47 protein-coding genes (1 of these 47 running past the window's edge) are annotated in these 57,671 nt (G+C 61.4%); 19 read left to right on the top strand and 28 right to left on the bottom strand.

Annotation, left to right across the window (positions count from 1 at the left end; genetic code table 11):
- The 4 genes in view from atuD to HNQ83_RS14640 are tightly spaced (at most 26 nt apart) and all read right to left on the bottom strand, a layout consistent with a single transcriptional unit that may run on beyond the window.
- Positions 1-1,029: the 5' portion of a citronellyl-CoA dehydrogenase gene (gene atuD / locus HNQ83_RS14655; protein ID WP_175389623.1), read on the bottom strand. Its footprint begins 129 nt before the window's first position; 1,029 of the gene's 1,158 nt are visible here — the first part of the coding sequence; the start codon lies at positions 1,027-1,029; its stop codon lies beyond the left edge, outside the window.
- A gap of 26 nt (positions 1,030-1,055) precedes the next feature.
- Positions 1,056-2,672: a geranyl-CoA carboxylase subunit beta gene (gene atuC / locus HNQ83_RS14650; RefSeq protein WP_175389622.1), complete on the bottom strand. Its 1,617-nt coding sequence runs from the start codon at positions 2,670-2,672 to the stop codon at positions 1,056-1,058.
- Between the two features lie 3 nt (positions 2,673-2,675).
- A complete protein-coding gene (locus HNQ83_RS14645) occupies positions 2,676-3,545 on the bottom strand; it encodes an SDR family oxidoreductase (RefSeq protein ID WP_175389621.1) in 870 nt (289 codons plus the stop codon).
- A gap of 12 nt (positions 3,546-3,557) precedes the next feature.
- Positions 3,558-5,360: an acyclic terpene utilization AtuA family protein gene (locus tag HNQ83_RS14640; RefSeq protein ID WP_175389620.1), complete on the bottom strand. Its 1,803-nt coding sequence runs from the start codon at positions 5,358-5,360 to the stop codon at positions 3,558-3,560.
- Between the two features lie 163 nt (positions 5,361-5,523).
- Here HNQ83_RS14640 and HNQ83_RS14635 point away from each other — a divergent pair, with 163 nt between their 5' ends.
- From HNQ83_RS14635 to HNQ83_RS14625, 3 genes are all read left to right on the top strand, one after another.
- A complete protein-coding gene (locus HNQ83_RS14635; protein ID WP_372241903.1) occupies positions 5,524-6,147 on the top strand; it encodes a TetR/AcrR family transcriptional regulator in 624 nt (207 codons plus the stop codon).
- A 95-nt stretch (positions 6,148-6,242) separates the two neighbouring features.
- Positions 6,243-7,046, top strand: a complete 804-nt coding sequence (locus tag HNQ83_RS14630; RefSeq protein ID WP_175389619.1) for an ABC transporter substrate-binding protein — start codon at positions 6,243-6,245, stop codon at positions 7,044-7,046.
- 410 nt (positions 7,047-7,456) lie between these two features.
- A complete protein-coding gene (locus HNQ83_RS14625; protein WP_175389618.1) occupies positions 7,457-8,461 on the top strand; it encodes a GNAT family N-acetyltransferase in 1,005 nt (334 codons plus the stop codon).
- A 156-nt stretch (positions 8,462-8,617) separates the two neighbouring features.
- Here the strand turns inward: HNQ83_RS14625 and HNQ83_RS14620 are convergent, their stop codons facing one another.
- Entirely contained in the window at positions 8,618-9,166 is a 549-nt protein-coding gene (locus HNQ83_RS14620) for an RNA polymerase factor sigma-70 (protein WP_175389617.1), read from the bottom strand.
- A gap of 462 nt (positions 9,167-9,628) precedes the next feature.
- Here HNQ83_RS14620 and HNQ83_RS14615 point away from each other — a divergent pair, with 462 nt between their 5' ends.
- Both HNQ83_RS14615 and HNQ83_RS14610 read left to right on the top strand, forming a co-directional pair.
- Positions 9,629-22,612 carry a non-ribosomal peptide synthetase gene (locus HNQ83_RS14615; protein WP_175389616.1) on the top strand — a complete coding sequence of 4,328 codons (12,984 nt, stop codon included), beginning with the start codon at positions 9,629-9,631 and terminating at the stop codon, positions 22,610-22,612.
- Between the two features lie 204 nt (positions 22,613-22,816).
- Entirely contained in the window at positions 22,817-23,629 is an 813-nt protein-coding gene (locus HNQ83_RS14610) for an alpha/beta fold hydrolase (protein WP_175389615.1), read from the top strand.
- Positions 23,630-23,730: 101 nt separating this feature from the next.
- Here HNQ83_RS14610 and dsbG read toward each other — a convergent pair whose 3' ends face one another.
- The 5 genes from dsbG to HNQ83_RS31460 form a co-directional block, all read right to left on the bottom strand.
- Positions 23,731-24,498 carry a thiol:disulfide interchange protein DsbG gene (dsbG, locus tag HNQ83_RS14605; RefSeq protein WP_175389614.1) on the bottom strand — a complete coding sequence of 256 codons (768 nt, stop codon included), beginning with the start codon at positions 24,496-24,498 and terminating at the stop codon, positions 23,731-23,733.
- A complete protein-coding gene (locus HNQ83_RS14600; RefSeq protein ID WP_175389613.1) occupies positions 24,474-25,328 on the bottom strand; it encodes a TlpA disulfide reductase family protein in 855 nt (284 codons plus the stop codon). The genes dsbG and HNQ83_RS14600 overlap by 25 nt, the downstream gene beginning before the upstream one ends.
- Positions 25,328-27,064, bottom strand: a complete 1,737-nt coding sequence (dsbD, locus tag HNQ83_RS14595) for a protein-disulfide reductase DsbD (RefSeq protein WP_175389612.1) — start codon at positions 27,062-27,064, stop codon at positions 25,328-25,330. Before dsbD ends, HNQ83_RS14600 begins: the two co-directional genes overlap by 1 nt.
- Positions 27,065-27,166: 102 nt before the next feature.
- Positions 27,167-27,454: a hypothetical protein gene (locus HNQ83_RS31465; RefSeq protein ID WP_306156682.1), complete on the bottom strand. Its 288-nt coding sequence runs from the start codon at positions 27,452-27,454 to the stop codon at positions 27,167-27,169.
- Positions 27,455-27,490: 36 nt separating this feature from the next.
- Positions 27,491-27,904 (bottom strand): hypothetical protein, encoded by a 414-nt coding sequence (locus tag HNQ83_RS31460; protein ID WP_306156678.1) that lies wholly within the window; start codon positions 27,902-27,904, stop codon positions 27,491-27,493.
- Positions 27,905-28,230: 326 nt separating this feature from the next.
- Here HNQ83_RS31460 and HNQ83_RS14585 point away from each other — a divergent pair, with 326 nt between their 5' ends.
- The 5 genes from HNQ83_RS14585 (at position 28,231) to HNQ83_RS14565 (ending at position 32,714) form a co-directional block, all read left to right on the top strand.
- On the top strand, positions 28,231-28,911 hold the full coding sequence (locus HNQ83_RS14585) for a response regulator (protein ID WP_175389611.1): 681 nt from the start codon (positions 28,231-28,233) through the stop codon (positions 28,909-28,911).
- Positions 28,908-30,233, top strand: a complete 1,326-nt coding sequence (locus HNQ83_RS14580; protein ID WP_175389610.1) for an ATP-binding protein — start codon at positions 28,908-28,910, stop codon at positions 30,231-30,233. Before HNQ83_RS14585 ends, HNQ83_RS14580 begins: the two co-directional genes overlap by 4 nt.
- A gap of 204 nt (positions 30,234-30,437) precedes the next feature.
- A complete protein-coding gene (locus tag HNQ83_RS14575) occupies positions 30,438-30,959 on the top strand; it encodes a GNAT family N-acetyltransferase (RefSeq protein ID WP_175389609.1) in 522 nt (173 codons plus the stop codon).
- A 39-nt stretch (positions 30,960-30,998) separates the two neighbouring features.
- Entirely contained in the window at positions 30,999-32,405 is a 1,407-nt protein-coding gene (locus tag HNQ83_RS14570; RefSeq protein ID WP_175389608.1) for an aspartate aminotransferase family protein, read from the top strand.
- Positions 32,406-32,486: 81 nt separating this feature from the next.
- On the top strand, positions 32,487-32,714 hold the full coding sequence (locus HNQ83_RS14565; protein WP_175389607.1) for an MbtH family protein: 228 nt from the start codon (positions 32,487-32,489) through the stop codon (positions 32,712-32,714).
- Positions 32,715-32,905: 191 nt separating this feature from the next.
- Here the strand turns inward: HNQ83_RS14565 and HNQ83_RS14560 are convergent, their stop codons facing one another.
- The 9 genes from HNQ83_RS14560 to HNQ83_RS14520 form a co-directional block, all read right to left on the bottom strand.
- The gene (locus tag HNQ83_RS14560) at positions 32,906-33,808 is read right to left on the bottom strand and encodes a metal ABC transporter solute-binding protein, Zn/Mn family (RefSeq protein ID WP_175389606.1); all 903 of its coding nucleotides are present in this window, start codon (positions 33,806-33,808) and stop codon (positions 32,906-32,908) included.
- Entirely contained in the window at positions 33,809-34,708 is a 900-nt protein-coding gene (locus tag HNQ83_RS14555) for a metal ABC transporter permease (RefSeq protein ID WP_003226663.1), read from the bottom strand.
- On the bottom strand, positions 34,708-35,568 hold the full coding sequence (locus tag HNQ83_RS14550) for a metal ABC transporter ATP-binding protein (protein ID WP_256668991.1): 861 nt from the start codon (positions 35,566-35,568) through the stop codon (positions 34,708-34,710). Before HNQ83_RS14550 ends, HNQ83_RS14555 begins: the two co-directional genes overlap by 1 nt.
- A complete protein-coding gene (locus tag HNQ83_RS14545; protein ID WP_175389605.1) occupies positions 35,565-36,491 on the bottom strand; it encodes a metal ABC transporter substrate-binding protein in 927 nt (308 codons plus the stop codon). Before HNQ83_RS14545 ends, HNQ83_RS14550 begins: the two co-directional genes overlap by 4 nt.
- Before the next feature lie 35 nt (positions 36,492-36,526).
- Positions 36,527-37,099: a DUF6162 family protein gene (locus HNQ83_RS14540; RefSeq protein ID WP_175389604.1), complete on the bottom strand. Its 573-nt coding sequence runs from the start codon at positions 37,097-37,099 to the stop codon at positions 36,527-36,529.
- The gene (locus HNQ83_RS14535) at positions 37,096-37,425 is read right to left on the bottom strand and encodes a hypothetical protein (RefSeq protein WP_175389603.1); all 330 of its coding nucleotides are present in this window, start codon (positions 37,423-37,425) and stop codon (positions 37,096-37,098) included. Before HNQ83_RS14535 ends, HNQ83_RS14540 begins: the two co-directional genes overlap by 4 nt.
- Positions 37,422-37,964: a thiamine pyrophosphate-binding protein gene (locus tag HNQ83_RS14530; protein ID WP_175389602.1), complete on the bottom strand. Its 543-nt coding sequence runs from the start codon at positions 37,962-37,964 to the stop codon at positions 37,422-37,424. Before HNQ83_RS14530 ends, HNQ83_RS14535 begins: the two co-directional genes overlap by 4 nt.
- The gene (locus HNQ83_RS14525; RefSeq protein ID WP_175389601.1) at positions 37,961-39,160 is read right to left on the bottom strand and encodes a PepSY domain-containing protein; all 1,200 of its coding nucleotides are present in this window, start codon (positions 39,158-39,160) and stop codon (positions 37,961-37,963) included. Before HNQ83_RS14525 ends, HNQ83_RS14530 begins: the two co-directional genes overlap by 4 nt.
- Before the next feature lie 380 nt (positions 39,161-39,540).
- Entirely contained in the window at positions 39,541-39,999 is a 459-nt protein-coding gene (locus HNQ83_RS14520) for a VOC family protein (protein WP_175389600.1), read from the bottom strand.
- Between the two features lie 321 nt (positions 40,000-40,320).
- Here HNQ83_RS14520 and HNQ83_RS14515 point away from each other — a divergent pair, with 321 nt between their 5' ends.
- From HNQ83_RS14515 to HNQ83_RS14505, 3 genes are all read left to right on the top strand, one after another.
- The gene (locus HNQ83_RS14515; protein ID WP_175389599.1) at positions 40,321-41,535 is read left to right on the top strand and encodes an SfnB family sulfur acquisition oxidoreductase; all 1,215 of its coding nucleotides are present in this window, start codon (positions 40,321-40,323) and stop codon (positions 41,533-41,535) included.
- 2 nt (positions 41,536-41,537) lie between these two features.
- Positions 41,538-42,203 (top strand): methionine ABC transporter permease, encoded by a 666-nt coding sequence (locus tag HNQ83_RS14510; protein ID WP_175389598.1) that lies wholly within the window; start codon positions 41,538-41,540, stop codon positions 42,201-42,203.
- Positions 42,204-42,279: 76 nt separating this feature from the next.
- On the top strand, positions 42,280-43,050 hold the full coding sequence (locus tag HNQ83_RS14505) for a MetQ/NlpA family ABC transporter substrate-binding protein (protein ID WP_096509832.1): 771 nt from the start codon (positions 42,280-42,282) through the stop codon (positions 43,048-43,050).
- A gap of 182 nt (positions 43,051-43,232) precedes the next feature.
- Here the strand turns inward: HNQ83_RS14505 and HNQ83_RS14500 are convergent, their stop codons facing one another.
- The 4 genes from HNQ83_RS14500 to msuE form a co-directional block, all read right to left on the bottom strand.
- A complete protein-coding gene (locus tag HNQ83_RS14500) occupies positions 43,233-44,336 on the bottom strand; it encodes a sigma-54-dependent Fis family transcriptional regulator (protein ID WP_175389597.1) in 1,104 nt (367 codons plus the stop codon).
- 24 nt (positions 44,337-44,360) lie between these two features.
- The gene (locus tag HNQ83_RS14495; RefSeq protein ID WP_175389596.1) at positions 44,361-45,548 is read right to left on the bottom strand and encodes an acyl-CoA dehydrogenase family protein; all 1,188 of its coding nucleotides are present in this window, start codon (positions 45,546-45,548) and stop codon (positions 44,361-44,363) included.
- 123 nt (positions 45,549-45,671) lie between these two features.
- Positions 45,672-46,817 (bottom strand): FMNH2-dependent alkanesulfonate monooxygenase, encoded by a 1,146-nt coding sequence (gene ssuD / locus HNQ83_RS14490; protein WP_175389595.1) that lies wholly within the window; start codon positions 46,815-46,817, stop codon positions 45,672-45,674.
- A gap of 10 nt (positions 46,818-46,827) precedes the next feature.
- Positions 46,828-47,391 carry an FMN reductase gene (msuE, locus tag HNQ83_RS14485; protein WP_175389594.1) on the bottom strand — a complete coding sequence of 188 codons (564 nt, stop codon included), beginning with the start codon at positions 47,389-47,391 and terminating at the stop codon, positions 46,828-46,830.
- A gap of 410 nt (positions 47,392-47,801) precedes the next feature.
- Here msuE and HNQ83_RS14480 point away from each other — a divergent pair, with 410 nt between their 5' ends.
- The 4 genes from HNQ83_RS14480 to HNQ83_RS14465 all read left to right on the top strand — a co-directional run bounded on the left by HNQ83_RS14480 (position 47,802) and on the right by HNQ83_RS14465 (position 52,023).
- Complete coding sequence (locus tag HNQ83_RS14480; protein WP_175389593.1) at positions 47,802-48,071, top strand: hypothetical protein; 270 nt, start codon at positions 47,802-47,804, stop codon at positions 48,069-48,071.
- A gap of 100 nt (positions 48,072-48,171) precedes the next feature.
- The gene (locus HNQ83_RS14475; RefSeq protein WP_175389592.1) at positions 48,172-48,786 is read left to right on the top strand and encodes a LysE family translocator; all 615 of its coding nucleotides are present in this window, start codon (positions 48,172-48,174) and stop codon (positions 48,784-48,786) included.
- Between the two features lie 206 nt (positions 48,787-48,992).
- The gene (locus tag HNQ83_RS14470) at positions 48,993-50,150 is read left to right on the top strand and encodes a cysteine desulfurase family protein (protein WP_175389591.1); all 1,158 of its coding nucleotides are present in this window, start codon (positions 48,993-48,995) and stop codon (positions 50,148-50,150) included.
- A 64-nt stretch (positions 50,151-50,214) separates the two neighbouring features.
- Complete coding sequence (locus HNQ83_RS14465; protein ID WP_175389590.1) at positions 50,215-52,023, top strand: aminopeptidase P family protein; 1,809 nt, start codon at positions 50,215-50,217, stop codon at positions 52,021-52,023.
- Here the strand turns inward: HNQ83_RS14465 and HNQ83_RS14460 are convergent.
- On the bottom strand, positions 52,016-52,924 hold the full coding sequence (locus tag HNQ83_RS14460; protein ID WP_372241902.1) for a LysR family transcriptional regulator: 909 nt from the start codon (positions 52,922-52,924) through the stop codon (positions 52,016-52,018). The genes HNQ83_RS14465 and HNQ83_RS14460 overlap by 8 nt on opposite strands.
- 116 nt (positions 52,925-53,040) lie before the next feature.
- Here HNQ83_RS14460 and HNQ83_RS14455 point away from each other — a divergent pair, with 116 nt between their 5' ends.
- Positions 53,041-54,039: a zinc-dependent alcohol dehydrogenase family protein gene (locus tag HNQ83_RS14455; RefSeq protein ID WP_175389589.1), complete on the top strand. Its 999-nt coding sequence runs from the start codon at positions 53,041-53,043 to the stop codon at positions 54,037-54,039.
- On the opposite strand, the gene HNQ83_RS14450 is transcribed toward HNQ83_RS14455, so the two are convergent.
- Together HNQ83_RS14450 and HNQ83_RS14445 are read right to left on the bottom strand one after the other, a co-directional pair.
- The gene (locus HNQ83_RS14450) at positions 54,036-54,626 is read right to left on the bottom strand and encodes a 2-hydroxychromene-2-carboxylate isomerase (protein WP_175389588.1); all 591 of its coding nucleotides are present in this window, start codon (positions 54,624-54,626) and stop codon (positions 54,036-54,038) included. The genes HNQ83_RS14455 and HNQ83_RS14450 overlap by 4 nt on opposite strands.
- A 39-nt stretch (positions 54,627-54,665) precedes the next feature.
- Positions 54,666-55,394, bottom strand: coding sequence for an SDR family oxidoreductase (locus HNQ83_RS14445; protein ID WP_175389587.1), 729 nt, complete (start codon positions 55,392-55,394; stop codon positions 54,666-54,668).
- Positions 55,395-55,486: 92 nt separating this feature from the next.
- On the opposite strand from HNQ83_RS14445, the gene HNQ83_RS14440 reads away from it, so the two are divergent.
- Positions 55,487-56,047, top strand: coding sequence for a TetR/AcrR family transcriptional regulator (locus HNQ83_RS14440; protein ID WP_175389586.1), 561 nt, complete (start codon positions 55,487-55,489; stop codon positions 56,045-56,047).
- A 15-nt stretch (positions 56,048-56,062) separates the two neighbouring features.
- Here HNQ83_RS14440 and HNQ83_RS14435 read toward each other — a convergent pair whose 3' ends face one another.
- Entirely contained in the window at positions 56,063-56,344 is a 282-nt protein-coding gene (locus tag HNQ83_RS14435; RefSeq protein ID WP_175389585.1) for a hypothetical protein, read from the bottom strand.
- A gap of 167 nt (positions 56,345-56,511) precedes the next feature.
- Positions 56,512-57,399 carry a threonine/homoserine exporter RhtA gene (gene rhtA / locus HNQ83_RS14430; RefSeq protein ID WP_175389584.1) on the bottom strand — a complete coding sequence of 296 codons (888 nt, stop codon included), beginning with the start codon at positions 57,397-57,399 and terminating at the stop codon, positions 56,512-56,514.
- Positions 57,400-57,671 lie beyond the last annotated feature (272 nt).

Genomic DNA, 57,671 nt, shown 5'->3' with positions numbered 1-57,671 from the left:
GAAACCCATGCCGCCCCAATATTGCAGGCAGCTGTCGCTGACTTCGCGACCCAGCCGACCGGCCTTGAGCTTGGCCATGGACGCCAGGCGAGTGACGTCCTGGCCTTTGACGTATTGCTCGGTGGCTTGATAGACCAACGCGCGCAGGCATTCGATTTCGGTCTGCAATTCGGCCAGGCGGAAGTGAATGACCTGGTTATCGATCAGCGCGCTGCCGAACGTCTTGCGCTCCTTGCAGTATTCGATGGTGCTGTCGACGCAGTACTCCAGGCCCTTGATCATATTGGCTGCGCCGAACAGGCGTTCCTCCTGGAACTGCAGCATTTGCATCATGAACCCCGCGCCTTCATGGCCGATGCGGTTGCGTTGCGGTACGCGCACATTGTCGAAAAACACCTGGGCGGTTTCCGAACTGCGCATGCCGAGCTTGTCCAGGTGCGAGCTGAGGCTGATACCCGGTGTGTTCATCGGCACCATGATCAGCGACTTGTTGATGTGCGGCTTGTCGTCTGAGGTGTTGGCCAGCAGGCAAATGAAATCGGCGCTTGGCGAGTTGGTGATCCACATCTTGCTGCCGTTGATCACGTAGTCGTCGCCATCCTTGCGCGCCGTGGTTTTCAACCCGGCCACGTCGGACCCGGCACCGACTTCCGAAACGCCGATGCAGCCGACCTGTTCACCACTGATCGCCGGGCGCAGGAACTCGTCGCGCAACTCATCGGAACCAAAACGTGCCAGGGCCGGGGTGCACATGTCGGTCTGTACGCCAATGGACATCGGAATGCCGCCGCAATGGATGGTGCCGAACTCTTCGGCGGCGACGATCGAGTAGCTGTAGTCCAGCCCCATGCCGCCGAATTTTTCCGGTTTGGAGATCCCCAGCAGGCCAAGGTCGCCAGCCTTGCGGAAGATGTCATGGATCGGAAAACGCCCGGCCTTTTCCCATTCCTCGACGTAGGGGTTGATCTCGTGATCGACGAATTGGCGGACGGTGCGGCGCAGTGCTTCGTGTTCCTGGGTGAAGATCATTTTTGTTGTTCTCCTTGTTAGTCGGCCTAGAGCCGGGCCACGCCAAAACTGTTGGTTTGCAGCGGCCGCACCTCGGCCTCATGACAGATATCCAGCAAGTAACCGAGCAAGGTCCGGGTGTCCCGGGGATCGATCAAACCGTCGTCCCACAGATTGGCGCTGCCATAGAGCGCCGTGGACTGGCTGTCGAGTTTCTGCGCGGTGACCTGTTCCAGCATGTCGAGCATTTTCGGGTCGGGCACCAGGCCGTCCTTGGCCTGTTTGGCCTCGGTGACGATGCGCAGCACCTTGCCGGCCTGGGCGCCGCCCATCACGGCGGTGCGGCTGTTGGGCCAGGCGAAGATAAAGCGTGGATCGAGGCCGCGACCGCACATCGCGTAATTGCCGGCGCCATAGGAACCGCCGACCACGATCGTGAGTTTCGGTACCCGGGCATTGGCGACGGCCTGGATCATCTTGGCGCCATGCTTGATCACGCCTTGCTGCTCCGATTCGGTGCCGACCATGAACCCGGTGGTGTTGTGGAAAAACAGCAAGGGCGTCTGGCTCTGATCGCACAGTTGAATGAACTGGGCAGCCTTGCTCGCGCCCTTGGGCGTAATCGGGCCGTTGTTGCCAATGAAGCCGCAGGTGCGACCCTGGATTTTCAGATGACCGCACACGGTCTGCTGATCGAACTCGTTCTTGAAGTCGAGGAAGTTCGAACCGTCGGCAATGCGAGCGATGATTTCGCGTACGTCGTAGGGCTTTTTCGGGTCGTCCGGAATCAGTCCCAGCAGTTCATCGATGGGGTAGAGCGGTGCTTCCCATTGCGGTTCGGGGCGCCACGGCAACTGCTCGTTCCATGACAGCAGGCTGACGATCTCGCGCACCTGACGCACACCGTCGGCATCGTTTTCGGCCAGGTATTCGGCGGTGCCGGCGGTTTGTGCGTGCATCTCGGCGCCGCCCAATTCTTCGTCGGTGGCGACTTCACCGGTTGCCGCTTTCAGCAGGGGCGGCCCGGCAAGAAACAGCTTGGCCTTGCCACGCACCACCACCACGTAATCCGACAATCCCGGCTGATAAGCGCCGCCCGCCGTGGCCGAGCCGTGTACCACGGTGATCTGCGGCAGGCCCATGGCCGACATTCGCGCCTGATTGGCAAAGCTGCGCGCGCCTTCGACGAAAATCTCCGCCGCGTAATTGAGGTTGGCGCCACCGCTTTCGGCGAGGGTAATCACCGGCAGTTTGTTTTCCATGGCGATCTGCTGCAGGCGCAGGGACTTTTTCAGGCCGCTGGGGGAAATGGTCCCGCCCTTGATCGCGCTGTTGTTCGCCACGATCAACGCCCGCACCCCGGACACGTAACCGATGCCGGCGATCAGGCTGCCACCGGCCGAGCTGCCATCCTTGTCGTCGTGCAGTTTGTAGCCGGCCAGGCTCGCCAGTTCGAGGAACGGCGCGCCAGGGTCCAGCAGCAGATTGAGGCGTTCGCGAGGCAGCAACTGCCCGCGTTTATCGAATTTGGTTTTGGCTTCGGCGGCCTTGTTCAGCAGATTCCGTTCAAGTGCCTGGACCTGTTCGATCGCGGTCAGCATCGCCGCGCGATTGTGGGCGAACTGTTCGCTGTTGGGATCGAGTTGCGACTGAATCACCGGCATGGCTTATTCCTTGTCCTTGAGCACGTCCGGAAGATAGGCACGGTGAAATCCGTTGTATGACTCACTGTTGGTCGCCTTGTGGATCGGCCACGCCCGCCCGCCGAGGCTGGCGGCGCCATCGATGCGCAAGGTGCTGCCGCTGACGAACGCGGCCGCCGGGCTGAGCAGGAAAACGATCGCCGCGCTGACTTCCGATTCGGTACCGATGCGCTTGAGCGGCACGTGTTCGCGCAAGGTCGGGATCACCGCCTTGAACGCACCTTCGTAGGTGTCCATGCCGCTGGACGCGATCCAGCCCGGCGCCACCGCGTTGACCCGCACCCCCGCATAACCCCATTCGAAGGCGGCGGTCTTGGTGAGGTTGTCCATGCCCGAACGCGCTGCGCCGGAGTGGCCCATGCCGGGCATGCCGCCCCACATGTCGGCGAGCATGTTGACGATGGCGCCGCCGTGCTTGCTCATGGACTGGTTGAACACTTCCCGGGCCATCAGGAAACCGCCGACCAGATTGGTGCGCATCACGGTTTCAAAACCCTTCTGGTTGATCGAAGCCAGGGGGGATGGGTACTGCCCGCCGGCATTGTTGACCAGGCCGTGAATCGGGCCGTGCTTTTTGATCAGGTCGCCGACACGATCCTTGACCGCGTCTTCGTCACGGATATCGCAGACGATCCAGTCCGCCTTGCCACCGTCTTCGGCAATTTCGGCAGCAACGGTTTTCAGCTTGTCGGCCTTGCGCCCGACCAGCAGCACGTGGGCGCCGAGGGCCGCCAGTTCGTGGGCGGTGCAGCGGCCGATGCCACTGCCGCCGCCGGTGACGATGATGGTCTGGCCCGCAAACAGGTCGGCTTTGAAAATCGAATCGTAGGCCATGGTGGCAGTCCTCTAGTTGACCTGGTCGGCGATGCGCTGCGGCACCGGAATCTGGATTTCCAGCAGTTGCTGGGCGAACGCCTTGCCTTGCGGGTCGATGCGCAGGCTGGCCACGCCTCCGCCGCCGAGGGCATTCTCCAGAAGAAAATTAAGACTGTGGGTGGCGGGCAAGTACCAGCGCTCGACACGTCCGTGCACCGGGTCGAGGACGTGGCTCATCCAGTCGACGATCACTGCCGGGGTCAACGCCTCGGCGATCCATGGCAGGTATTCGGGCCTGCGGGCCATGACGCCGATGTTGCTGTGGTTGCCTTTGTCACCCGATCGGGCAACCGCCAGCTTGATCAGCGCCACGCTGGCGTCGGCCGGGCCGTCTGGCTTGGGTGGTTCGAACGGCGCAGGCAAATCGTGGGTGTCGAGCACATCCAGGGCGGGCAGGGTGCACGGATGGCGCTCGCCCATGAGATCAATTTCCAGCGTGCACAGGGTTTTGTCGATGAGGAATGAGAACAAGCGGATCAGCGGATACACCGTCGGCCGCCCGCCGACGATGCCGGTCAGCCCGGGTGCCATGCCGGTGGCGGCCTGGGCGATTTCCCGGGAGAACACAATCAATGCCTGCTTGTTGGGATGGCGCACGGCGAGCTTGATCACCACTTCGCGACTGTCCCGACGCTGGCCGTGGGGGCCGTAAGTGGCCTCGCTGCCGAGCAGTTCGATGTTCACATCGCTGTAGGGCCCCCAGCCGCGCTGGGTGAAGATTTCCGACGTCTTGTTGATGATCGCGTCGCTGACGCGCCGGGCCTTGTCGACCGCATCGATGCCGGCGATCAGGCAACTGGCGGTGCAGCGGAAACCCTCCGGGTATGTGGCGCTGACCTTGTACTGGTCGGTGGGCGGCAAGCCTTTGGCGCCATGCACCTGCACCGCATGCCTGCCTTGCTGCACCAGTTTGACCTGAGTGAAATCACACACCACATCGGGCAGCAGATAGGCCCGCGGATCGCCAATTTCATAGAGCATCTGCTCACCCACGGTGAGGGGGGTGACCAGGCCTCCGGAACCTTCGGGTTTACTGACAATAAACTGGCTGTCGGCGCTGACTTCGACGATGGGAAAACCGATGTGTTCGTAGTCGGGCACGTCGCGCCAATCGGTGAAATTGCCCCCGGTGCACTGCGCGCCACATTCGATGATGTGCCCGGCCAGCGCGGCCTGGGCCAGTTTGTCGTAGTCGTGCCACGACCAGTTGAACTCATGCATCAGTGCGGCGCTGACCACGGCGCTGTCAACCACCCGCCCGGTGATCACGATGTCCGCGCCCAGACGCAGGGCTTCGACGATGCCCGGCGCCCCGAGGTAGGCGTTGGTCGAGACACACATCGGTGGCAGTGGAGCACCGCTGAACATTTCATGGATACCGTGAGTGCCCAGCTGTTTGAACTGCGGTTGCAGATCGTCACCCAGCAGCACGGCAATCTTCAAGGCGACCCCGGCCTTGTCGCAGGCGGCTTGCAGGGCGGCGGCACACGCCTGCGGATTGACTCCGCCGGCGTTGCTGATGACACGGATTTTTTGCTCGGCCAGTTGTGTGAGCAGCGGGCTCAGGACTTCGACGAAGTCGCTGGCGTAACCGGCCTGGGGATCTTTCATCCGGGCGCCGGCCATGATCGACATCGTTATTTCCGCCAGGTAATCGAACACCAGGTAGTCCAGGCGGCCACCTTCCACCAGTTGCGCGGCGGCGGTCGAGGTGTCTCCCCAGAAGGCGCTGGCGCAACCGATGCGAATTGTTTTGGGCGCAGTCAATTCCATAACCACCTCCGACAGTCGTGCATCGAGACTACCAAGCAAGCGCTTGGTTTGTAAACGGCTGAAATATCTTCGGCCCGAGCGCTTGCTTGGTTGCCAATGCCAGCTTAAATTGCCCGCGCAACCCCGCTGTTTTAGCGGTGATCATGACTGTAGGAGAGAACGGGTGGACGAGCAAAAAGCCCTGGGGGTCATGCGCGAGTTGGTCGACGACGGCCAACTGACTGATCCGGACAGCGCCCGTGGCAAGCTGCTGCAAGTGGCGGCCCACCTGTTTCGCAATAAAGGCTACGAGCGCACCACCGTGCGCGACCTGGCGGGCGCCGTGGGCATTCAGTCGGGAAGCATCTTCCACCACTTCAAAAGCAAGGACGAGATCCTGCGGGCCGTGATGGAGGAGACGATCCGCTACAACACGGCGTTGATGCGTGCGGCCATCGCCGAGGCCAGCAACGTGCGCGAACGGGTGCTGGCATTGATCCGCTGCGAATTGCAGTCGATCATGGGCGGCAGTGGCGAGGCCATGGCGGTGCTGGTCTACGAATGGCGCTCGCTGTCCGAGGAGGGCCAGGCAAAAGTCCTGGCGCTGCGCGACATCTATGAAGACATCTGGCTGCAGGTGCTGGGTGAGGCCAAGAATTCGGGATTCATACGCGGTGATGTGTTCATCACCCGGCGTTTCCTCACCGGGGCGCTGTCCTGGACCACCACCTGGTTTCGCGCCGATGGCAGCATGAGCCTCGACCAGTTGGCCGATGAGGCGCTGATCCTGGTGTTGGAGGAAAAATAATAAGTGTGTGTGGGGCGGCAGGAAACTGGCTAACTGTACGAAACCGCCTAGCTTGAATGCATTGATGCAGTATTTTTGGGGAGTGGCTTGTATTGATGTCTTCGCCAATTCGGACGGCTCTACGGATTTTGCTGGCAGCGTTTGCGGCGTTATGGCTGATTCCGTCCCAGGCTGCACAACTGGTGCGCATCGGTGCCGCACACTTTCCTCCCTATACCGTACGCCCGGAAACCGGTGCCGACACGGGGTTGCTGCCGCAACTGGTCGAGGCCCTCAACGCCCTGCAAAGCGACTATCAGTTCGTCCTGGTACCCACTTCCATTCCCCGGCGTTTCGGTGATTTCAAGCAAGGCCGGATCGACATGGCGATCTTCGAAAACCCTGCCTGGGGTTGGAAAGACATTCCCCGCACCGATGTCGACATGGGTCTGGAAGATGCCGAGATTTTCGTCGCGCAACGCCAGCCCGAAGGCCGGCCAGTGCGTGAGCAAGATTATTTTTCCGATCTTGCTGGCAAGCGTCTGGCGCTGTTCAGTGGCTACCACTACGAGTTCGCCAGTTTCAATGCCGAACCCAAATACCTCACCACCCACTACAACGCCACGTTGACCTACTCCCATGACAGTAACCTGCTGATGGTGCTGCGGGGCCGTGCCGACATCGCACTGGTCACGCGCTCCTATTTGAGCGACTACTTTCTGCGCAATTTGAAAGTCGCCGATCAGTTGCTGGTGTCCGATCGCGTCGACCAGGTTTATCACCATTACGCCATCCTGCGCCCGGCCGCGCCAATCACGGGTGAGGCGTTCGGCAAACTGCTGCAGGAGCTGCGGGACAATGGTCAGATGCTGAAAATTTTCGATCCGTACAAGATTGCGGTCGTGCCGGTTCCGCATTAGTCGGGATGACGCGTCAGGTGTCGTGCGCTCGGTCTCTCGAGGGGGGCGGGCGCCGCAAGAGCAACCTCGAGGCGGCCTGTCAGCCGACTTGGTTACTGGCCTGTCTGCGATCTAATTGTGGGAGCGAGCCTGCTCGCGAAGGCGGCCTGAAAGCCGACCTGAATTCGCTGGAGTATGACATCCAACTGTAGGAGCGAGCTTGCTCGCGAGAAACGACAAGGCAACTCAAATCTCCAGCCAGGGCGCGTTATCGTTGACGTTCTTCGCGAGCAGGCTCGCTCCCACAGGGGATCGGGGAGCCTCTGTCAAAGAAACGGATATGTACACCATCTTGATCCGATCCTCTTAAATTTCCCGCCCCGGCTCACGTCACATCGTAGAACTGTCGACGATTATCGTGAGCCCGACCCATGCCCAATCTGAATGCCCTGGCCTTACCCACAGGCAACAGCCTTGAAGCCGATGAAACCGGAAACCGGCTGAGCCTCAGCCTTGAAGGACAGCCGCTGATCCAGCTGCGGCTGACCCGCGCCCCCGAAATGCTGTTGCAGATGGAGGAGGGCTGCGACCGGCCTGCCAAGGAAGCCATCTGGGCCACCAATTACTGGCTGTTCGCCCGAGACCCGGACTGCCAGCGCCTGACCTGGCAACTCGATGAAACCCCGACGGAAGCCTTGCTCAGCGGCTTGCTGATCGCCACGGAAACGGCGAACCAATACTGCTGCGAGCGCACCTTGTTCTGGCAGCTGCCACAGCCTTGGCTGAGGCAGGCGCTGACCGGCAGTTATCCACAGCAGATGGTCATCAGTGGCGGCAAGCGCCATCCGCTGCGACCGGTCAAACCCCGGGGCGAGGTCTATCGGCGTTTCGATGCGCGGCTGGGGATGTGGATTTCCCTGCGTACGGTGGACATCGACCTGGACCTGGCCCGTTTCAACCGTTGGCAAAACAGTCCACGGGTCGCCAGTTTCTGGCAGGAGGAGGGCAGCCTCGAACAGCATCGCGAATACCTGGCCAAGCTCGATGCCGACCCCCATACCGTGACACTGATCGGCTGTTTCGACGATCAGCCGTTCGCCTATTTCGAAGCCTATTGGGCGAAGGAAGATCGCATCGCCCCGTTCTACGAGGCCGGTGATTACGACCGTGGCATTCACATGCTGGTGGGGGAAGAAAACCACCGTGGCCCGCACAAGGTGGCGAGCTGGTTATCGGCGTTGACGCACTACCTGTTTCTCGACGATCCGCGCACTCAGCGAGTGGTCGCCGAGCCTCGCGCCGACAACGGCAAGATGATCGGGTATATGCAGGGGCAGCGATTCCACTGCGAAAAGGAATTCGACTTCCCGCACAAACGCGCCGCGCTGATGGTGTTGGGGCGTGAGCGGTTTTTTGAGCGGTGTGAGTTGGTTTGATGCGTAGGGCTCAGGACCTTCGCCGGTCTTGAGTCAGTCTTCGCGAGCAGGCTCGCTCCCACATTTGATCCCAGGTGTTCACAAAGGGTGTGTTCAGCAAAGATTCAATGTGGGAGCGAGCCTGCTCGCGAATGAGGGCGATGCAAATCACAGGTCTTAACGGCGGGCGCTGGCATCCGCACGACTGCCCGATACCTTGCGGCAGTGCACCAGCGCATCGCGAATCATGAAGTTGACCAGGGTCGGCGAGACGCCGAGTTCCTTGGCGATGTCCTTTTGTGGCACGCCGTGCAGGCGGTACATCTCGAAGGCGTAGCGGGTGCGGCTCGGCAGTTCGGTGAGTGCGTCGGCGATGTTTTCCAGGGTGGAGAAATTGATGTGCGACGTTTCCGGTGAAGCCCCCTGAATCACCACGTTAAGCCCTTCCTCTTCAGGCCCGGAATACTTCTGCTCCAGCGCCTGCTTGCGGTAGTGATCGATCGCCAGGTTGCGCACGATCTGGAACAGATAACTGAGTTGAGCCTTGAACGAGGACGTGATCTGGGGCGCCGATTGCAGCCGGAAGAATGCGTCCTGCACCACATCCTCGGCACGCGAGCGGCAGCCGGTGATGCGCGCTGCAATCTTGACCAGGATCAGTCGATTGTCGACGAAGGCCTGTAGTAGCGGCGAATCGCACCTGCTTGTGGACACTTGTTCCGTCATGGAAATCACCCTGCTGCCAAATAGGTTGGTGGGACGACGAGAAGGCCGGGGCCGTCCTACACATCGAGCGACAAATTATGTTGAATGATAATGATTGTCAATTGAGAAAGAGAACTAATGCTCCGTGAAGGTGCAGAACGAGAACTGCGACACGCTGACTCATCCCCGCCCCGGTTGGCGTTCAGCCCCGGCGACTAATTATTTCAAGATGTCATCCGTTCTCATTGGTGAATGGCTCCGGGCAGATGCCCCGGACACACAGCATTGCCAATGCCTCGCGCGGTCGGCGAAGACCGCGTCCTGCGCGCCCTCGAATAGGGCGCGATGTCCGTGGGAGCGAGCCTGCTCGCGAATGCAGTCCGTCATTCAGCCTCTGTGTTGACTGACAGGGCCTTTTCGCGAGCAGGCTCGCTCCCACAAAAACCGATTCCATTTGCAAGCCGAATTCAGGCAGGAAACCTCATGACCGACGCGTTCGAACTCCCCAGCACACTGGTCCAAGCCCTCCAGCGCCGCGCGACCCTGACGCCGGACCGGGTGGCCTTGCGCTTTCTCTCGGAAAGCGAAGATCAGGCTGTTGTGCTCAGTTATCGCGAGCTGGATCTGCGAGCGCGGACGATTGCCGGCGCGTTGCAGGCCGAGGCTGAATTTGGCGAGCGTGCGGTGTTGTTGTTTCCCAGCGGCCCGGATTACGTCGCGGCCTTCTTTGGTTGCCTGTATGCCGGGGTGATCGCCGTGCCGGCCTATCCACCGGAGTCGGCCAAGCGTCACCATCAGGAGCGCCTGCTGTCGATCATCAGCGATGCCGAACCGCGCCTGCTGTTGACCAGCGCCGGCCTGCGCGATGCCTTGCAGCAAATTGAAGGGGCGCCGCCCCTGCTGTGCGTCGACACGCTCGACAACGGGCTGGCCGAGCGCTGGGTCGCGCCGGAACTGCAGGACGATGACATTGCCTTTCTGCAATACACCTCCGGTTCCACCGCGTTGCCTAAAGGCGTGCAGGTCAGCCACGGCAATCTGGTGGCCAACGAACTATTGATCCGTCACGGTTTCGGCATCGATCTGAACCCTGACGACGTGATCGTCAGCTGGCTGCCGCTGTACCACGACATGGGCCTGATCGGCGGTCTGCTGCAACCGATTTTCAGCGGCGTACCCTGCGTGTTGATGTCGCCGGCGTACTTCCTCGGCCGGCCATTGCGCTGGCTGGAAGCGATCAGCGAGTACGGCGGCACCATCAGCGGCGGGCCGGATTTTGCCTACCGACTGTGCAGCGAGCGGGTCAGCGAATCGGCGCTGGAGCGGCTCGACCTGAGCGGCTGGCGCGTGGCGTATTCCGGCTCCGAACCGATTCGCCTCGATACCCTGGAGCGCTTCGCCGAGAAGTTCGCCACCTGCGGTTTCACCCAAGACAGTTTCATGGCCTCTTACGGTCTGGCCGAAGCCACGCTGTTTGTGGCCGGTACACCGCGTGGCCAGGGCATCGGCAACCTGCGTGTCGACGATCAGGCCCTGACGCAGAACCGCGCGCAAGCGGGCGAGGGCAGCGCGATCATGAGTTGCGGCATCCGTCAGCCCGATCATGGGGTGCTGATCATCGACCCCGTCACGCTGACCGAGCTGGTAGACAATGCCGTCGGCGAAGTCTGGGCCAGCGGCCCGAGCATCGCCCATGGCTACTGGCGCAATCCCGAGGCGTCGGCCAAAACCTTCGTCCAGCACGCCGGCCAGACCTGGCTGCGCACGGGGGACCTTGGCTTCATGCGCGGTGGTGAACTGTTCATCACCGGTCGCTTGAAAGACATGCTGATCGTACGCGGCCACAACCTTTATCCACAGGACATCGAGCAGACCGTCGAGCGTGAAGTGGAGGTGGTGCGCAAGGGGCGTGTCGCGGCGTTCGCAGTCAATGTCGAGGGTCAGGAAGGCATCGGCATCGCCGCGGAAATCAGCCGCAGCGTGCAAAAAATCCTGCCGCCCGACGCCTTGATCAAGGCGATTCGCCAGGCCGTTGCCGAGGCGTTTCAGGAAGCGCCGGGCGTGGTGGTGCTGCTCAATCCCGGCGCGTTGCCCAAGACCTCCAGCGGCAAGCTGCAACGCTCGGCGTGCCGCAATCGCCTGGCGGATGGCAGCCTGGACAGCTATGCGGTGTACCCGTCGGCCACGACTGAAGGACAGGACTCGACGGCGACGGCCTCTGAGCTGGAAGCGTTGATCGGCCGGATCTGGGCCGAACAACTGAACGTCAAACAGGTCGGCGCCGACGATCATTTCTTCCTGCTCGGTGGCAACTCCATCGCCGCCACGCAGGTGATTGCCCGAGTCCGTGAAGCGCTGGGGCTGGAGCTGAACCTGCGCCTGCTGTTCGAGGCGCCGACCCTGGCCGCGTTCGCCCGCGCTGTTGCGCAGCAACAGCAAGACGGCGGCAGCGCCCAAGGCGATATCACGGTGTTGTCGCGCACCGAGGCGATGCCACAGTCGCTGGCCCAAAACCGCCTGTGGATAACCTGGCAGCTCGATCCACAGAGCAGCGCCTACAACATCCCGGGAGCCCTGCGCCTGCGCGGCGAGCTGGACGAGAACGCATTGCGTGCCAGCTTCCAGCAGTTGATCGAGCGCCACGAATCCCTGCGCACGCGGTTCTTCGAGCGTGACGGCGTGGCGCTGCAACAGGTCGAAGCCGCCGGTGAGTTCAACCTGCAACGGATCGACCTCAGCGATCTGCCGCTCGCCGAGCGGGAGGTTCGTGCGCAACAGATCCGCGAGGATGACGCCCGCACCCAGTTCGATCTGGAACAAGGCCCGTTGCTGTGGGTGACGCTGGTGCGCCTGGACGACGAAGACCATCAGCTGTTGGTGACGATGCACCACATCATCGCCGACGGCTGGTCGCTGAATGTGCTGATCGACGAGTTTTCCCGGCTGTACGCGGCAGCGTCTCAGGGGCAACAAGCTGTGCTTGCGCCATTGCCCACGCAGTACGCAGATTACGGCAGCTGGCAGCGCCAGTGGCTGGCGCAAGGCGAGGGTGAACGGCAACTGGCTTACTGGAAAGCACAACTGGGTGACGAACACCCGACGCTGGAACTGGCCACCGACCATCCGCGTTCCGCCAAGCAAATCCACAGCGCCGCCCGCCACACGGTTCGCCTGGGCGCGCCCCTGAGCGAGGCCATTCGCCGGACCGCCCAGGCCCATGAATCGACCACCTTCATGTTGCTGCTCGCAGCGTTCCAGACCTTGTTGCATCGCTACAGCGGACAGCGTGACATCCGTATCGGCGTGCCGAATGCCAACCGACCGCGCCTGGAAACCCAAGGCCTGATCGGCTTCTTTATCAACACCCAGGTGCTGCGTGCCGAGCTGGATTCGCGCCTGTCGTTCATCGAGTTGCTGGAGCAAACCCGTCAGGCGGCGTTGGGCGCGCAAGCGCATCAGGACCTGCCGTTCGAACAATTGCTCGAAGCCTTCCCGCAGGCCCGCGAACAGGGCCTGTTCCAGGTCATGTTCAACCACCAGCAACGCGATCTCAGTGCCTTGAAACGCCTGCCGGGGTTGCTCGCCGAAGAGCTGGCGTGGCACAGCCGTGAAGCCAAGTTCGATCTGCAATTGCACAGCGAAGAAGATCGCAGCGGTCGCCTGACCTTGTCCTTCGACTACGCCGATGAGCTGTTCGACGTTGCGACCATCGAGCGTCTGGCCGAGCATTTCAACAACCTGCTTCAAGCCATTTGTGAGCAACCGGCCACGGCGCTCGGCGACCTGCAACTGCTGACCTCGACGGAACACGATCAGCAATTTGCCTGGAGCGTTGCCCCCTGCGATCCGGCGCAACAGTGGCTGCCGGAGCTGCTCAACGAACAAGCGCGACTGACCCCGGAACGCACCGCATTGCTGTGGGACGGCGGCAGCCTCGACTTCGCTCAATTGCACACCCAGGCCAATCGCCTGGCCCATTACCTGCGCGACAAAGGCGTCGGCCCCGATGTGTGCGTGGCCATCGCCGCCGAGCGTTCGCCGCAATTGCTGATCGGTCTGCTGGCAATCATCAAGGCCGGTGGCGCCTACGTGCCGCTGGACCCGGATTACCCTGCCGAGCGTTTGGCCTACATGCTCAACGACAGTGGCGTCGAGTTGCTGCTGACCCAGACCGTTTTGCTCGACCGCTTGCCGACCGCTGACGGCGTCAGCGTGATCGCCATGGACGCCCTGCATCTGGAGAGCTGGCCCAGCCATGCGCCAGGCCTGCATTTGCACGGCGACAACCTGGCCTATGTGATCTACACCTCCGGCTCCACCGGGCAACCGAAAGGCGTCGGCAACACCCACGCGGCGCTGGCCGAACGTCTGCAATGGATGCAGAGCACCTATCGCCTGAACGGCAGCGACGTGCTGATGCAAAAGGCACCGATCAGTTTCGACGTGTCGGTGTGGGAATGCTTCTGGCCGCTGATCACCGGTGCACGTTTGTTGCTCGCCGGTCCCGGCGAGCACCGCGATCCGCACCGTATCGCGCAGCTCGTTCGAGCTCACGGCGTGACCACGCTGCACTTCGTGCCGCCGCTGCTATCGCTGTTCATTGACGAACCGCTGAGCGCCGAATGCACCAGCCTGCGCCGGGTGTTCTCCGGCGGCGAAGCCCTGCCTGCCGAACTGCGCAACCGCGTGCTGGCGCAACTGCCGGCGGCGCAACTGCACAACCGTTATGGCCCGACCGAAACCGCGATCAACGTCACGCACTGGCACTGCTCCAGCGCCGATGGCGAGCGTTCGCCGATTGGCCGGCCGTTGGGTAATGTCATTTGCCGGGTGCTCGACAACGACTTGAATCCGGTTCCAGCCGGCGTACCCGGCGAACTGTGCATAAGCGGCATTGGCCTGGCCCGGAGTTACCTCGGCCGTCCTGCGCTGACCGCCGAGCGTTTTGTAGTCGACCCACTGGGCGAACAGGGCGCGCGGCTGTACCGCACCGGCGACCGTGCACGCTGGACCGCCGATGGCGTAATCGAATACCTCGGCCGTCTCGATCAGCAGGTCAAACTGCGCGGCTTCCGCGTCGAACCGGAAGAAATCGAAGCGCGCCTGCTCGCCCAAAACGGCGTCGCCCAAGCAGTGGTGCTTTTGCGCGAAAGCTCGGCTGGCGCACAACTGATCGGTTACTACACCGCGACCGACGAAAGTGAAATCGAAGAGGTCCAGACCACGCGCCTGAAAACCGCGCTGGCCGCCGAGTTGCCGGAATACATGGTCCCCGCGCAGCTGATGCGCCTGGACGCGATGCCCCTCAGTCCGAGCGGCAAGCTCGACCGACGCGCCTTGCCGGAACCGCAGTGGCAGGTTCGCGAACACGTAGAGCCGGTCACCGAACTGGAACAGCAGATTGCGGCGATCTGGCGCGAAGTGCTCGGCCTGAAACAAGTCGGTCTGCGCGATGACTTCTTCGCCCTCGGCGGTCATTCGCTGCTGGCCACGCAAATCATCTCCCGCACCCGTCAGGCCTGCGACGTCGAACTGCCGCTGCGCGCACTGTTCGAGAACAGTGAGCTGGGCGCATTTGCCGAACAGATCCGCCTGATTCAGGCCAGCGGCCACACCAACCAACAACCACCAATCGAAAAGGTCGACCGCAGCCAACCGGTGCCGCTGTCCTATTCCCAACAGCGCATGTGGTTCCTCTGGCAAATGGAACCGGACAGCCCGGCCTATAACGTCGGCGGCATGGCGCGCCTGCGCGGGGTGCTGGATGTCGGGCGTTTCGAAGCGGCGTTGCAAGCACTGATCCTTCGCCACGAAACCCTGCGCACCACTTTCCCGAGCATCGACGGCGTGGCCCGTCAGCAGGTGCAGGCCGAGACGGGCGTGCGCATGGACTGGAAGGACTTCTCGGCACTGGCCGCTGATGTCCGCGAGCAGCGCGTGCAGCAACTGGCCGATGATGAAGCGCACCTGCCGTTCGATCTGGAGGCCGGTCCGCTGTTGCGCGCCTGCCTGGTCAAGACCGCCGAGCAGGAACACTACTTCGTGCTGACCCTGCACCACATCGTCACTGAAGGCTGGGCGATGGACATTTTCGCTCGCGAACTCAGTGCACTGTATGAAGCCTTCGTCGACGACCGTGAATCGCCGCTGGCACCGTTGCCGGTGCAATACCTGGATTACAGCGTCTGGCAGCGCCAGTGGCTGGAGTCCGGCGAGCGTCAACGCCAACTCGACTACTGGACCGCGCAGCTGGGCCGCGAACATCCGTTGCTGGAGTTGCCCGGCGACCGTCCGCGTCCACCGGTGCAAAGCCACCAGGGCGAACTGTTCCGCTTCGACCTCAGCGATGACCTGGCGGCACGGGTCCGTGCCTTCAACGCGCAACAGGGCCTGACCCTGTTCATGACCATGACTGCGGCACTGGCCGTGCTGCTTTACCGCTACAGCGGCCAGACCGACCTGCGCATTGGCGCGCCGGTGGCGAACCGTATTCGTCCGGAAAGCGAAGGGTTGATCGGCGCGTTCCTCAACACCCAGGTGCTGCGTTGCCAGCTCGATGGCCAGATGTCGGTCGGTGAGTTGTTCGAGCAAGTGCGCCACACGGTGATCGAAGGCCAGTCCCATCAGGACCTGCCGTTCGATCATCTGGTGGAGGCCTTGCAACCTCCGCGCAGCGCCGCGTACAACCCGCTGTTCCAGGTGATGTGCAACGTGCAGCGCTGGGAGTTCCAGCAAAGCCGCACCCTGGCCGGCATGACCGTCGAGTACCTGGCCAACGATGCCCGTGCGACCAAGTTCGACCTCAATCTGGAAGTCACCGACCTCGACCATCGCCTGGGTTGCTGCCTGACCTACAGCACCGATCTGTTCGACGAACCGCGCATTGCGCGCATGGCCAAACATTGGCTCAACCTGCTGGAAGCGCTGATCGCCGATCCGCAACAGCGCCTGAGCGAACTGCCATTGCTCGATGACTCGGAACGGCAGCAGTTGCTCGACAGCCTCGGCGTCGAGCCGGGGGAGCATCGTCTCGACCAATGCATCCATCACCTGTTCGCCGAGCAGGCGCTGGTGCGCAAGGACGCACCGGCTCTGTCCTTCGCCGGGCAGACCTTGAGCTACGCCGAACTCGACAGCCGCGCCAATCGCCTGGCCTGGGCGCTGCGCGAGCGCGGTGTCGGGCCGCAGGTTCGTGTGGGCCTGGCGCTGGAGCGTTCGCTGGAGATGGTCATCGGCCTGTTGGCGATCCTCAAGGCCGGCGGCGCCTATGTGCCGCTGGACCCGGAATACCCGCTCGATCGCCTGCATTACATGATCGAGGACAGCGGCATCGGCCTGCTGCTCAGTGACCGGGCGATGTTTGCCGCCCTGGGTGATCTGCCGGCGACCGTGAACCGCTGGTGCCTGGAGGATGACAGCCCCGCGCTGACCGATTACCCGGTCACCGAGCTGCCCTTTATCAGCCTGCCGCAGCATCAGGCGTACCTGATCTACACCTCGGGCTCCACCGGCAAGCCGAAAGGTGTGGTGGTGTCTCACGGTGAAATCGCCATGCATTGTCGCGCTGTGATCGAGCGCTTCGGCATGCGCCCGGACGACTGCGAGCTGCACTTCTATTCGATCAACTTCGACGCCGCCACCGAGCGTTTGCTGGTGCCGCTACTGAGCGGTGCGCAGGTGGTGTTGCGTGCGCAAGGTCAATGGGATGCCGAAGAAATCTGCGACCTGATCCGCACCCATCGCATCAACATCCTCGGTTTCACCCCAAGCTACGGCAGCCAGTTGGCGCAATGGCTGGCGACGAAAAATGACATTTTGCCGGTGCGCATGATCATTACCGGCGGCGAAGCACTCACCGGGGAACACTTGCAGCGGATCCGCGCAGCATTCAAGCCGAGCCTGTTTTTCAACGCCTATGGGCCGACCGAAACGGTGGTCATGCCATTGGCCAGCCTGGCTCCCGAAGTATTGGAGGAAGGCCTGGGCAGCGTGCCGATCGGCAGTGTGATCGGCGATCGCGTGGCGTACATTCTCGACGCCGATCTGGCCCTGGTGCCGCAAGGTGCGACCGGCGAGTTGTTCGTCGGCGGCGCCGGTCTGGCCCAGGCGTATCACGAGCGTGCGGGTATCACCGCCGAACGCTTTGTCGCCGATCCGTTCGCGGCCAATGGCGGGCGGATGTATCGCACGGGTGACCTGGTGCGCCAGCGTGGCGACGGGCTGGTGGAATACCTGGGGCGAATCGATCATCAAGTGAAGATCCGTGGTTTCCGCATCGAACTGGGCGAGATCGAAACCCGGTTGCTGGACCACGAATCGGTACGTGAAGCGGTGGTGTTGGCGCTCGATGCGCCGAGTGGCAAGCAGTTGGTGGGCTATCTCGTCACCGACGTCGCTGAACAGGATGACGCGCAACAATCCGCGTTGCGCGAAGCCCTGAAGTCGCACCTCAAAACGCAGTTGCCGGATTACATGGTGCCCACGCACCTGATCCTGCTGGGCAGCATGCCGCTGACCGCCAATGGCAAGCTCGACCGTCGCGCACTGCCGGCACCGGACCCGGAGCTCAACCGTCAACAGTACGTGGCGCCGAGCAACGAACTTGAGCAGACCCTGGCGCAGATCTGGTGTGAAGTACTCAACGTCGAACAGGTTGGCCTCAACGACAACTTCTTCGAACTGGGGGGCGACTCGATTCTGTCGATTCAGGTGGTCAGCCGTGCGCGCCAGCAGGGGATTCACTTCAGCCCGCGGGACCTGTTCCAGCACCAGACCGTACAAACCCTCGCCGCCGTGGCGACCCGCACCGAGCAGGTCACCGCAGAACAGGGCCTGGTCTCGGGCAAGTCGCACCTGACACCGATCCAGCACTGGTTCTTCGACACCGATATCCCGCAGCGCCAGCACTGGAACCAGGCGTTGCTGTTGCAACCGACCTCGACACTGGAACCCCATCGCCTGGAGCAAGCGTTGCTGGCGATGATCGAACAGCACGATGCCTTGCGCCTGCGCTTCAGCGAAGTCGCTGGCCAATGGCATGCCGAGCACCAGGCGATTTCCGATGCGCCGGTGTTGTGGCAGGTGCGCGTTTCGTCCATGGACAAATGCGCCGCGCTGTTCGCCGACGCCCAGCGCAGCCTTGACCTTGAAGAGGGGCCGCTGATGCGCGTGCTGCTGGTCGATGGTCCCGAGGGGCAGCAACGGCTGTTCATCGCCATTCACCACTTGGTGGTGGACGGGGTTTCCTGGCGCGTCTTGCTCGACGACCTGCAAACCCTGTATCGCCAACTCAAGGCGCAGCAGTCGGTGAAACTGCCGGCGAAAACCAGTGCGTTCAAGGACTGGGCCGCACGCTTGCAGGCCTATGCCGGCAGCGAATCCCTGCGTGAAGAACTGGGCTGGTGGCAGACGCAATTGGCAGGGCCAAGCGGCGACTTGCCCTGTGATCATCCCGAGGGCGGCCGGCAAAACCGGCATGCGCAAACCGTCAGCGTGCGCCTCGACAGCGAACGCACCCGGCAATTGCTGCAACAGGCACCGAGCGCCTATCGCACTCAGGTCAACGATCTGTTACTGACCGCTTTGGCCCGTGTGCTGTGCCGCTGGAGCGGTCACGCTTCGGCACTGATTCAACTGGAAGGCCATGGTCGCGAGACACTGTTCGACGAGATCGACCTGACCCGTACCGTCGGTTGGTTCACCAGTGCTTATCCGCTGCGCCTGACGCCCGTGCAAGCGCAGGGCGACTCGATCAAGGCGATCAAGGAACAACTGCGTGCCGTGCCGCACAAAGGCCTGGGTTACGGGGTGCTGCGTTATCTCGCCGATGACCTGAGTCGCCACAGCATGGCCGCGTTGCCGGTGGCGCCGATCACCTTCAACTACCTCGGTCAGTTCGACCAGAGCTTCGGTGCCGATGCGTTGTTCCGTCCGCTGGATGAAACCATCGGTGCGGCCCACGATCCGCGGGCGCCGTTGCCTAACGAATTGAGCGTCGACGGTCAGGTCTATGGCGGTGAACTGGTGCTGCGCTGGACCTTCAGCGCCGAACGCTTCGATCCGCACACCATCAGCGAGCTGGCCGACGCCTACGTGGGCGAACTGCAAAGCCTGATCGAACACTGCTTGCGCGATGACGTGGGCGGCCTGACGCCGTCGGACTTCCCGCTGGCGAAACTCAGCCAGTCGCAGCTGGATGCGCTGCCGGTGTCGGCCGCCGTCATCGAGGACGTCTACCCGCTGACCCCGATGCAGGAAGGCATGCTGCTGCACACCTTGCTGGAACCGGGCACCGGCCTGTACTACATGCAGGACCGCTATCGCATCAACAGCGAGCTGGATCCGCAGCGTTTCACCCAGGCCTGGCAAGCGGTGATTGCCCGTCACGAAGCCTTGCGCGCATCCTTCTGCTGGAACGTCGGCGAAGACATGCTGCAGGTTATCCACAAGCCGGGCAGCACGCCGATTGAATACCTGGATTGGAGCGATATCACCGACGCCGAGCAGGAACCGAAGCTGCAAGTCCTGCTCAAGACCGAGCGCGAGGCCGGGTTCGATCTGCTCAACCAGGCACCGTTCCACCTGCGCTTGATCAAGGTCGCCGCGGCGCGTTACTGGTTCATGATGAGCAACCACCACATCCTCATCGATGCCTGGTGTCGCTCGCTGCTGATGAACGACTTCTTCGAAATCTACAGCGCCCTCGGCGAAGGCCGGGAAGCGCAACTGGCGGTGCCGCCGCGTTATCGCGACTACATCGGCTGGCTGCAACGCCAGAGCCTGGCCGAAGCGCGGCAGTGGTGGAAAACCAATCTGCAAGGCTTCGAGCGGACCACGCCGATCCCGAGCGACCGGCCGTTCCTGCGCGAACATGCCGGCGACAGCGGCGGCATGATCGTCGGCGACCGCTACACCCGGCTCGACGCCCGCGACGGCGCGCAACTGCGGGAACTGGCGCAGGCCCATCAACTGACCATCAACACCTTCGCCCAGGCGGCGTGGGCCCTGGTGCTGCGGCGCCTGAGCGGTGATCGCGACGTGCTGTTCGGCGTCACGGTGGCGGGGCGTCCGGTGGACATGCCGCAAATGCAGCGCACGGTCGGCCTGTTCATCAACAGCATCGCGCTGCGGGTGCAGATGCCGCAGGACGGCCAGCGCTGCAGCGTGCGCCAGTGGCTGACCGGTTTGCTCGACAGCAACATGCAGCTGCGCGAATACGAATACCTGCCGCTGGTGAACATCCAGGAACAGAGCGAGTTGCCCAAGGGCCAGCCGCTGTTCGACAGCCTGTTCGTGTTCGAAAACGCCCCGGTGGAAGTCTCGGTGCTGGACCGTGCGCAAAGCCTCAACGCGACTTCGGATTCGGGCCGCACCCACACCAACTTCCCGCTGACGGCGGTGTGCTATCCGGGGGATGACCTGGGCCTGCACCTGTCCTACGACCAGCGCTACTTCGACGAATCCACGGTCGAGCGCATGCTTGGCGAGTTCAAGCGACTGCTGCTGGCGTTGGTCGAGGGCTTCCACGGTGACATGGCCGATCTGCCATTGTTGGGCGCCCAGGAGCAGGAGTTCCTGATCCACGGCTGCAACCAGAGCAGTCACGACTACCCGCTTGAACAGAGCTACGCAGCATTGTTCGAGGCGCAGGTGGCCGCGCATCCGCAGCGAATCGCCGCCACTTGCCTGGATCAGCAGCACAGCTACCAGGAGTTGAACCAGCGCAGTAACCGCCTCGGTCATGCCTTGATCGCTGCCGGTGTCGGACTGGACCAACCGGTGGCGTTGCTGGCTGAACGCAACCTTGACCTGCTCGGCATGATCATCGGCAGCTTCAAGGCGGGGGCGGGATATCTGCCGCTGGACCCGGGGCTGCCGAGTCAGCGCCTGAGCCGCATCATTGATCTGAGCCGTACGCCGTTGCTGGTTTGCACGCTGGCCTGCCGCGAACAGGCACTGGCGCTGCTCGATGAGTTCGGTTGCGTCAATCGACCGAAGTTGCTGGTGTGGGAAGAGGTGCAGGCGAGCGAGGCATCGACGGCCAATCCGGGCATCTACAGCGCGCCGGACAATCTGGCCTACGTGATCTACACCTCGGGCTCCACGGGTCTGCCCAAGGGCGTGATGGTCGAGCAGCGCGGCATGTTGAACAACCAGTTGAGCAAGGTGCCGTACCTGGCCCTGAGCGACGCCGACGTGATTGCCCAGACCGCCTCGCAAAGCTTCGACATTTCGGTCTGGCAGTTCCTCGCCGCGCCATTGTTCGGTGCGCGGGTGGACATCGTGCCAAACACCATCGCCCACGACCCCCAGGGTTTGCTGGCACACGTTTCGGCCCAGGGCATCACTGTGCTGGAAAGCGTGCCGTCGCTGATCCAGGGCATGCTCGCCCAGGAGCGCATGAGCCTCGACGGCCTGCGCTGGATGCTGCCGACCGGCGAAGCAATGCCGCCGGAGCTGGCGCACCAGTGGCTGCTGCGTTACCCGGAGATCGGGCTGGTGAATGCCTACGGTCCGGCGGAATGCTCGGACGATGTGGCGTTCTTCCGGGTCGACATGGCCTCGACCCGCGGCAGCTATTTGCCGATTGGCACGCCGACCGATAACAACCTGCTGTACCTGCTCGATGGCGCGCTGGAACTGGTGCCGCTCGGTGCTGTGGGTGAGTTGTGCGTCGCCGGCACCGGGGTCGGGCGCGGTTATGTCAGCGATCCGCTGCGCACCGCACCTGTGTTCGTGCCCAACCCATTCGGTGCGCCGGGCGAGCGTCTGTACCGCACCGGTGACCTGGCCCGCCGTCGCAGTGATGGTGTGCTGGAGTACGTCGGACGGGTCGACCATCAGGTAAAGATTCGCGGCTACCGCATCGAACTGGGTGAAATCGAAGCGCGCCTGCATGAGCAACCGGAAGTCCGCGACGCGGCGGTCGGTGTGCAGGAAGGCGTGAACGGTAAGCATCTGGTGGGTTATCTGGTGGCTGCGGATTCAGCATTGAATCCGGCTGAACGCCTGGAGCGCATCAAGCAGCGCCTGCGCGCCGAACTGCCGGAATACATGGTGCCGCTGCACTGGCTGTGGCTCGACAAACTGCCGCTGAACGCCAACGGCAAATTGGATCGCAAGGCTTTGCCGGCATTGGAAATCGGCCAGTTGCAGAGCCAGGATTACCAGGCGCCGCGCAATGACCTGGAGCAAACCCTGGCGGCGATCTGGGCCGAAGTGCTCAAGGTCGAGATGGTCGGTGTCCGCGACAACTTCTTCGAACTGGGCGGGCATTCGTTGCTGGCCACGCAGATCGCCTCTCGGGTGCAGAAAACCCTGCAACGGGACGTGCCGCTGCGTGCGATGTTCGAGTGCAGCACGGTGGAGGAACTGGCGGGGTACATCGAAGGTTTGGCGGCCAGTGACATCACCGAGGAGAAGGTGGATCGCCTGAATGATCTGATGGCGGAACTGGAGGGGCTTTGATTCTTTAGTGCCTGTACCGGCCCCTTCGCGAGCAAGCCTGCTTCCACAGCGGATTGTTGGACACGAAATTTGTGAACAGCCTTGATCCCTGTGGGAGCGGGCTTGCCCGCGAAGGCGGCTGTACAAGCGCATACAATCGTGCGATTGACTGCAAACCGTCAGCCGCTCAACCTTCCAGCTCCAATTTCCCCATGGAGCCATTCGATGCCCTTTGTAACCATTGACGGACAACCCCTTCACTACATCGATCAAGGCACCGGCCCGGCCGTCCTGCTCGCTGGCAGTTACCTGTGGGACCAGGCCATGTGGGCGCCGCAGATCGCCGCGTTGTCGCAACAGTACCGGGTGATCGCCCTGGACCTGTGGGGCCATGGCGAATCGGGAGCCTTGCCTGCCGGTACGATGTCGCTGGACGATGTGGCACGCCAGGCTTTGGCGCTGCTCGATCATCTGGATATCGACCGCGTGACCCTGGTCGGCCTGTCGGTCGGCGGCATGTGGGGTGTGCGTCTGGCACTATCGGCACCGCAGCGGCTCAACGGCCTGGCGCTGATGGACACCTACGTCGGCGTCGAGCCGGAACCGACCCGCCAGTACTACTTCTCGCTGTTCAAGATGATCGAGGAAACCGGTGTGATCGCGCCGCAGTTGCTGGATATCGTGGTGCCGATCTTCTTCCGTCCCGGTATCGATCCACAGTCGGCGTTGTATCAGGATTTCCGCGCCAAACTGGCCGCGCTGCCAGCCGAGCGTCTGCGCGAAAGCATCGTGCCGATGGGACGCATCACGTTTGGCCGCGACGATCTGTTGCCGCGCCTGGGCGAGTTGGATGCAGCGACCACATTGGTGATCTGTGGCGATCAGGACAAGCCGCGCCCGCCGAGTGAAGCGCAGGAAATGGCCGGGTTGATCGGTTGCCCGTGTGTGCTGGTGCCGGAGGCTGGGCATATTTCCAATCTGGAAAACCCGGGGTTTGTGACCGAAACCCTGCTGGAGTTTTTAGCGCAGAGAAGTTAGTCGTTTTTACTGGCCCCTTCGCGAGCAGGCTCGCTCCCACAAAGGAACTTTGTTTGCAGTTCAGATGTGGGAGCGAGCCTGCTCGCGAAGGGGCCTTGAGGTCACTTCGGCCCGAGAATCTTCACCAGTTTTTCCGGCGACGGCGCCCCTTGCTGCTGTTGCAGTTCGCCCTTGCTGTCCATGTAGAAAATCGCCGGAGTGGCTTGCAGCTCCAGGTCTTCCATCAATTGCATGTTGGCGGCGAGCTTCGCCTGAATCGCCGGCGGTACCTCCTTCAACGCCTTGAGCGAGCTGCCTTTGCCAGCGGCTTCGTGGTCGTGCAGGGCCTTTTGCGGGTCCTTGGCGGCAAGCAGCGCAGCGGACTTGCCGGGGCTGTCTTCGCGAATGATGCCCACCATGATGTGGCGCAGCTGCACCTTGCCGGCCTTGACCCAGGGCCGCGCCTGTTCCCAAAACACATTGCAGTACGGGCAGTTCGGGTCACTGAACATGTAGACGACGCGCGGCGCATCCTTGCTGCCATCGGCGATCCAGTTGCTCGCTTCCATCTTGCCCCAGACCTCCTTGGCCATCGGCGCGTACACCAGTTTTTGCAACGGCGCGCTGCTCAGGTCGTTACCCTCGGCGTCATACAGATTGCCCAGCAGTACGTGCTTGCCGTCCGGCGTCAGGTACAGCGCCATGCCGCGGTTCTGATATTGCGCCGCATAACCGCGCAAGCCACCGGGTGCATCGAACTGGCCGACGATTTTCGCGCCTTTGGATTCGATTTTCTTGATCGCATCAGGCAGCTCTTCGGCCTGCACCGACGGCAGGTGCAGAAGGGCGGCACCCAAGGTCAGGGTCAGCAGGTGGCGGAGGCGGGGCATGGCAGTTTCCTTGAAGAGGTGGCGGGTGCGGAGTCGAAGTTTTCCAGGGCGCGGGCCAGGCTGGCTTGCGACAGCTCGCCCAGATGGCTGCCCAACAGGCGACCGTCGGGGCTATAGAACAGCGTAGTCGGCAACGCCATGGAACCCACGGCCTGGCCCAGGCGACCACTGCCGTCGAACAGCACGTTGGACAGGCTCAGGCCTTGGGTTTCCAGAAAGGTGGCGACGCTTTGCATGCTTTCGGCCTGATTGACGAACAGGAACGTCAGGTCCGGGCGCTGTTGCTGGGCGTTTTCCAGCACGGGCATTTCGCGGCGGCAGGGCGGGCACCAGGTGGCCCACAGGTTGATCACCAGTGGGCTGCCCTTGTAGTCCGCCAGTTGCACGGTTTCACCGGCGGCATTGCGCAGGGTGATCTCAGGCAGGCGCGTGCCTTGTTCGTAAATCGCCAGGGAGAAGGTCGCCAGCAGCCAGAATGCGAGGCCACTGCCCACACCAAAACCCAGGGGGCGGCGCAGACCCGGGCGACGCCAGCCTCGATACAGGGTGGCGAGGACCAGCGCGATCACACCCGGCCAGGCAAGGAAACCGCCGTCACGCAGGTCGATGACCTGCCAGGGATCATTGCGATAGTGCGTCCAGTACATCGCGACGAACCCGATCCGCGCCGCGAGCATGCCGATCAGGAACAGGCTGAACAGGGCCGACTCGGGGTTCTCGCCACCGCGCTTGGCCACCCGCCAACCGACAAACGTCGCCAGCGCCAATGCACTGATCAGCAGCAGATGGTTGAGCGCGATGGCAAAGGTGCCGAGGGTAAAGGTCAGCATTAACGGGCGTCTCGGGTGATGGTCCAGCGTTGCAGGAAAGTCTCGGCATCGACCTCGCCGGTGATGCGCTGGCTGCGACGCTCAACGCCGTCGGCACCGATCCACAACAGGCTCGGTGGCCCCGGCACTTTATAACGGCCGAGCAGTTCGCGGCTGGCGGCATTGTCGGCGGTGACGTCCAGTCGGAGCAAGCGCACATCGCCGAGGGCTTCGAGCACTTTGGTTTTGCCGAACACCTGTTTTTCCATGACCTTGCACGACACGCACCAGTCGGCATAGTAGTCCAGCAATACCCACTGGCCCTGTGCTTGCGCCGCGTCGAGCTCACGTTGCAGGGCAGCGGGGTCCTTGAGGGTGGTGAAGGCGTCGTGGCCCGTTGGCACTGCGGCGACGGCCGAGTTCGAAGCGCGGAACACCTGCAACGGCTTGAACAGATCATCACTGCCACCGGCGGCACCAATCACCAACAGGCTGCCCCATAGACCGAGCAGCAAGGCGCTAGCCCCGAACAGGTGTGCAATTCGACCAAAACCGTCCGATTGCTTCCAGGCGCTGTACGCCGCGATCAACAGCAACGCGCCGCACAGGCCGACCCACAGCGATTCATCCAGAACCGGGCGCAGCAACAACAAGGCGGTGGCAAGGAACAGGAAGCCGAAGATACCCTTGACCAGGTTCATCCAGGCGCCGGGTTTGGGCAGGAAGCGATTGCCGATGGTCACCAGGAGCAACAGCGGCACGCCGATGCCGATGCCCAGGGCGAACAGGATCAGCCCGCCATGCAGCGCATTGCCGCTCTGGGCGATGTAGAGCAGGGCGCCGGCCAGCGGCGCGGTCATGCACGGGCCGACCAACAGACCGGACAAGGCCCCCAGCACGCCGGCCCCTAGCAGGCTGCCGCCGCGCTGATTACGCGAGACGTTTTCCAGGCGATCACGCACCGCCACCGGCAGTTGCAGCTCGAAGTAGCCGAACATGGGCAACGCCAGCAGCACGAAAATCGCCGCGAAGCTGCCCAGCAGCCAAGGGTTCTGCAACAGTGCCTGCAGGTTCGCACCCAGAAGCGCCGCCAGCACGCCCATCGCCGCGTATACCAGCGCCATGCTCACCACATAACTGCCGGCCAGGGCAAAACCGCGCTTGGGCGAGGCACCGCTGCCGACGATCAACCCGGCGAGAATCGGCAACATTGGCAGCGAACACGGAGTGAAGGCCAGTAGCAGCCCCAGGCCAAAGAACACCAGCAGACTCCAACCCAGCGCCCTTTGTTGAAGGTTGCTGGCCAGGGCCTGGTCCGGTGCTTCGTTCGTCGAGGAAACAGCCCCATTGCCGACCAGATCCACGACCTTGGTCTGTGGCGGATAACACAGGCCGGCATCCGCGCAGCCCTGAAAGCTGACCTTGATCTTGCCGCTCGCACCCGCCGGAATCTTCAACTCCAGGCCTTGGCGATAAACCTGTTGTTCGCCGAAGAACTCATCGCTGTGGGATTCGCCCGGCGGCAAAACAGGTTGGTGCTCGGCAGGCAACCCATCGAACTTCAGGCGTTTCTGATAAAGGTAGTAACCGTCGGTGATTTGCCAATAGAGCTGTGTTTCACCTGACTCAAGGCGTTCGGAGGTGAAAACGAATGCTTTTTCCACCGGCAGGAATTCAGGTTTGGTCTCGAACGGATTGGTCCCTGCCTGGGCCACACCCGAAATCAAGAGCACAAAAAGTAAAAACAGATGACGCATGGGTAACCCTTATCCCTGTGCAAGTGAGGTGCACAATGGGCGGCGGCGATTAACCAATGATTAACCGCGCCCAACTGACCGGTTGTGCCGACACCACGACGTTCAGTCGCGTAACAACCCCGGCCAGGAATGGTCGTCAATATTGATCGGACCCGTTTCGGCACGATCGTTCTCGATGCTGTATCGGATGAACTGGTTGTTGGTCAGGAAAATATAGTAATAACGATTAAACAGCGGATGGTCGTCCTGGACGGCGCCAATGATTCTGTGTTTGTAGAGTTCCAGTCCGGGATAGTGTTTGTTGGTAATGGGAAGGTGGTTTATTTTCTTTTGTTTGAAAGTTACCGCTTCAGGTTGAAGGTCGAGATTGAGGAATGTGCCATCGTTCATAAGGAAGCGAAATACGAAAGGGTAGCCAGGCGAATATCACCAGGTGCCGGCAACAATGCGATCAAAGTAGGGAAGTAGTTGATGCCATTTCGAGTCTTTTACTGAATGCACGCTAACGACTTTGTCCTGATCCTGATCGTATCGGCAGACTGTCGGCGTGTCGCCGACGTAATAAAACAGCCACGAAACATCCAGGTCCAACTCGCGCACACTGGCAGAGCCTTCTATTTTTGATTCGTGAGCAGTCGTCGTGAACCCAAAGCGAAGGTCTTTGGCGTGCAGGTGAAAGTCATGCCAGGTGCCGGCGTTGATCTTCCTGGGGTATTCCGCTTCGACAGTATGATTAGCGAGATCGAATCGAGAGTATTGGTTGATGTCCTTAAAGAAGAAGTAAATTTTGTCTTTACCCGAACGCCAGTCGATGGCTACAAAGTTTTTAAGTGCTGGCATGAACTGATTCCTTTCAGTGGTTGTTTAAAAGTGAATGATGGGGTTGATGTAATTTCAGAGTAATGGGTTCTAAATTGCGTATTGAAGTTACTACGCTTTGGGGGCGTTTTTGTTTTGATTTTTATTTTTCGTTGTTTCGATCTCGGATAAGTTTGCCAGTTTTGTTGTGGGCTTGTTTTCGTGAACGGAGTGATATTGATCTGGGCAAAAAGCGGCTTCGCAGCGATGGCTGTACGCGGGATCCGAGCTTCTCTCCCGCCGCATTCACCGACATAATCCGGACTTAATACCGGTTTGTTTGACTCGTATTTTTTATGGAGCTGCCCATGCACGTACTGGTTTGCGAAGACGATGAGTTGATCGCCAGCGGCATCGTCGCCGGCCTGACCGCCCAGGGACTGACCGTGGAACACGTGGCCACGGCGTCCGCGGCCCGGGCGATGCTCAAGGTGGCGGAGTTCGATGTGATGGTGCTCGACCTCGGCCTGCCCGACGAAGATGGCCTGAAGTTGTTGCAGCAGTTGCGCCAGAACGGCCTGGAGCTGCCGGTTCTGATCCTCACGGCGCGGGACTCGGTCACCGACCGTGTCGACGGTTTGCAGGCCGGCGCCGACGATTACTTGCTCAAACCCTTCGATCTGCGCGAGTTGGCCGCGCGCCTGCACACCCTGCTGCGACGGGTGGCGGGGCGCAGCGTCAACCTGATCGAGCATGGCGCCCTGACGTACGATCCGAGCAGCCGCGAAACAACACTCGCCGGCCGGCCAGTGGACCTCTCGCGTCGCGAGCAGTCACTGTTGCAGGCCCTGCTGCATAACCGTGGCCGGGTGCTGTCCACAGAGCAGCTCAAGGACAGCGTCTACGGTTTCAATGACGAACTGGAAAGCAACGCCCTCAACGTGCATATCCATCACCTGCGGCGAAAGCTCGGCAACGGCATTGTCGAGACCGTGCGCGGTCTGGGTTATCGACTGGGCCCGGCGGATGATGGAGAGCAATCGAAGTGATGAGCCTGCGTTTGCGCTTGAGCCTGACGCTCGGCGGAGCGTTCGCGCTGATCTGGGCGCTGGCAGCGGCCTGGATGCTCAGCGACCTGCGCAATCAAATGATGTTTTCCCTCGACCAGCGCCTGGTGGCCTCGGCACGGATGGTCGCCGGGCTGATGGAACAATTGCCGCCGGTACCGAGCAAGGGCGAAGGCACCCATTTCAGTGCCGAGCAGCTCAATATTCCCGGTGGCATGGCCTGTCAGGTCAGCTCGTTGCGCGGGGAAATCCTCGCCCGCAGTCACAGCGATCCGGGGCAAACCCTGGAAGCGGAAAAGCTGGGCTTCCACGATCAGATCATCGACGGCGCGCCGTGGCGCAGTTTTACCCTGGTGCGGGGCGATCTGCGGATCACCACGGCGGATCGGCAGATCGAGCGAGAGGCCTTGAACATGTCGATCCTGCTGGCCGCCTCGGTGCCGGTAGGCGTGGCGCTGCTGGGTTGCCTGTGCCTGCTGTGGCTGGGGATCGGCCAGGGACTGGCCCCGCTCAATCGCATGCGCGATGCCTTGATGCGCCGCAGCGCCGACTCCCTGGAGCCCTTGCAGGTCCAGCCGCTGCCCAGCGAGCTGCAACCGTTGCTCGACACGCAGAATCAGCTGTTCCAGCGGATCGGCAAGGCCATCGAACGCGAACGTCGGTTGACCGGGGATGCAGCCCACGAACTGCGTAGCCCGCTGACCGCGATCAAGACCCACCTGCAAGTGGCCCGCATGACCGATGGCGCGGCACGGGATCAATCCCTGGCCCGGGCCGAAGAGGGTGCCGACCGTCTGCACCGGACGCTCGAACAACTGCTGTTATTGGCGCGGGTCGAGGGCAGTCTGTCGTTCGATGACGGCGTGCAGTGCAGCGCCGAACAAGTGGCGAAACTGGCGATCCAGGACACGGCCGGCGGCGATCGCCAGCGCATCAGGTTGCAGGTACCGGCGCGGTTCTCTGAGGCTCCGGTAAAAATGCCTGCGGTGCTGTCGATCGCCGCGCTGCGCAACCTGCTGGACAATGCCCTGCGCCACACGCCCGGTGACGGGCCGGTGGAACTGAGCCTGCAAACCACCGGCAACCGTGTGCAGTTCGTGGTCCGCGACCATGGGCCGGGCATTGCCGAAGACGACCTGCAACATTTGACCCAGCGTTTCTGGCGCAACGGCCAGAGCACTGGTTGCGGCCTCGGCCTGGCGATTGTCCAGGCCATCGTCCAGCGCTGTGGCTGCACCTTGCATTTCGACAGCCGGCCGGATGGCTTGCGGGTTGAGCTGACCATGCCGTTGCAGCCGGGCTAAAAGCACTGTTCCTTGTGGGAGCGAGCCTGCTCGCGAAGACGGCAACACATCCAGCATTGATGTGTCTGACAGAACGCTTTCGCGAGCAGGCTCGCTCCCACAGTTGGTGGTGTGGTGCACATCAAAAGTAACGTCTCTCCATTGGCCGCTCCGACTTCGCAGGACTATCGTTCCCCGCACTCAATGGATTGAGGGAACAGCGCCATGGATGACCCGATTCACACCTGCAAGGCAACCCCTGCCGACGCCGGCATCATCAGCCGCATCATCGAGCGCTCCATCCGCGTCGGTTGCGCGCGCGATCATCGCAACGATCCGCAAACCGTTGCCACCTGGACCCACAACAAGACCACCGAACATATCCAGCCCTGGCTCACTGACCCGCGGCTGTACCTGAACATCGCCCTGTTGCAGGACAAACCGATTGGCGTCGCCATGGCCTCGAACAGCGGTCAGGTGGCGTTCTGTTATGTGCAACCGGAATGGTTTCGCCGAGGCGCCGGGCAAGCGCTGGTACAGGATCTCGAAGGCTGGCTGATCGGCCAGGGCCTGCATGAGGCACGACTCAACAGCACCCGCACCAGCGAAGCCTTCTACCGGCATCTGGGTTATCAGCCCTGTGCCCAGGCCTTTGTGGTCGCAGGGCTCGAAGCGATCCCCATGCACAAAGGCCTGACATCCGCTTTATCAAAAGCTGATCGAGCGTCTAAATCCTTGAGCCGCTGAAGCGTTTCCAGAACAGGAAAACCTTACTGAGGTCCAGAAATGTCAGTCGCCACCAGCCTTATCGAAGATCAGCCGGCCCAGATCGCCCCGACCGAGACGCTTTATCAGTTCAACGAATCACCGCTGCTGGCCCGCCAGAGCCAGCAGGAATCCAATGCCCGCAGCTACCCGCGTCGCATTCCCCTGGCGCTGAAACGGGCCAAGGGCATCCATGTCGAAGACGTCGAAGGCCGCCGCTTCATCGATTGTCTGGCCGGTGCCGGGACGTTGGCCCTGGGACACAACCATCCGGTGGTGATCGAAGCCATCCAGCAAGTGCTGACCGACGAATTGCCGCTGCACACGCTGGACCTGACCACGCCGGTCAAGGACCGGTTCGTTCAGGACTTATTCGGCCTGTTGCCACCGGCATTGGCCGCGCAGGCGAAGATTCAGTTTTGCGGACCTACCGGGACTGACGCGGTGGAAGCCGCATTGAAACTGGTACGCACTGCCACCGGTCGTAGCACCGTGCTGTCGTTCCAGGGCGGTTACCACGGCATGAGCCAGGGCGCGCTGAGCCTGATGGGCAGCCTGGGGCCGAAAAAGCCACTGGGTGCATTGCTCAGTAACGGCGTGCAATTCATGCCATACCCTTACGATTACCGCTGCCCCTTCGGTCTGGGTGGCGCGCAAGGGGTGAAGGCCAACCTCCATTACCTGGAAAACCTGCTCAACGATCCCGAAGCCGGCGTGCAACTGCCGGCGGCAGTGATCGTTGAAGTGGTGCAGGGCGAGGGCGGGGTGATCCCGGCTGATCTGGACTGGCTGCGCGGTTTGCGTCGCATCACCGAGCAGGCTGGCGTGGCGCTGATCGTCGACGAGATCCAGAGCGGTTTCGCCCGCACCGGCAAGATGTTTGCCTTCGAACACGCCGGGATCATCCCGGATGTGGTGGTGATGTCCAAAGCCATCGGCGGCAGCCTGCCGCTGGCGGTGGTGGTGTATCGCGACTGGCTCGATACCTGGGCGCCGGGTGCCCATGCCGGGACCTTCCGTGGCAACCAGATGGCCATGGCCGCCGGTTCCGCCGTGATGCGTTACCTGACCGAGCACAAGGTTTGCGAACACGCCGCCGCCATGGGCGAGCGCCTGAGCGAACATTTGCGCCTCCTGCAGCGCGACTTCCCGCAACTGGGCGACATTCGCGGTCGCGGTCTGATGCTGGGTGTTGAGCTGGTTGATCCGACCGGTGAGCCGGATGCCATGGGCCATCCGCCGGTGTTTGCGCGCCTGGCACCGCTGGTGCAGCGCGAATGCCTCAAGCGCGGCTTGATCCTCGAACTGGGCGGTCGACACGGCGGTGTGGTGCGCTTCCTGCCGCCGCTGGTGATTACCGCAGCGGAAATCGACCAGGTGGCCGAGATTTTCGGTCGGGCAATGGCCGCTGCCACTGCCAGTCTCTAAATTTTCCGGGTTCTGAAACGTTCCTTCTACATACCGGCTGCACGCGGCGTGCAGCCCACCCTACAGTGATGGAGAAACAGCATGACGTCAGTATTCGACCGCGAGGACATCCTCTTTCAGGTCGTGGTCAACCACGAAGAGCAGTACTCGATCTGGCCCGACTACAAAGCTATCCCGGAAGGCTGGCGCGCCGTGGGCAAGAAAGGCCTGAAAAAGGAGTGCCTGGCCTACATCGAAGAAACCTGGACCGACATGCGTCCGCTGAGTTTGCGGCAGAAGATGGATGAGCAGGCGGCAGTGGCGCACTGATCTTCCGCGTATATGGAAAGCCCGCTGAACCGGTGACGGTCAGCGGGCTTTTTCATGCCTGGAGGACGACGCAATACCTGTGGGAGCGAGCCTGCTCGAGAATGCGGTGGATCAGTCAACGTATGGGTTGAATTTGATGCCGCCTTCGCGAGCAGGCTCGCTCCCACAGGGAAATCTCAGTGGGCGCGGGGTCACGCCCCACTCAATCCCTTGATCACCAAATCCACGTTCCCCTCCAGCTCAGCCACCGGATCCTCGGCATCGGTACTCAACACCACCAGTCGGCTCCCGCCTTGTGTGATGGCCGATTTCACCGCCTCCGAAGGTTGCCGATGATGCAGCACCACCGCCACATCATTGTCCTTGAGCGTCGCGCTCAAATCCTTCAGTGCTTCAGGTGTCCATTCGGCATCCGGTCGCGCGTCCTGGCCAATCAGTTCCAGATTGAGTCCGCCGACCAGATAGCCGAAGTGATCGCTGAGGCTCATCACACTGAGGTTGTCCGCAGCGGCGAGACGCGCTTCGCTGTCGGCACTGAGTTTGAGCAGGCGCTGCTTGAGCGCCGCCAGATTAGCCTCGATCGCCGGCTTGGCCGCAGGTGCCAGGCGCACCAGGTCAGCCGCCATCACATCGGCCATGCGCCCCATGTTGTTGCTGGCCAGCCAGGGTTGACTGTTCAAGCCATCGACCTTGTTGCCCGGCTGCACGGCGATGCCGGGCAGGGCGCCGTCCACGGGGCGGGCGGCATCGACTTCGATGATGCGGATGTTGCTGCGTCGCGCAATCGGGTACAGCGGGTCATCCGCCCACAATGAACGCAGACCGATGACCGCGTCGGCGTCGGTCGCCAGTTTGGCCAGCGCCGAGGCGCCACGACCAGTGAAGTAAGCGGTCTGACGGCTGCCGGGCAGGTTGGCCGGGGCCGCGCGCTCAAGGCTGACATCGGTGCCCTTGAGCAGCACTTCGCCCAGGCCATAGGTGACCGGCAGCGATGCCAAAACGCGCAGCGGTTTGGCGTTGTCGGCCGCAAAGGATGTATTGACCAGCCCACAGAGGGCGAGGGCCAGGGTCAGTTGTCGCAGAGAGGAAGGCATTTATCCAAGGTTCCCTTTCAGGCTGGGGACGACACCGCGGGCGATGGCGGCGAGGGCGAAGGCGATACCGGCCACCAGAATGATCGCGGCGCCGGACGGGATCGGCAGGTCGAAGACAATCGGCGCGAGAATTCCGCACAGGGTGCTCACCGTGGCGATCAGCACCGAACACCAGAAAAAGCCTTTCAGCGACTGGCTGAGCAAACGCGCTGCCGCCGCCGGAATCACCAGCAGGGCGCCCACCAGAATCGCGCCGATGACTTTCACCGCGGCGACGGTGATCAGGGTCACCAGAATCACGAACAGATAATCCAGCGTCTTTACCGCCACCCCGCGCACGGCTGCCAGCTGCGGGTTGAAGCTGGCGAGCATGATGCGGTTGTACAACGGCAAGGCCAGCGCCATGACCAGCGAACCGACGATGGCCAATACCAACAGGTCATTGCCGTTGACCGTCAGCACCGAGCCGAACAACACGTTTTCCAGAATGTGCACGTTGATCTTGCCCGCCAGAATCAGCAGCAGGCTCGCACCCAACGCCAGGGACACCGAGAGAAACACGCCGATCAAGGTGTCCGGCGCCAGACCGGTGCGGTTGCGCAGGTAGTTGAGCAGGATGCCGAACAGCAGGCAGTAGCCGAACAGGCTGCCGTAGGGACCGGTGTAGGGTTCACCGAGCAAAATGCCGATGGCCACGCCGGTCAGCGCGGCGTGGCCCACCGCTTCCGAGAAAAACGCGAAGCGCTTGACCACCACCAGGGTGCCCAACCCGCCCAGCACCGGGCCGATCAGCAGGCCGGCGAGCAGTGCGTTGACCACAAATCCATAGGCCAGTGCCTCGGGCAAATACCCGGATGAGGCCCAGCCCTGCACCATCAAACGAAAGGCTTCGTAACTCATCAGGCAAGGCTCCGCGGATGGGTCGAGAACAATGTCAGCAGGCGATCTGGCGTCAGCGCCTGTTGCGGCGTGGCGTCGAACAGCACCCGGCGGTTGAGCCCGGTGACGTGGTCCGCCAGGCGCCCGACCGCTTCCAGATCGTGCTCGATCCACAGCACGGTGATACCCGCCGCCCGCCAGTCAACGAGCAAGCGTTCAAACACCTGGATGCCGGCCTCATCGAGGGCCGACATCGGTTCATCGAGTACCAGTAGCTGTGGCGGCGGAATCAGCCCTTGCGCCAGTAATACCCGCTGGCGCTCGCCACCGGACAACGCACCCATGCGCCGCTTGCGCTTGTCCTGCATGCCGACCCGTTCCAGCGCCTCGCCAATCGCTGCCGCGTAGTGCTTGCTCAAACCGAGGAACGCCGGGCGCCGTTGGCACATGGCGGCCATGAAATCATCGACGGTCATCGGCAGGCCACGGTCGAATTCCAGTGACTGCGGCACATAGCCAATGGTGCCCGGTTCGCCCGGCCATTGCAGGCTCAAGCGGCCCTGATGCGGCATCTGCCCGAGCAGGGTCTTGATCAGCGAACTCTTGCCACCGCCGTTGGGGCCGACCAGCGCATGCACGCTGCCGGGGCGGACCTGAAAGGTGACTTTATCGAGGATCGTCGTGCGGCCGAGGGTCAGGCAGACCTCCGTAAAATCCAGGGTCGGTCCCGAAACCTGTGGGAGCGACGGTGCGACGTTTCGACCTGCTCGCGAATGCGGTGTGTCATTCAACGATGATGGCGACTGATTGGTCGTCTTCGCGAGCAGGCTCGCTCCCACAGGGGATTGGGTGTTGGCCAGGAGGGTTTCTTTCGATGTCATGAGCCCGACTCCTGAATCGCCCGCACCACGGTGTTGAGGTTGCCGGTCATCTCTTTCTCATACTTGTCGGCGGTGTACTCGCCATAGGAAATGTGCGACAGCGGGTACAGCTTCACGCCGGATTCACGCTGGATGGTGTCGACGTAGGTGGACGGGAAATCCATCTCCGAGAAAATCACCTTCACGTCCAGTTCACGCAACTGGTCGATGGTTTTCTTCAACTGGCTCGGGCTCGGCTCGATGCCGTGGGCCGGTTCGACCACGGCGGTGACTTCCAGGCCGAACTCACGCAGCAAGTAGTCGTAAGCCGCGTGCACCGTGGCGACGCGCAGTTCGGCATTCGGTGCCTGGGTCAATTTGGCCAGGGCATCGGCGCGCATCTTGCGCAGGCGTTTGCCATAGGCGCGGGCGTTCTCGGTGTAAGTCCTGGCGTTGGCCGGATCGAGTTTGCCCAGTTCCCGGGCGATATTGTTGACCTGGGCGATCGAGGCGCTGATCGACAGGAACGTATGCGGGTTGACCACCTTGCCGGCGCCCCGTGCGGCAACCCCGGTGGCGGCCAGCAGCGGCACGTTCTCGTTGGCTTCGATCACCTTGACGTCCGGTGTTTCGCTGGCGGCGATCATGCGGTCGGCGAAATCGTCATGGCCGACGCCGTTTAGCACGATCACATCCAGCCCGCTGATGCGTTTGATGTCTTCGGCCCGTGGTTCATAGGCGTGCGGGTTGAAACCGGCTGGAATCAGCGGCACCACTTCGGCCTTGTTGCCGACGATGTTGGCCACGTAGCTGTAATAGGGGTGCAGGGTGATGCCGATGCGCAGGCGCTTGGCCTCGTCGGCACTGGCCAGGGGAGCCAGCAGGCAGGCCAGCAGGCCGACCAGCGTCAGGCGCAGAACAGAGCGTAAAGATGAAATGGGCATGGGAAAGCGGTCTTCTCTCGGGTGAAGGCGAGGGTTCAGTGCCGGTGCTGGCGGGTCACGCCGGCATCGAATTGCGCGACGATCTGCTGCCAGCCGGCACTTTCGAGGGCTGCATCGGTGAGGTCGGCCGGGGCTTTGATGTCAGTGGCGCGGTTAAGCCAGATGTCCGGCGCATCGTCGCCGGCGGTCAGGCGCATCAGAAACGAACCGGCGACGGTGGGCGTCTGGCTCTGGCCGATGTAGGCCTTGTCCGTCAGCAACTGCCAGGCGTGACCGCCGCGACTCACGGAACTGGCATCCTGGGCGAACGGCGCAAAGCCTTCATCGGCCAGGGTTTCAGGTGTCGGCAGGGTGTGTTGTTCCTGACGCAGCAAATGAATCTCGTCCAGGGTCACGCGCAAATCGGCATAGATGCCTTGCTCGGAAGCGCTCAGGTCGCGGCGGGCATCCAGTTGATGACGGCTCACATGGGGCGCGTCCTGCGACTCATGGCGCCAGGCAACCACCGAGCCGGCAATCGCCAGGATCATCAGGCACAACAGCAACACATTGAGGGTTTCATGGCCGGCACCGGCCGGGCGGACGACTTGTGTGGTTGGGTGGCTCATGGGGTTTCGATGTCCGCTTGGTCGATCTCGACGACGTGGCCGGGGCCGGCGTCGAACAGCACATAGAACTCGGCACCGGGTTTCTTGAACGTCAAGGTCGAGTCGGCGCCGAGCTTGCCCGGCACAAGGATGGTTTCGTCGTAGCCAATCACATCCAGGGTCACGCCCGGTGCACCGCTGCCATCGGAGAAACCGCCGGTGCACTTGATCTGCTCGGCGTCGATGGCCTTGCATTCGCACATGGGGTTGTGGGCCAGGGCGCTGGCGCTGAAGCCGGCGCAAAGCACCAGCAGCGTGGCGCGCAGCGGGCGGGTTACGTTGATCATGGTTTGCCTCCTTGTTTGTTCAGCCAGGCGAGGGTGGCGGGGGAGGCCTGGCTCAGAGGGATGGATGCCTGATGCATGGAACCGTCCCAGCCTTCCATGGTGATCCACAGTTCAGCGTCGGCCTTGGTCTTTTCCGGGACCGGCAACATGGCGCCCATGCGGTATGGAGTGCCGAAGAAAATCACCCCGGCGGCGCGCAGGCTGCGGGGTTTGCCCAGGCGCAGGTAAGTGGCCTTGACCTGATGGCGGCAGCTGTCGCACAGCGCCGCATTGAAGCTTTTCATGTAGCCGGCGGGACCATCGAGCAGCGGCGCTTCGTTGCGCAATTCGGCCAGGCGCAGACTCCACGGTCCGACCTGGATTTCGCCGATTTCCCGCTCGCCCAGTCCGGTGTCACCGCGAAAAAGCGCTGCGTCGGCGAAGTACTTGGGCATGAAACCCAGCGGCACCAGCAACAGCAGAATGTTGATGTGGAAACGCCATCTGTGCCAGAAACGGCTCAGTTTCGACGCCGGTTTTTCCGCAGTGAACAGGCTCATGGGCTGACCTCCGTGGCTTGACCGCCGGTGGCCGAAACACGCTCGCTGCGTGGGTGTTTGTTGCTGCGCTTGAGGGCATTGGCCGTGGCCAGTGCGGTGCGCTTGGTCCAGATCAACAGGCCGCTGAGCACCATCATGCTCAGCAGCAGGCCGAAGAAGAACCAGATCAACTTGATCCAGATCCCGCCGAAATCACCGGTGTGCAGCGGGCGCATGGATTCGGTCACGAATTCCAGGCCGGAGCGATCCGACAGCAGGCGAGTGGCGGCGATTTCGCCGGTGTACGGGTTGATGTCGGCGGTCTGGTACATCAATGGATACCAGCTGCGACCACCCACCGACAGGTAGCTGAAGGCATTCGCCGGCAGGCTGACAAAACTTTCGTCGAGGCCGGGAATGCGTTCCTTGGCCTGTTGGATCGCGGCTTCCAGGCTGATCATCGGTGCAGGCGAACCGTCGGCAGTGAGTGGCACGCTTTCGCGGGGAACCACGGCGGCAACCGGTGCGGTAGAGATGGAAATCTGGTTGTCGAACATGAACGCCTGGATCAGGAACCAGGTGCTGGTGATGGAAATCACCGCGATGAACCAGATCGACCAGATGCCGCTGAGCCGGTGGAAATCGCCCCAGAAAATCCGTGCGCCGTGACGAATGCGCAGGGTTGGCCGGAAAAAGCCTTTCCAGAAACGCTTGTACACCACCAGCCCGGTCACCAGCGAAGCCAGCATCGGCAGGCTGAGAAAAGAAACCAGATACCAGCCCCAGCTGTAGCCATTGGTGAACGGCACCAGCCACCAACCATGCAGGGCGCGGGTGAATGCCTGGAAATTGAATTGCGGCGCGGGGCCCTGGATCTCGCCGGTGTACGGGTTGACGTACACCACTACGGAACGACCGTCGGGGTAGCTGACATTCACGTCCAGGGCAAAGTGTGATTCGTCCGGGCGATTGATGCCCTCCACCAGCGTGTCGGGCTCGGCCTTCTTGATTGCGGCGACAATCTGGTCGTAGTTCAGGCGCGGCGCATCGTCCGAGGGCGGGCTGGCGCGCATTTGCGGGTTGGCCAGCCAGACGATTTCCTGACTGACGACCGCCAGGGTGCCGGTCACGCAGACGATCAGCACGAAAAACCAAATGGGCAGCGCCAGCCAGCTATGGACCAGAAACCAGATTTTGGAACGGGATTTCTTCGACATGATCAAGGGTCTTGTCTGGATGAAAAGGCCTCTGCTACGGGCTTCGCAGCGATGAGGACGATAAAGGTCAGGTCGTGGCTTTTGCCTACGCGACAGGACTGCATCTAGATAGGACGGATGAGCACCCGAAATCCCGAAGCGGGATGTGAAAGAAAATGTTTCGTGTTCTTTGATGCACTGCACCCTAGAGGGTCAATGCGCTGGATAAATCGCAAAGAAAGGTGATTGTTCATGGAGATAAGCGGGTGTCTGGTCGGGCCCCTTCGCGAGCAGGCTCGCTCCCACAGGTGAACTCGTGTGCTCACAAACAATGTGTACACCAAAGATCCCTTGTGGGAGCGAGTCTGCTCGCGAAGGCGGCACCACAGGCACTGAAGAACTCAACCCTGCTGAAACATCTCCTTCGCCCGCTGCTCGATCTGCTCCTGGGTCAGGTCTTCCTTGCGGGTGGCCAGAAACCACAGATGACCATAGGGATCCTTCAGCGTCCCGGAGCGGTCGCCATAAAACTGATCCTTGACCTCCGACACCACTTTGGCGCCTGCGGCAATCGCCTGTTTATAAGACTTGTCCACATCGGTCACATACAAATGCAACCCTACGGACGGCGAATTGTCTGGATTGCTCAAAGGCCCTTGATCGCATGGGGTGCCGAGCATGATCGGGCAGTCGCCGATGCGCAGTTCGGCGTGGCCAATGCCGCCATCGGGCATGGACAGGCGCATGACTTCGATGGCGCCAAAGGCTTTTTTATAGAAGTCGATGGCTTCGGCGGCTTTTGCAATGCCCAGGTAGGGCGTGATGCTGTGATAACCCTCTGGAATGGGTTTTACGCTCATGATGGTTCTCCCTGATGTTGTTGTGAATCCGCTGCCTATGAGCAGAACAAACAAGTGTAGGAGCTGCCGAAGGCGGCGATCTCTTGATTTTGACTTTCGGTATCGTTCGAGTTCACAAAAAGATCGCAGCCTGCGGCAGCGCCTACAGGGGTAAATCGAACACCCGAGCCACTGTTCAGCTATCAACAGTGAAGCAACAGATTGTTCTGCTTCGTCATCCTGAAACCCGCCAAACACCCCCGAACCCACCGAAAACAGGGGCTCTCGCGTCAGGCACAGAAGCTGCAATGACCTTGATAAACACGTTATCGAGAGTCTTGTATGTCCCAGTCTGCCGTCTATCCGATCAACCCACCGGCCGCCCACCGCATCGCCGACGAAGCCGAAGCGCTGCGAGTCGCCGAGCAAATCGCCGCGGTCTTGCTGGAGCAGGACGCCGAGCGCGATCGCACCCGTCAGGTGCCCGCCGAGATCGTCGACCTTTACTCCAACAGCGGCCTGTGGGGCATCACCGTGCCGAAGGCCTTCGGCGGCGCGCAGGTGTCCTACGCGGTGCTGGCACAGGTCATTGCCATCATCTCGGCGGCGGATCCGTCCCTGGGGCAGATTCCGCAAAACCATTACTGCCTGCTGGAAGACATCCGCCTGCAAGGCTCACCGGAGCAGCAAGCGCATTTCTTCGCGCTGGCGCTGCAGGGACACCGCTTTGCCAACGCCTTGTCGGAAACCGGCGGCAAGAACGTGCAGGACATACAGGCGACCATCCGGCGTTACGGTGATGGCTATGTGATCAACGGGCGCAAAGGCTACTGCACCGGTTCGCTCTATGCCCACTGGCTGGCGGTGCTGGCGCTGGATGAAGCGCAAAAGGGGCAGTTGGCCTTCGTCGAACGCGGCACCCAGGGATTGGTCGTTGTTGATGATTGGGACAGCATCGGTCAGCGCACAACGTCCAGCGGCACGGTGCTGGCAGAGAACCTGCACGTCCCGGCGTTCAATCTGTTCCCGACGTATCGCTCCTATGAAAGCCCGACTCTGGCCGGCCCGTTCGCCCAGTTGACCACCGCCGCCATCGACGCCGGCATCGCCCGTGCCGCTCTGCGCGACACCATCGCATTCGTCCAACAGTCCGCCCGACCCTGGATCGACGCCGGCGTGGAAAAGGCCAGCGAAGACCCGCTGACCATTATTCAGGTCGGTGGCCTGGAGATTCGCCTGGAAGCGGCTGAGGCCCTGCTCGAACGAGCGGGCCTTGCATTGGATGCGGCGCGTCCGGCACCGGATGAAGACAACGTTGCCCGTGCGTCCCTGGCCGTGGCCAAGGCCAAGGTGCTGACCACTGAAATTGCCATCGAAGCCAGCAACAAACTGTTCGAACTCGGGGGCACCCGCTCGACCCTGAAGAAGCACAACTTCGACCGTCACTGGCGCAATGCCCGGGTGCATACCCTGCACGACCCGGTGCGCTGGAAATACCACGTGGTCGGCAACTGGCTGCTCAACGGCGTGAAACCACCGCGCCACGACTGGTCCTGATCATGGCCGAATTGTTCAAGAACATTTACTGGGCCGACATCGGTCAGGCCTGTCTCGACACCCTGAGCATGCTCGGTGCGGCCCTCGGATTTACCGTGCTGCTGGGATTGCCACTGGGGGTGCTGCTGTTCCTCACCGGCAAGCGTCAGTTGCATGAAGCCGTCGGGGTTTACCGGGTGCTGTCGGTGATCGTGAACATGCTGCGGTCGCTGCCGTTCATCATTCTGCTGATCGTGCTGATTCCCCTGACCACCGTGCTGGTCGGCACTTCGCTGGGCGTGCCGGGCACCATTCCGCCGCTGGTGGTGGGGTGCACGCCGTTCTTTGCGCGGCTGGTGGAAACCGCGTTGCGCGAAGTCGATCGCGGCGTGGTGGAGGCGACCCAGGCCATGGGCGCCAACACCTGGCAAATCATTCGCTACACGTTGCTGCCCGAAGCCCGGGGAGGGCTATTGGCGGCGATCACGGTGACCGCGATTGTGCTGGTCGATTACACGGCGATGGCCGGCGTGATCGGTGGCGGTGGCCTGGGCGATCTGGCGATTCGCTACGGCTACCAGCGGTTCCAGACCGACGTGATGGTGGTCACCGTGGTGCTGTTGCTGATCCTGGTCCAGGCCCTGCAAATGAGCGGTGACCGATTGGTGGCGCGTTACAGCCACCGCTGACGATTCGATTCAAAACCAACAATCCCGGCCACACGTCCACCCCACGACGGCCATTAAATCTGCCTAGGAGTACAACATGAAAAAGACCCTGGCCATTCTGGCTGCCCTGGTTTCGTTGAGCGTTCACGCCAATGAAAAACTCACCGTCGGTGCGACACCGGTGCCCCACGCGGAAATCCTCGAATTCGTCAAACCGACCCTGGCCAAGGAAGGCGTGGACCTGGACATCAAGGTGTTCACCGATTTCATCCAGCCGAATCAGCAACTGGCGCTGAAGAACCTCGACGCCAACTATTACCAGTACCGACCCTTCCTCGATGACTACAACAAGACCCGTCACACCGATCTGGTGCCGGTGGTCGGCGTGCACATCGAGCCATTCGGCGCTTACTCGACCAAGATCAAAAACATCTCCGAGCTCAAGGACGGCGCCACCGTGTCGATCCCCAACGACCCGGTGAACACCGGTCGCGCGCTGGTGCTGTTGCACGAAGCCGGGCTGATCAAACTCAAGGACCCGAGCAACACCCTCGCGACCCAACGGGACATCGCGGAAAACCCCAAGCACCTGAAAATCCGTGAACTGGAAGGTGCATTGCTGGCGCGTTCGGTGAGCCAGGTGGACCTGGCGTTCGTGTTTGCCAACTACGCGCTGGAAGCCGGGATCGACACCAACAGCGCGTTGATCGTCGAGAAGGGCAAGAGCCTGTACATCGAGTTCCTTGTCGCCCGGCCGGACAACATCAACGACCCGGGCCTGCAGAAGCTGGCCAAGGCGTTGAACTCCGATGACGTGCGGCAGTTCATCCTGACGCGCTATAAAGGACAGATTGCGCCGGGGTTCTGAATTATCGGTGGCTGACAAGACGCCTTCGCGAGCAGGCTCGCTCCCACAAGGGATTTTGTGAACGACACAGATCCAATGTGGGAGCGAGCCTGCTCGCGAAGGTCGCACCGCTTATTTTGGATCTGTCCCGGATTCCAGGCGCTGCGCCCCCGGCCCCTGTTCCCCCAATGCATCCCCAAAAATTAAATCGAGAGCTGCATCAGGCGTTCACCCTGCACGTTTTCCGTGGGCCGGCGCTTGTTCACCGCCAGTTCGCCGATCTTGATCAGGCGAGTGCGGGTGACGTTGCGACTCAACCCCAGCAACGCGGCAGTGTGCACCTGGTTGTAGTGGCTGAAGCGATAGGCGGCGCGCAACAAGGCATCTTCGACTTTCTCGTGCAAAGCACCGGCCTGTTCCTCGAAGAGCTTTTGGAAGGCCCGATCCAGCAGCGCTTGGGCGGAGTCATCGACTGGCGTGTGATAGTCGTCCTGACGCTCGATGCGCATGTTCGACAGGCGCAGGTCGTCGCGTTCGATCACGCCGTTGCGGCAAATCAGCAGGGTGTGGTGAATGACGTTTTCCAGCTCGCGGATGTTGCCCGGCCAGCTGTAGCTGCGCAGTTTCAGTTCGGCCTCTTTGCTGATGGTGATGCTGCCGTAGCCCAGGCGCTGGCTGTAGGCGTCGATGAAATGGCGGGTCAGCGGCAGGATGTCGCCCGGACGCTCGCGCAGGGGGCTCAGTTCCAGACTGACCACGTCGAGCCGGTAATACAAGTCTTCGCGGAAATGCCCGGCGTTGATGGCTTTTTCAAGTTGCACGTTGGTCGCCGCCAGCACCCGCACATTGATGGGAATGCTCTTGCGTGAACCCAGGCGCACCACTTCGCGCTCCTGCAACACCCGCAGCAATTTGACCTGGATCGCCATCGGCAAATCGCCGATTTCATCGAGGAACAAGGTGCCGCCGTCGGCCTCTTCGAACCAGCCGGCCTTGGCGCTCAATGCGCCGGTAAACGCGCCTTTTTCATGGCCGAACAACTCGGCCTCGACCAGGGATTCGGAAAACGCGCCGCAGTTCACCGCCACGAACGGACGATTGCGCCGGGCGCTGAGGTTGTGGATATGTCGGGCCACCAGTTCTTTGCCGGTGCCGGTTTCGCCAATGATCAGCACACTGGCTTCACTGGGCGCGACTTGTTGCAGATGCGCCAGCAAGGCCTGTGATTTCGGGTCTTCGAACACTTGGGCCGTGGCGCGGATGGATGTCGCCAGAGCGGGCGAGGGCGGTAAGGTCAGCAGTTGCATAAGGCACGCTCCATGGAGGGCAGGCTAGGAATAGAAAGTCGGAATCGGCAAGGCCTGGTTCAGCGCCCAGTCACCCAGTTCGTGAATCTTGTAGTCCACCGGGTCATGTAGGGTCTGGGTGCGCAGGTTGCGCCAGTGACGGTCCAGGCGCAGCGAAGCATGGGTCGAGCGGGCACCGGTCACTTCGAACAAACGGCTGCACAACTCCAGGCCATTGCGGGTCGCGGCGACCTTGGCCGTGGCAATGGCGGTGGCCAGATGGCCGCGCTCTTCGGCAGTGAGGTCCGGACCTTTGGCCCAGGCCTTGTCGAGCAGATCGGCAGCACGCTCCACCAGCAACCGTACGCCTTCGAGGGCCACCCAGAATTCGCCGTAATGGCCGAGCACATAAGGGTCCTGGTGCACATCCCGGGCTGTGGATTTGTGCCATGGCCGGGTCTCGGTCAGGGTGTATTGCCGCGCCTCCTCGAAGGCGCCTTCGGCAATACCGAGGAACATGTGGGTAAATGTGAGCTGGGCGATCAGCGGGCGAAGGCAGGCGAACGGCGTACTCAGCGGCCCCGGATCGAGCAGCAGTTCCGACTCTTCGACGCGCACCCGTTCGAAGGTGGCGCTGCCGCTGTCGGTCTGGCGCTGGCCCATGTTGTTCCAGTCGTTGTGCAAGGTGATGCCGCTGCGACCGCTGGGGATGGCGGCGATCAACAGTTTGCCGCCGGCACTCTCGTCCACCGCCGAGGCAATCAGCATTTCCGAATCGCTGGCGCCGGAGCAGAAACTTTTCTTGCCGGAAAACTCACGCCAGCCACCGAGGTTTTTCACCACGGTGCGGGTGTCCAGCGGGTTGAGGGCGTTGCCCCAGAACCAGTTCTTGCGCGCGGTCTGTTCAAACCACGGCTGCCATTGATCGGGCCGGGCGAACAGGCGCACGGTGGCGAGCATCAGGTGATGGAAGCCAAACACGTGGGCAATCGAACTGTCGACCTTGGCGAACTCGCGCACGATGGTCAGGGTTTCACTCCAGTTGGCACCGAGGCCACCGAAGCGGGTGGGAATACTGAGCGCCAGCAGGCCGCTGTGGCGCAGGGCGTCACGCTCGGCCTTGGGCGTACCGCCACGCTCGTCGCGCTCGACGGCGGTCAAGGCAAACCCGGCGGCCAATTGGCGGGCGGTCTGCAACGGGGAGATCAGGGCGCTGTGCGGCTTGGCAGTCACGCGGGTTTCCTTCTTGAGAAACAACACATATCCACTGTGGGAGCGAGCCTGCTCGCGAAGAGGCCGGAACATCCAACATCAGAGTCGACTGTGCGGACGCTTTCGCGAGCAGGGTTTGCGGGGTCAGGCTGTGGCTTTGGCCGGGAGCACATCATTGGCAATCATTTCGCCAAACGGCCCGGTCAGATTGGTGACCCCGCGTCCGGCCAGGCTGGCGTACGGCTCGGGCAGCAGCGGGAACACCAGTTCGGCAAAGCGATAGGCCTCTTCAAGGTGCGGGTAGCCGGAGAAGATGAAACTCTCGATCCCCAGGTCCGCGTATTCCTTGATGCGCGCCGCCACCTGCTGCGGATCGCCCACCAGCGCCGTCCCGGCACCACCCCGTACCAGGCCTACGCCAGCCCACAGATTGGGCGAAATTTCCAGGTTGTCTCGACGCCCGTCATGCAGGGCCGCCATGCGCCGCTGGCCTTCGGAGTCGAAGCGCGAAAAGGATTTCTGCGCAGCGGCGATGGTCTCGTCGCTGATGTGCTCGATCAGTTTGTCGGCGGCTTTCCACGCCTCTTCGGCGGTTTCGCGCACGATCACATGCAGGCGAATCCCGAACTTCACGGTGCGCCCGTGACGAGCTGCGCGCTCACGGACATCGGCAAGCTTTTGCGCCACGGCTGCCGGTGGTTCGCCCCAGGTCAGGTAGACATCGACCTGCTCGGCGGCCAGGTCATGGGCAGCATCGGAGGAACCGCCGAAATACAACGGCGGATAGGGTTTCTGCACGGGCGGATACAGGGCCTTGGCGTTCTGCACGCGCAGGTGTTTGCCCTCGAAATCCACCGACTCGCCTTGCAATACACGGCGCCAGATCTTCAGGAATTCGTCGGTGACTTCGTAGCGTTCGCTGTGGTCGAGGAAACTGCCGTCGCCACGGTTTTCATCCGGATCGCCGCCGGTCACCACATTGATCAGCAAGCGGCCGTTGGACAACCGATCCAGGGTCGCGGCCATGCGCGCCGAGACGGTTGGCGAAATGATCCCGGGACGAATCGCCACCAGATACCGCAAGCGTTCAGTCAACGGCACCAGCGCCGAAGCGATCACCCACGAGTCTTCGCAGGAGCGCCCGGTGGGGATCAGCACGCCGTGATAGCCGAGGCTGTCAGCGGCCTGGGCCACTTGTTTCAGGTAGTTAAGGGTGACCGGGCGTGCGCCCTGTGTCGTGCCCAGGTAATGGCCGTCACCGTGGGTAGGCAGAAACCAGAAAACATCCATGAAGAAGTCCTTAAGCGATTTTCAGCAGAGGGTTGGGGTGCACGCCGAACAACGGCGCGGCGCGTTCTGCAGCAAGACGAATGCGGGCCTTCAAGGGCTCACTGGTTATTTGATAATTGGAAAAATCGGCTTCGGTGGCATACACGCCAATCGGCAAGGTCAACGCCTGGAAGAAACTGAACAGCGGCCGCAACTGGTGATCGAGCACCAGTGCGTGACGTTCGCTGCCACCGGTAGCGGCCAGCAGCACCGGGGTGTTGATCAGCGCATTCAGGTCGATCAGGTCGAACAGGTGCTTGAGCAGGCCAGGGTAGGAACCGCGATAAACCGGCGCTGCGACGATCAGCAGGTCGGCGTTTTCAATCGCCTGCAGTTCGGCTTCGACTTCTGCGCTCACTTCCTGGCGGGACAGCGCCGCGCCCAGTGGCCGGGCGATGTCGCCCAATTCGATCAGCCTGCTCTCGATCGGCAGTTGCTCGGCCAGTTGCGCCAACAGCGCTTGGGTCAGTACCAGAGTGCGGGAGGGGCGCCAGGTACCGCCGGAGAGGGCAACGACTTTCAGTGCACGCGACATGATCAGTTCCTTTTTAAACAGTTGCTGGGGAAACAGTGAGTCATCACTGGGCTTGTCCCCCTTGAGCAAGAGCTGTACCAATCCCTCGAGGCCACGGTTTTCGGGGCTTTCAGCGCGTTGATCAATACGCGCTGTTGATTTTTCAGGGCTGTTTGTTGAATGACTGTTGCCTGATGAACAGTTGCCTGAGCAACAGTTCGTCAGCGGATGGCGTTGTTATAAAGCTTCGTTTTTATTCCGTAAAAGAAGTTAAATTAATATTTATAGTTCTTTATGGAATATATGGGTGGTCAAGAGACGGAAATTAGAAAAACTCGATAGCGACTATCGAGCGTGTTGATTTCTGCCCGCCCGGAGGCGCGAGTAGCCTGTGTTCATTGCCCCGAACCCAGATTGCCAGGACGCTCGCCATGAAAACCCTGATCACCACTTTCCTGCTGCTGACCCTGTCCGTTCTTGCCGGATGTGCCAGCCATGTGTCCCCGGAATTGCGGCCCTACACCGCTGAAGAAACCCGGGAATTGGCCCTGGAGGCGTTGAATCGCCGCGGCTTGTCATTCGACGAGTACCACGCGAAAAAGGCCGAAATACTGGGTGAGCCGCAAAAGACTTTCGGCTTCGACAAACAGGGTGAGATGAACGCCGAGCGAGCTGTACAGCTGCACGGTCGTCCAAGCTGAGCAATAACTGTACTGCTCGAACTTTCACCTAACTGTCCATGGGTTTGCGTCGGGGTGTGCGATAGGGTCAATACCTGACCGACCCTGATGGACTGCCACCATGACACTCTCCCTCGATCTGCTGCTGGGCTTCGCCCTGTTTGCCCTTGTCACCTCGATCACACCCGGTCCGAACAACACGATGTTGCTGGCATCCGGCGTGAACTTCGGCTTTAACCGCACCATCCCCCATATGCTCGGCATCACTTGCGGTTTCTTCGTGCTGGTCGTGGCGGTCGGGTTCGGTTTGGGCGCGGTGTTCCAGACTTACCCCTTGCTCTATTCCGTGCTGCGTTACGTAGGCGCGGCATATTTGCTGTACCTGGCATGGAAAATCGCGCATTCCGGGCCGGTCTCGGACAGTGAGAAGGGCGAGGCCAAACCGATCAGCTACCTGGGCGCCGCCGCGTTCCAGTGGGTCAACCCCAAGGCCTGGATCATGGCCATCGGCGCCATCAGCACCTACACCCCAATGCAGGGCTACTTCACCAATGTCATTGTGATTGCCGCGGTATTCGCGATCATCAACCTGCCAAGCGTCGGTGTCTGGGCCGCGTGCGGCACGCTGTTGCGCAATGTGCTGAAGGACCGCCGCTGGTTGCGCCTGTTCAACTGGGGCATGGCCGCGCTGCTGGTGGCGTCGCTGTATCCGATCCTGCTCGAAAGCTTTAACTGACGCATTGCTTCAACCGGTTGCCCGATGCCTGTTAAGCTCGCCTTTCAGGAGCGTTCCAACGCACTTTTAAATGAAGTTGTACTTCTTTAACGGCATCCGATCAGGTATTGGTAACGTTCTGAAACCTCGGCGCAGCTCACAAGGCTGCGTCTTGACGTTTACAGTCACGAGCTTCCTGATCCCGGAACACGCTCTGCGAGTCTTTTATGAATAAGCGTCCGCTGTATTTCGACTACGCCGCCACCACGCCGGTGGATGAGCGGGTCATCAAGGTCATGGTCGAGTGCCTGGGTCTGAGCGGCAATTTCGGCAACCCGGCGTCCAGCTCCCACGCGTTTGGCCAACAGGCCCGGCAATCGGTCGAGCAGGCGCGCCGCCAGGTCGCCGAACTGGTGGGGGCCACGCCAGAGCAGATCGTCTGGACCTCCGGTGCCACCGAGTCCAATAACCTCGCCCTCAAGGGTGTCTTCCAGGCGCGGGGCGTTGCCGGCGGCCACGTCATCACCAGCCAGATCGAACACAAGGCCATCCTCGACACCACTAAACAATTGCAGGATGCCGGCGTCGCGGTGACGTACCTGATGCCGGACGCCGATGGCCTGATCACGCCGCAAGCGGTCAGCGAAGCCATGCGCGAAGACACCTTCCTGGTGTCGCTGATGCTGGTCAACAACGAACTGGGCACGGTCAACGACATCCCGGCCATCGGCCAGGTGGTACGCCATCGCGGTGCGCTGTTGCATGTCGACGCGGCTCAGGGCGCCGGTAAGGTGGCCATTGACCTGGCCGAGTGGCCGGTGGACCTGATGTCGTTCTCCGCGCACAAACTCTATGGTCCCAAGGGGATTGGCGCGCTCTATGTCGGCCAACGGGCGCAACAGCGCGTGCTGGCGCAGATCCACGGCGGCGGGCACGAAGGCGGTCTGCGCTCCGGTACCCTGGCGACGCATCAGATTGTTGCCATGGGGGAGGCTTTTGCGCTGGCAGCGGCTGCGTTCGAGGAAGAAAAAACGCTGATCGTGCGCCTGCGTGAACGCTTGCTCGAGCAACTGTTCAGCATTCCCGGTGTACGTCTCAACGGCAGCCCGAACCAACGTATTCCCCATACCCTGAGCCTGACCTTCAGTGAAGGCGAGTTCAATTCGGCAGCATTGCTCGCTTCAATTGCGTTTTCCGCGACCTCGGCCTGTAATTCCGCCAGCAATGCTCCGTCCCATGTGCTGCTGGCCCTGGGGCACGACGCCCGTTCGGCGAGTCGCACCATTCGCTTGAGCCTGGGACGTTTCACCACCGAGCAGGATATCGATCAAGCGGCACAACTGATTAAAGCGGCCTGCGCCAGTGCTCCGGCATTCTGGCAATAGGGCCATAAATGCCGAGATTGATCGGCACATGACAATAAATGATTAGCGGTTAGCAGGAGTCACGATGAGTACGCAGTCTTCGATCAATGGATCGGTGCCCCAGCGCCTGGCGCAAACCCGCGAGCTGATGAGCCGGGAGGGCATCCACGCGCTTCTGGTGCCGTCGGCCGACCCGCACCTGTCCGAATACCTGCCGGGCTACTGGCAAGGGCGGCAGTGGTTGTCCGGTTTCCATGGTTCGGTCGGCACCCTGATCGTGACCCCGGATTTTGCCGGTGTCTGGGCCGACAGCCGTTACTGGGAACAAGCGACCAAGGAACTCAAGGGCAGCGGTATCGAGCTGGTCAAGCTGCAACCGGGCCAACCGAGTCCTCTGGACTGGCTGGCCGAACAAACCCCTGAAGGCGGTGTGGTTGCGGTCGATGGCGCGGTGATGGCCGTGGCCTCGGCGCGCACCTTGGGCAGCAAACTGGAAGAGCGCGGCGCACGCCTGCGCACGGACATCGATCTGTTGAGCGAAGTCTGGACTGATCGCCCGACGCTGCCGAACGAGCCGATCTATCAACACTTGCCACCGCAAGCCACTGTCAGCCGTGGCGAAAAGCTCGCCAAGCTGCGCGAAACCTTGCAGGCCAAGGGTGCCGACTGGCATTTCATCGCCACCCTCGATGACATCGCCTGGCTGTTCAACCTGCGCGGCGGCGATGTGTCGTTCAACCCGGTGTTTGTGTCTTTCGCCTTGATCAGCCAACAACAGGCGACCCTGTTCGTGGCGTTGAGCAAGGTCGATGCCGAGCTGCGCGCGGTCCTGGAACAGGACGGCGTGACCCTGCGCGACTACAGCGAAGTGGCTGATGCGCTGCGTTCAGTGCCGAGCGGAGCGAGCTTGCTGGTCGATCCGGCGCGGGTAACGGCCGGTCTGCTGGACAACCTGAACAGCGGCGTCAAGCTGATCGAAGGTTTGAACCCGACCACTCTGGCCAAGTCGCAGAAGAGCCTGGCCGATGCCGGGCACATCCGTCAGGCCATGGAGCAGGACGGTGCGGCACTCTGTGAGTTCTTCACCTGGCTCGACTCGGCGCTGGGCCGTGAGCGCGTCACCGAACTGACCATCGACGAAAAACTCACCGCCGCGCGCGAGCGCCGTCCGGGTTACGTCTCGCTGAGCTTCAATACGATCGCGGCGTTCAACGCCAACGGCGCGATGCCGCATTACCACGCCACCGAAGAGGAGCACGCGGTGATCGAGGGCGACGGCCTGTTGCTGATCGACTCCGGCGGACAGTACCTGGGCGGCACGACCGACATCACGCGGATGGTGGCGGTGGGTACGCCGACCGAAGAGCAGAAGCGCGATTGCACGCGCGTACTCAAGGGCGTGATCGCCTTGTCTCGCGCACGGTTCCCCAAAGGCATTCTGTCGCCGCTGCTCGACGCCATTGCCCGCGCGCCGATCTGGGCTGATAACGTCGACTACGGTCATGGCACCGGTCACGGCGTCGGTTACTTCCTCAACGTTCACGAAGGTCCGCAAGTCATCGCCTATCAAGCCGCGCCTGCGCCGCAAACCGCGATGCAACCGGGCATGATCACCTCTATCGAGCCGGGCACTTACCGTCCTGGCCGCTGGGGTGTGCGGATCGAGAACCTGGCGATGAACCGCGAGGCAGGCAGCAGCGAATTCGGCGAGTTCCTGAAATTCGAAACCCTGACCCTGTGCCCGATCGACACCCGCTGCCTGGAAACGTCGTTGCTGACGGAAGAGGAAAAGCAGTGGTTCAACGCTTACCACGCCGAAGTGCGCGAGCGTCTGAGCCCGTTGCTCGAGGGTGCGGCCCTTGAGTGGTTGAACACTCGCACCGCAGCTATTTGATGGGTTGCAGCGCTGGCGCTGATTCCAGCGCCAGCGCCATGTAATCGACAAAGGCTTTGACCCTGGCGGATTGGCGACGATTCGCCGGGGATACGGCATGTATCGGTAGCGACTGCGCGGTGTAGTCCTGCAAAATCGCCGTCACTCTCCCGGCCTTCAGATCCTCGCTGAACAGCCACACCGGCGACAACGAAATACCCATGCCTCCCAGCACCATCTCGCGAATCGCCTCGGAGTTGTTGCTTTGCGCATTGCCCTTGATCCGTACTTCGTGGCGCTGGGCACCTTTCTCATACCTCCATAGGTTCTGGCTGGTCAGCAGGTTGAACAGTAGGCAGTTGTGTCTGCCGAGTTCCTGGGGTGTTCGCGGCTGGCCGTGGTGCGCCAGGTATTCCGGCGCCGCGACAGTCACCCTGTGGGTGGTGCCGATATGGCGGGCAATCAAGCCTGTGTCGCTCAGTTCACCGATCCTGAACGTGACATCCAGCCCTTCACTGATCAGGTCCTGATTCTGATCGCTCAGTTGCAGGTCGATCTGAACCTCAGGATGGCGCTTGAGGAATTGCGGCAGGCGCGGCGCAATCTGTAAGCGTCCGAAACTGACCGAGGAACCGATTCTCAGGGGGCCGGCGATGGTTTCCCGGCCGGACTGGAAACTGTGCTCCGCCGCGTCCACTGCTGCGAGTATTTGTCGGCATTGGGTGTAGTAGCGCTGCCCCTCATCGGTCAGGGAAAGCCGTCGCGTACTGCGGGCAATCAGCTTTCCCCCCAGTTCTGATTCCAGCGCGCGCAGCACTTTGCTGATGGTCGGCTGGCTGGTCTGCAATTCACGGGCGACGGCGGAAAAACTGCCGCGTTCGACCACGCGAACGAAAATGGCCATTGCGTTGAGTTTGTCCACGGAGTACCTGATTAATGCCAAATGGGCATGCTTACTATAGCTATATGGCGTCTTATCGGCATGAGTGAGTTGACGGAAGATCGATCCTACAACTACCTCTGACGGGAATACGCGAAATGACTGACTTACTGCAAATGAGAGCGCTGATGGTTGACGCGGCTAATGCCCCGCTGCGTTTGGCCTCCATTGATCGGCCGGTTCCGGCTGCTGGTCAGGTGTTGGTGCGGATCGTGGCCAGCGGCGTGAATCCCCTGGATGGGAAAATTCGCTCGGGCCAGGCCGCTCATGCGCGCCAGCCCTTGCCGGCGGTGTTGGGTATGGACCTGGCGGGAACGGTGGAGGCGTTGGGCGAGGGTGTCAGTGGCTGGAAGCCGGGCGATGAGGTCTATGCCATGGCGACGGGAATTGGTGGGGCCCCGGGTTCACTGGCGGAGTACGCGGTGGTCGATGCACGGTTGCTGGCGCGAAAGCCGGTGAATCTGAGCATGCGTGAAGCGGCAGGATTGCCGTTGGTGCTGATCACGGCCTGGGAAGGATTGGTCGATCGGGCTCGGGTGCGTGCGGGGCAGAAAGTGTTGATCCATGGTGGGGCGGGTGGCGTCGGTCATGTCGCGGTACAAATCGCCCGCGCTTTCGGTGCCGAGGTATTTGCCACCGGCTCTGCGCGGCAGCAGGGGATCATAGAAGGCTTGGGGGCAACCTTTATCGATTACCGCCAATCTTCGGTCGAGGACTATGTGGCCGAGTACACGGCGGGGGAAGGCTTCGATATCGTCTATGACACGGTGGGTGGTGAAACCCTGGATGCTTCTTTCAAGGCTGCGCGCCTGTATCACGGGCACGTGGTGAGTTGCCTGGGGTGGGGGCAGCACAGTCTTGCGCCGCTGTCGTTTCGCGGTGCGACCTATTCCGGTGTCTTTACCTTGTTGCCGTTGCTGACGGGGCAGGGGCGTGAGCATCACGGTGAAATTCTGGGCGAAGCGGCACGCTTGATCGAGGCGGGCAGGCTCAAACCGATACTCGATCCGCGCCGGTTCACCCTGCAAACCGCCGAGACCGCCCATGAGCTGCTGCTGTCGGGAGCGGCGCAGGGGCGGTTAGTCATCGAGATTTAACTCAAGGCTTCGCGGACGAATTCCAATCGGTCCTGGCCGAAAAACAATTGATCACCGACAAACATGCTCGGGGCGCCGAATACACCGCGCTGAACCGCATTCTCGGTGTTGTTCTTGAGCGCGGCTTTGACCTCCTCATCGGCGGTCAGGGCCAGCACTTCATTGGGATCGAACCCGTTCTGGGTCAGCACCGACGCCACGGTTGCCGGTTCATCAAGGCTGCGGCCGTCAACCCACAGTGCCTTGAACAGGCAATCGATGAGGGCGGCGAAGCGTTCGGGATGACGCAGTTGCATGCCGGTGACAGCGCGCATGAGCATCAGGGTGTTGATCGGGAAGTGCGGATTGAATTTCAGCGGGACGCCATAGCGTCTGGCATATCGGTCGAGGTCCTGAAACATGTAGCGACCTTTGGCCGGAATGGCCGCCGGGGTGGCGTTGCCGGTGGCTTTGAACACGCCGCCGAGCAGGATCGGGACGTAGATCAACTGGCTGTCGGTTTGTTCGCAGATTTTGGGTAGCTGGGTGTACGCCAGATAGGTGGCGGGGCTGCCCAGGTCAAACAAGAACTCCACGGTTTTACTCATCGTCGGTGCACTCTGCTTATTGTTGTTGGGGGGGAGGGCTTACCAGCGTTCGCTCCAGGGGCGCAGGTCCAGTTCGAAGGTCCAGGCGTCGCGGGGCTGGCTGTGCAGATACCAGTAGTTTTCGGCAATGTGTTCGGGGTTGAGAATGCCGTCCTGATCTTTGGTCGCGTACTTTTCCGGGAAGTTGTCGCGGATGAAATCGGTATCGATGGCGCCGTCGACGATGATGTGCGCAACATGAATGTTCATCGGACCGAGTTCTCGGGCCATGCTTTGCGCCAGTGCACGGATCCCGTGCTTGGCGCCGGCGAATGCGGCAAAGCCGGCGGCACCGCGCATGCCGGCGGTGGCACCGGTAAAGAGGATCGTGCCCCGTTGTCGCTTGGCCATGCGCTTGGCCACTTCCCGGGCATTGAGAAACCCTGAGAAACAGGCCATTTCCCAAATCTTGAAATACTTGCGGGCGGTTTCTTCGAGAATGCTGCAGGGTACGTTCGCACCGATGTTGAACACGAACGCTTCGATGGGGCCGATCTCGCTTTCAATCTGCTCGACCAGTGCCACCACATCTTCTTCCTTGCGGGCATCGCAGGCAAATCCGTGGGCCTCACCGCCAGCGGCCTTGATTGACTCCACCAATGGCTGGAGCTTATCCGCGCTACGGCGAGTCACACAGGCTACAAATCCTTCCTGTGCAAAGCGCTTGGCAATGGCGCCACCTGTAGCATCCCCAGCGCCGACAACCAGTACGACCTTCTTGTTATTCATGGGTGGATCCCTTTAGTAAACGATCGTTAACTAAACGAACGTTATGCTACGATTCGACCAACGTCAAGGCGATCAACTCTGAGGGAAAGGCAATGCGTTACTCGGCCAATCACAAGTCGGAAACAAGGGAGAAGCTGCTGCACAGCAGCGCGGTGTCTGCCAAGACATCCGGTTTTTCCACGGTAGGTGTCGACGGCTTGATGAAAGCGATCGGCTTGAGTGGCGGGGCTTTTTACAGCCACTTCTCATCGAAGGACGAGTTGTTCGCTTCCATAGTCGAACATGAATTGCGCCAGAGTCTGGAGCGATTGGGGGCTGATCAGGGTCGTGACAAGCTGGAGCGCTGTTTGAAGCGCTACCTCACGATGTCCCATGTCGAACATCCGGAAACCGGCTGTGCCTTGCCTGCATTGGGGGCCGAGATAGCCCGTTCAGATGAGAGGATTCGTCAGCAGGCGGAACATTGGATTTGCCTACTTCAGCAGAGTTGGGCGCAGGTGCTGGAGAGTGACAGCCTGGCCTGGGCCATACTGTCGCAATGCGTCGGAGCGCTGGTGGTGGCACGGATGCTCGCCACGCCGGAGCTTCAGCGCACTGTGCTGAAGTCCAGTTATGATGAAATCGGTCGTCAGATCTCGAATCCGGGAATCTGACACCGCGCCATCAATTTACTTGCAGATAACGATCATGCTGCGGCTGGTATAGCCTGCAGGGTTGAGGCCGAACGGGTAATCGCCGGGCTCTTCCACGGCATCCCCGGATTTGGCAATGACCTTGTAACCCTTGGGGGCGCACGAGTTGGCGGCGCTGGCGTAGCACTTGTCCCAAGAGGATGACAGCCCTGAACAGTTGATGTGCAGCCCTTTCTTCCCGTGTTTCATCTGCGTTTTCGATGTTGCCGCACAGCCCGCAATTGCAAGTACGGCGATCAGTATCAAAATTCGTTTCATTGCTGTCCTTGGTGCATTTCCGGATCTCACGCCCGGTCTGGCAGTATTCGCTTTCGCATGAAGCGTTCTGATATCCCTATCCTGAAAAATCCATGTCTGGCACTGGGTTGCGGACCTAAACATGGCCTAAATGAGCGGTAAATACCAGTACCTCGTCAAATCTGGCATTAATCCGCCGCAATTGCGGGCTTTGCGACGCTGCCCATGGTCATGGTGGCGCCGACTGAAGCCAGAATAATGCAGAGGATAGCCATCCACTGTGACAGAGACAGGTATTCATGGAGGAACAACAAGCCTGACAGCGCGCCGAATGCGGGTTCAATGCTCATCAATGTCCCGAAGGTTCTGGCCGGCATGCGTGTAAGGGCGACCATCTCCAGCGTATAGGGGAGGGCCGTGGACAGGATGGCGACGCCAATGGCCACCGGGATCAGCGACGGAGTCAGCAACGCGGCACCCGCATGAACGATACCAATGGGTGCTACAAACAGGGCGGCAATCATTACGCCCAGCGCGGCTGTCTGCACGCCATTGTCAGCGCCAGCCTTTTGACCGAAGAGAATGTAAAGCGCCCAGCAGACCCCGGCGCCCAACGCATATCCGGCTCCTAGCAGATCGATACCCTCGGTCGTTGCGCCCGTCGGTATCAGTAGCAGTAAACCGACGGCCGCGAGGGCGATCCACAGAAAGTCGATTGCCCGGCGTGAAGCGTAAATGGCAACGGCCAATGGCCCGGTGAATTCCAGTGCCACCGCAATACCCAGGGGGACTGTGCGCAAGGACATATAGAAGAGGAAATTCATACCCCCCAGCGCCATGCCGTAAACGATGACGGTCCGCAGAGACTTCGCTGTGAGTTTCGCCCGCCATGGGCGTAACAGCAGCAACATGATCACACTGGCAAAGATCAATCGCAGGGTTGTGGTCCCTTGAGCACCGATGAAAGGGAACATGCTTTTGGCCAGGGAGGCACCGGACTGGATCGACGCCATGGCTATTAATAGCAGGCCGACCGAAAACAAGGTCGAGGCAAGGCTGCGAGGCTGATCGTTCATGGAGTGGCATCGTCCAAAGTAGAGAGCGTGGTGCTGTTCTTGATATTGGGCAATATATTGCGCAATCGTCGCTGGCGCGTCTACATATAGGCAGCAATTTGTTCCAGTTGATAGAAAAACCAAATTAGGTGTTGACGGCAGATTTCAGATATCTATAATTCGCCCCACTTCCGGCGCAGTCGAAACGGAAAACTCCTTGATAAACAATGAGTTACGAAGTTTTCGACAGTGAGTTGCTTCAGGTCATCGAAGCCGAAAGGGAGTTGAAAAAG

This window comes from Pseudomonas sp. C2B4 (genome assembly GCF_013359695.1).
GTDB lineage: Bacteria > Pseudomonadota > Gammaproteobacteria > Pseudomonadales > Pseudomonadaceae > Aquipseudomonas.
This window is presented reverse-complemented; position numbering and strand designations above follow the sequence as displayed.

Bases quoted from the DNA above. Each gene is read 5' to 3' on its own strand.
- HNQ83_RS14505 (WP_096509832.1), top strand. From the start codon at position 42,280: ATGAAAAAGACCCTGGCCATTCTGGCTGCCCTGGTTTCGTTGAGCGTT.
- HNQ83_RS14585 (WP_175389611.1), top strand. From the start codon at position 28,231: ATGCACGTACTGGTTTGCGAAGACGATGAGTTGATCGCCAGCGGCATC.
- HNQ83_RS14480 (WP_175389593.1), top strand. From the start codon at position 47,802: ATGAAAACCCTGATCACCACTTTCCTGCTGCTGACCCTGTCCGTTCTT.
- HNQ83_RS14455 (WP_175389589.1), top strand. From the start codon at position 53,041: ATGACTGACTTACTGCAAATGAGAGCGCTGATGGTTGACGCGGCTAAT.
- HNQ83_RS14535 (WP_175389603.1), bottom strand. From the start codon at position 37,425: ATGATCAACGTAACCCGCCCGCTGCGCGCCACGCTGCTGGTGCTTTGC.
- HNQ83_RS14500 (WP_175389597.1), bottom strand. From the start codon at position 44,336: ATGCAACTGCTGACCTTACCGCCCTCGCCCGCTCTGGCGACATCCATC.
- HNQ83_RS14450 (WP_175389588.1), bottom strand. From the start codon at position 54,626: ATGAGTAAAACCGTGGAGTTCTTGTTTGACCTGGGCAGCCCCGCCACC.
- rhtA (WP_175389584.1), bottom strand. From the start codon at position 57,399: ATGAACGATCAGCCTCGCAGCCTTGCCTCGACCTTGTTTTCGGTCGGC.
- HNQ83_RS14510 (WP_175389598.1), top strand. From the start codon at position 41,538: ATGGCCGAATTGTTCAAGAACATTTACTGGGCCGACATCGGTCAGGCC.
- HNQ83_RS14620 (WP_175389617.1), bottom strand. From the start codon at position 9,166: ATGACGGAACAAGTGTCCACAAGCAGGTGCGATTCGCCGCTACTACAG.
- HNQ83_RS14465 (WP_175389590.1), top strand. From the start codon at position 50,215: ATGAGTACGCAGTCTTCGATCAATGGATCGGTGCCCCAGCGCCTGGCG.
- HNQ83_RS31465 (WP_306156682.1), bottom strand. From the start codon at position 27,454: ATGAACGATGGCACATTCCTCAATCTCGACCTTCAACCTGAAGCGGTA.
- HNQ83_RS14475 (WP_175389592.1), top strand. From the start codon at position 48,172: ATGACACTCTCCCTCGATCTGCTGCTGGGCTTCGCCCTGTTTGCCCTT.
- HNQ83_RS14445 (WP_175389587.1), bottom strand. From the start codon at position 55,394: ATGAATAACAAGAAGGTCGTACTGGTTGTCGGCGCTGGGGATGCTACA.
- msuE (WP_175389594.1), bottom strand. From the start codon at position 47,391: ATGTCGCGTGCACTGAAAGTCGTTGCCCTCTCCGGCGGTACCTGGCGC.
- HNQ83_RS14545 (WP_175389605.1), bottom strand. From the start codon at position 36,491: ATGCCCATTTCATCTTTACGCTCTGTTCTGCGCCTGACGCTGGTCGGC.
- HNQ83_RS14625 (WP_175389618.1), top strand. From the start codon at position 7,457: ATGCCCAATCTGAATGCCCTGGCCTTACCCACAGGCAACAGCCTTGAA.
- HNQ83_RS14610 (WP_175389615.1), top strand. From the start codon at position 22,817: ATGCCCTTTGTAACCATTGACGGACAACCCCTTCACTACATCGATCAA.
- HNQ83_RS31460 (WP_306156678.1), bottom strand. From the start codon at position 27,904: ATGCCAGCACTTAAAAACTTTGTAGCCATCGACTGGCGTTCGGGTAAA.
- HNQ83_RS14440 (WP_175389586.1), top strand. From the start codon at position 55,487: ATGCGTTACTCGGCCAATCACAAGTCGGAAACAAGGGAGAAGCTGCTG.
- HNQ83_RS14435 (WP_175389585.1), bottom strand. From the start codon at position 56,344: ATGAAACGAATTTTGATACTGATCGCCGTACTTGCAATTGCGGGCTGT.
- HNQ83_RS14600 (WP_175389613.1), bottom strand. From the start codon at position 25,328: ATGCTGACCTTTACCCTCGGCACCTTTGCCATCGCGCTCAACCATCTG.
- dsbG (WP_175389614.1), bottom strand. From the start codon at position 24,498: ATGCCCCGCCTCCGCCACCTGCTGACCCTGACCTTGGGTGCCGCCCTT.
- HNQ83_RS14640 (WP_175389620.1), bottom strand. From the start codon at position 5,360: ATGGAATTGACTGCGCCCAAAACAATTCGCATCGGTTGCGCCAGCGCC.
- HNQ83_RS14530 (WP_175389602.1), bottom strand. From the start codon at position 37,964: ATGAGCCTGTTCACTGCGGAAAAACCGGCGTCGAAACTGAGCCGTTTC.
- HNQ83_RS14550 (WP_256668991.1), bottom strand. From the start codon at position 35,568: ATGACATCGAAAGAAACCCTCCTGGCCAACACCCAATCCCCTGTGGGA.
- HNQ83_RS14575 (WP_175389609.1), top strand. From the start codon at position 30,438: ATGGATGACCCGATTCACACCTGCAAGGCAACCCCTGCCGACGCCGGC.
- HNQ83_RS14540 (WP_175389604.1), bottom strand. From the start codon at position 37,099: ATGAGCCACCCAACCACACAAGTCGTCCGCCCGGCCGGTGCCGGCCAT.
- HNQ83_RS14555 (WP_003226663.1), bottom strand. From the start codon at position 34,708: ATGAGTTACGAAGCCTTTCGTTTGATGGTGCAGGGCTGGGCCTCATCC.
- HNQ83_RS14630 (WP_175389619.1), top strand. From the start codon at position 6,243: ATGTCTTCGCCAATTCGGACGGCTCTACGGATTTTGCTGGCAGCGTTT.
- HNQ83_RS14615 (WP_175389616.1), top strand. From the start codon at position 9,629: ATGACCGACGCGTTCGAACTCCCCAGCACACTGGTCCAAGCCCTCCAG.
- ssuD (WP_175389595.1), bottom strand. From the start codon at position 46,817: ATGGATGTTTTCTGGTTTCTGCCTACCCACGGTGACGGCCATTACCTG.
- HNQ83_RS14570 (WP_175389608.1), top strand. From the start codon at position 30,999: ATGTCAGTCGCCACCAGCCTTATCGAAGATCAGCCGGCCCAGATCGCC.
- HNQ83_RS14525 (WP_175389601.1), bottom strand. From the start codon at position 39,160: ATGTCGAAGAAATCCCGTTCCAAAATCTGGTTTCTGGTCCATAGCTGG.
- HNQ83_RS14515 (WP_175389599.1), top strand. From the start codon at position 40,321: ATGTCCCAGTCTGCCGTCTATCCGATCAACCCACCGGCCGCCCACCGC.
- HNQ83_RS14645 (WP_175389621.1), bottom strand. From the start codon at position 3,545: ATGGCCTACGATTCGATTTTCAAAGCCGACCTGTTTGCGGGCCAGACC.
- HNQ83_RS14560 (WP_175389606.1), bottom strand. From the start codon at position 33,808: ATGCCTTCCTCTCTGCGACAACTGACCCTGGCCCTCGCCCTCTGTGGG.
- HNQ83_RS14470 (WP_175389591.1), top strand. From the start codon at position 48,993: ATGAATAAGCGTCCGCTGTATTTCGACTACGCCGCCACCACGCCGGTG.
- HNQ83_RS14565 (WP_175389607.1), top strand. From the start codon at position 32,487: ATGACGTCAGTATTCGACCGCGAGGACATCCTCTTTCAGGTCGTGGTC.
- HNQ83_RS14520 (WP_175389600.1), bottom strand. From the start codon at position 39,999: ATGAGCGTAAAACCCATTCCAGAGGGTTATCACAGCATCACGCCCTAC.
- atuC (WP_175389622.1), bottom strand. From the start codon at position 2,672: ATGCCGGTGATTCAGTCGCAACTCGATCCCAACAGCGAACAGTTCGCC.
- dsbD (WP_175389612.1), bottom strand. From the start codon at position 27,064: ATGCGTCATCTGTTTTTACTTTTTGTGCTCTTGATTTCGGGTGTGGCC.